The organism is Streptomyces sp. NPDC017940 (assembly GCF_044328435.1).
Taxonomy (GTDB): Bacteria; Actinomycetota; Actinomycetes; order Streptomycetales; family Streptomycetaceae; genus Streptomyces.
In genome coordinates this window covers 775645-832532 of the sequence record NZ_JBIRHJ010000001.1, presented here as the reverse complement: position 1 = coordinate 832532, position 56888 = coordinate 775645, and the positions used below count along the sequence as shown (strand labels likewise).

Here is a 56888-nt window from a genome sequence, read left to right as displayed (position 1 = left end):
GAGCGAAGGGAGTCACGGCGTGTCATCCTCGGCGCATGATTGCTGCCGTCCGGAGCCGCGTGGCTCTGCGCTATCGGTCGCAGGCAAACGAAGCGATAAGCAAGCTGCGCAATGACGCCGAGATCCTGGGAATCGGCCCGGTCTCGCTTCGCACGCGCGCTCATCTGCGGCTCTACTACGAGGGCAGGCTCCTTGCGCGGCTCGCGACCGTCCCCATCGTCGTCTTCGAGTGGTGGCTGGCTACTCGCGTCACCGCCGACCTGGTCTTCTCAAACGTCCCGTCGCTGGCCCTTCCTGACTCGGCCAATCCGCCCCCACTGAACTCCTCGGGGCTGATGGGCCTCGCTCAGGTCGCCACGATGACAGCCGTCATCCTCTGGCCGATCCTGCTCGTACGGCCAACGATGACGGTGCTGCGGTACTCCGGGATGGGCACACCTCTGGCGTTCCGGCCACTCGCGGTCTGGGTCGGCCTAATCGGACAATGCGCCGACGTCGTGCGGAACCCCGGCCCCGAGCACACCCACGTGGCAGATGTGTCCATAGGGCTCACGATCATGCGGGTGCGCTGGGCGCGATTCCTGCGCGGTTCGGTTCCTCTGAACTGGAACCGCCAGGCCAAAGCTAAGGCCCACGCGGGGCGCGTTGCAGCTGCACTGCGCAGGGCGGAACAGCAGCTCGACGAGAGCCCAGAGGAAGGCGCCAAGGAACTAGGGCGGCTCACCCTCCAGATATGCGACCGGTACGTGGACAAACGCCTCGGCGCCCTTCTCGACGAGGAACATCTCAACGGCTACGAACGAAGCCACGAACTCCTTCGCCTGTGCCTCTCCCTGGCGTGCATGGGGACTGTGGCACTGGGAGCCTCAGCGGCGCGTCTTTCCCCGCCCGTCGCTATCGCGGCGGCCGGAATTGCTGCCGCCGTGATCCACCGCAACGCCTTCGTGACTGGCCTGACCGTCCTCGTCCCGTTCCTTCCACTGCTGTTCACGGTGAAGTAGCACCGCTCCGCGGCAGGTGACGTCGAGTACCTGGCCAGCGGCGCGCTCGACGTCACCTCAAACTGCTTGCGGCAGCTACCCGGGCTACTGCTCCAGGGGCCTCACCGGGCGGTGGGATTCGGACACCCGGAACGGCGAGTTAATCAACTGGGCGACTTGTCGGACATGCTCCTCGCGGCGGTGGTAGGGCGCTGACCTGCGCTTCTCCCGCCGAATCTGCGTGGATTGATAGGGCAGTGTCGTGCACGCCCTCCAAGGCGATTCGACAATGGCTGAATGTATGCGCTGTCGGCGCCCCCTCGGGCATGGGAGACGGACCGCCGCGTTGCGGGGCAGCGGTCGGCGTTCCTCGCGGCGACGATCAGGGCCGGGTGGCCCATACGAAGGTCCTCGTCGGCTGCTCTCCGACGTTCACGATCTTCTCGATCGTTGAGCGAAGGTCGGGGCCATGAGCTGGTGGCCCCGACCAGGCAGATCAGTGCTGCTCTATCCACCACAGAATCGCGTAGGCCACGCCGGTGGTACTGGCCTTGACCATGTTGCGTACCGTCTCGTCACCAGCGGTGCTGACCAGGCGTCGGAACAACCGTCGGCCTGCCGCCGGTCCCTGTTCGACGGGCTTATGGCCAAGGGCGGCGCCGTCGAGGTACCGGGGGCAGTGATTGCATTGACAGTGGTGGCCCGTAGGCTCGTGGTGTGCGGGAATCTTGTCCTCTTAGAGGGTGCTCCGGTCCTTCACTTCACTTGGCGGCCTCCTGCGGGCACAGGGGGCCGCCGCTGTGTCCAGCGGAAGCCCGATAGGCCGTGGACCACATTGTGACGGCCTTGACTGACAACACCCGGCGGTGCCAGGAAGCAACACGATGCGCATGAAGCGCTGTTGGATCGAGTCGCATTGCGTCCTTCACCGAGGCCAGCGGGCGGGGTCGTCACCGCTGAGCGTTGCGACCTGCGTCTTCCGCTCGTAGCGACCACCGGGCTTCTTGCTGTGCCCTTGCCGAAGAAGTCGTCATCCTCGTCGTCGACGAAGTTGTCGAACATCTCCCAGCCGCCCAGGTAGGCGACCTACGCGTACCGGCCGCATGAGCGGCTGAACACGTCATCCGGATTGCCGAACTACACGATGACCTCGGGCAGGTGGTTCACCTTGCAGTCTTCGAGAACAGGCGTCGTGGCCCGTCGCGAACTTCTCACCCGCGTGCAGCTCCACAGCTCAGGTGATCGTGCACCGGTCGTCGCGACCTACTGCTTCTCCCTGTAGCCATCGAGAATTTCTCGGCCTGGTACACCGTCTTGCTCTGCTTCTGCGGCCGCTTCTTCATGAAGTCGTTCGCGCGGCCGGAGGGAGGTCAAGGTGCGTCGATACAGCGGGCCGAGGGGCCTCGAGCCGGAGGAGACGACGAGGAAGACTGACGGCTGCGTGCACGAGCTCTACTTGGGCCAAGCCCTTGCTTAGACCCTCCCTTTGACCGTCGCTGGCCGCGGGGTGACTAGTAGAGGCATTGAGAGATCACATCCTCCGTCGCTGCCGAAGCGTGCCAACAGCAGATCTGTGGCGGGCATCCCAGGCCACTGCTCGGAGAGACTGGTGGAGGGCTCATGGGGAGGTGATATCGAGGTGCGGTCTCGCCGCATCTGCGAACACCCCCTGCGCCTGCATCACTGCGCTGAGATCTGTGTTCCAGTCAAATTGGGGAAGACCAGCGTCCCTTACCCACCCTTCAGCACACATGGACAGATTCACACAAGCACGCTCCACTGTGTGCGCTGCGTTGGCCACTTCTTGTGGACCGTATAGCTCGATCACTGCCAACGTGTCCCGCATACGTCTCAAGGTCTCGCTGATCTCGGCTTCCATGCGAGACCTATTCCGCCGGTAGCGGCGGCGTCGCCGAACGCCGCCATACTCGGCAACCCGCTCCCTCTCGCAGTTGAAATGGAAGGTCTGGTCCCTCAACTCCAGTGTCAGGGCTAGGAACGCGGAGCAGGCCGCCCCTCTCCCTCCACGCACCCACTGCATGTGAGCAGTGTCCGCCTGATGCTTCGCCGCCGCCCGGGAGGCATCAGCTTGGGCTCGGGCGCTGCGAGCTTGTGCAAGTGCTCCAGCGAAGCCAAAGGCACCGCCGATCGCTGCGCCAGCCAGCGCGGACAAGACTTCATTCATGCCGAACGATGTTGCCGCACGGCAACGGCATCGGGGCAAGATTCGCCAAGGAGCAACCGCGGCAGGTGATGGTGAGCACCTGGCCGGCGCGCATGCTCGGCGTCACCTCGTCACCTCGTCAGCACTCGGGCAGGACGGCGGACATCCGCATGCACGCCGGGTCGGCCTCGAAGCCGAGGGCTCGGTAGAGACCGGCGGAGTCGCCCTTGGCGTACACCTCGAACAGAGTGCAGTCCCGGTCACGGAACCAGTCGACCAGGGCTGACGTGACGGCCGTAGCGTACCCTCGCCGCCGGTAGGCGGACTCGGTGGCCACCGCGTGGACCCGCCCGGCCAGCCCCTTCGGGTAGCGGGGGCCGGGCAAGACCCGGTAGGCCATACCGAGAGCCGAGGAGACCAAGCCCCGGCCGTCGGGGGCATCGATGACGAACGCGGCGAACAGCGGGTCGTTGGTCAGCCGCTCGCGCAGGTCCTCTGTCAGGACCGCCGTCCAATGGGCATCCACCGGGCGGGACAGGAGCAGAGTGCTGCGCATGCGGACCAGCTCCGCCACATCGTCGGCCTTGGCCCGTCGCAGGTCGGGGGTCATCGGTTGAGTACCCGGTCAGCGTGAGTGCAGATCACGGCCTTTCAGCTCGCGAGGCGCAGGGCGTCGGCGAGTTGCCCGATGTCAGGGGTATCGGCAGGAAGGGTCCGGTACAGGGCGAGCGCCCGCGTACGGGTCAGGCCGCTGCGGTAGGAGGCGGGCAGTTGCCCGTACGCGGCGGCGGCGAGGTGGGCGGCGGTGGCTCGGTCGCCGTCGTGCGCGTGGCAGGAGGCCGTGTCGATGGCGATGAGTGCGCGCGTCATCAGTGACGGGGCACGCGACAGCGCCAGCGCCTCCTTCTGCGTCTCGTAGGCCCGCCGGGTCTGGCCCAGGACAGTGAGAGCCTGGCTCATGTGGACGTGATGCTTCTGCATCGGGTAGCCGAACCAGGTGTCGGCGTGCTGCTGCGGGGAGAGCCGGTCGGCCAGCCGTTCCACGTCGGCGATGGCGGCGAGGGCCTTCTCGTGGTCGCCGCTGACGGCGTAGGCGCGGGAGGCGACAGCGGACGCGAGCGCGGCGGCGGCGCTGGGCTTGTCCCCGGCCAGGTAGCGGGCTTGGTCGGCGAGCTTGGCGGCGGCCTGCGGGGCGCCGAAGTTCAGCGGCACCATCGCCTCACGCCCCAGCACCCACGCGTGCAGGAGCTGGTCCCCGGACTTCTTCGCGGCCCGGGTCGCGGTGGCGAACCACCGGTGGGACTCGTGGTGCTGGCCCATGTCGTGCAGGATGATCGCGACCATCCCGGCCATCCGTCCGGTCACATGGGACAGTGTCGTACGGTCCTTGTCGGTGTGCCGCTGAGCCAGGAGGGACTTGAGCTCGTCGAAGTCGTCGAGCATGTCGGCGAGGACTTCGTCCGGGGCCTGCCCGTGGTAGCCGTAGCCGTACCGCTCGGCGGTGGATTCCCAGAACCCGAGGTCGGAGCCGTGGTCGGCGGCGAGGGCGGCGTCAATGTCGTTGCGGGTGGTCGTTAAAGCGGCGAGCCCGGAACCTGCCAGACCGGCAGCGAGCGCGCCGCGCAGAGCGTCACGGCGCTTCATCGGATCGTCTCCATCCTCCGTGTGCCATTGGTGAGTTGAGGCGGGTTGTCTCTCCCATGGCCTTGCTGCCAAGCCTAAGTCCCGGCCCGGAATCCGCAGCCCGTCGGCGACTTTCTCCAGGCCCTGCAGGGTGGTCACGCTGCCGTCGCCCTTGGCCAGGCGACTGACTCACTCGGGCCGGATGCCACACGCCTCCCCGATCCTGTTGAAGCTGATACCCGCCTCGCTGTGAGCGAGGTCGAAGACTGCGCCGACGTCACGGCGGGCGAGCGCTCCAGCGACGCGAGGGTCAGCCCTGAGAGCGGCGGGAAGCGCCGCCGGTGACTTCGGAAGATCCATGATGTGCCCCTCCGTCGACGGCGGCACCCCCCTTGTATGTACCCACCGTAGGGCCCCTTCATGGGGTTACCGCCCGTTGCCCGCCGTTCTTAACTGAGCCTGCTTCCAGATCTTCCGCATTATCAACCCTTAGGCAGGAGCAGGCAGTTGTGCATGGCTGACTTACGACGAGGCGGACGGTGATCTCTCATGCGATCCAGTGCAGCTCTCGGCGGGCACCAAGTCCAGGTGTCGTGCAGCACCGCGGTCGGCCGTGTGCTCGCGAGCACCTTCGGCGCCGTCCCACCCGTGAGGGGCGCCAGGGCTTGCCCGCCGTCGGCGGCGGGCAAGCCCGCGTATCTCCGACATACGGCGTGCAGCCGTGGGAGGCGGTCACGCGGCCATCTCTTGCCGCATACGGTCGAGGGCCGCTGCGGCGGCGTCACGCACGTCGGGCAGGCGGTGCGCGGCGGTGCGGATGATGCGCTGCAACTGGTGCGGGAGGCGCTGGCGGACGGCTTCGCCGAGCGCGCCGTTCAGGCACTCGGCGGCCCCGGGACCGTCGTCACCGATGAGCCGTACGTGGGCGACGGTGACGAGCTCGATCACGCGCCACTGCGGCGCCACGGCCATGGTCGGGGCAGGCGCCTGGTCGGCGAGCTGTATGGCGGCGCGGGTGCGGCCGGTGGCGATCAGGCCGCGCAGCCGGATCTCGTGCAGGGCGTACGGGTTGAACATGCTGGTGTGCTCGGCGTGGTCCAGGAGCTGGTCGGTCTCACGCAGGACGGCGTCGAAGAGAGGGCCGTCGTGGAGGGCTCCGGCGGCGCGGGCGAGCAGGGGCAGGACGGCAGCGCAGGCGTCCTGGTCGGGCGCGATGGTGGCGGCGTGCTGGAGACGCTGGACGGCGGCGCCGGTCAGGCGGGCTTTGCGCAGCTCGTTGCCGTGCATGCGCAGCACGTTGGACGTGAAGGCGGGGTCGTCGAAGTAGCGGGCGATCTCCAGGCTCTTGGCGGTCCAGCGGGCGGCGGTCGGCAGGCGTTCCTCGGGCAGGACGTTGCCGAGGGCCACGCCGAGGCCGACGCGCGCTTGGGCGAGCAGGCGCAGCACGTCGCGCTCGGCGTGCCCGTCCTCGGTGCGGGCCTCCAGCCGGGCCACCAGCGGCCAGAGTTCGGCGACGGCCTCGGAGGCGTGGCCGGACTGGCGGGCGATCTCGGCGAGGCGGACGGCGGACTCGCCGAACTGGAGCATGGCGCGGTGGTCTGTGTCGGCCGGGTCGGTCACACCGAGGATGTGCGCGGGAAGGCGCAAGCGCTCGGCGACGTGGCGGCGCGCGTCGGTGTCGTTGACGGCACGCTTGCCCAGTTCCATCGCGGAGACGGTCGTCTTGTCGTAGCCGAGGAGGGTGCCCAGCTCGGTCTGGTTCAGGCCGTTCACGGCCCGGTAGAACCGCAGGATGGCGCCCAGATCACGGGTCGCCAGGACCGTTTGGGCCTGTGGGGTGGCCCAGTGCCACAACACGTGGTGGGCCGAGGGACGCCGCGCCAGCTCGCCGCCCATGGCCGCTCAGCCTTTGCGCCGGTACCAGGCGGCGATGGACTGCTTGTAGCCGTCGGGCATGGTCAGACCGGGCACCTCGTCGGCGGCGAACAGGCCGATCTCCTTGTGCTCGTGACTCAGGGCCGGTGCGGCGTCGGGGGTCAGGACGGTGCAGCCGTAGGTGATGATCACGACGCGGCGTTCTGGCAGTGTCTCGGGCAGTGGCTGGTAGATCCACACGTCCAGCAGCGGCCCGGCCTTGACGCTCCATCCGGACTCTTCACTGATCTCCCGCGCGACGGTGACCTCGGGGGTGGGGTCGTCGGGCTCCAGGCGGCCGCCGGGCAGTTCCCACTCCTCGCGCTCGTTCTTGAGCAGCAGCACGCGCCCCTGTGTGTCCAGGGCGACGCCCTTGACGGAGACGGGCCAAGTGGGCGGTACGTACGCCATCGCAGTCCTCGAAAGTCGCGGCCGGTCGCGGGTGTTCGGAACGTAGCACGCAGCAACCAACTCGCTGCCCGTGTGGCCGAATTACCCGAGTCGACAATCTGTCGCTTTACCCGTCGGTCGATCGCTCCCAACAGTTGGTGCACCACCACCTTGACGCGAAGGAGTCCCGCGATGCGCCATGCCTCCGCCCACCCCGGTGACGTGTTCGCCCGCCATCGCATCGACCCTCACCGGCCCGACGTGCCTGCGCGCATCGCGGCCCACCTTCGCGAACACGGTCTGGTCACGGTCACCGGGCTTGCCTCGCGTACGGACGTCCTGGCGCTGGCCAGCCGCATCATGACCGTCACCGAGCACCGGGATTCCGACTCCGACGGGATCACCACGATCCGCGACACCGGCCACCACGCCCACCGGGCAGGGTTCGCCGGCTTCGGTCACGGTGCCCTGGGCCCGCACACCGAGCGCTCCGGTATCCCGTGCCCACCGCGCCTGATGCTGCTGGTGTGCGGGCAGGCTGCCCAGGCGGGCGGGGAGTGCGTGCTCGTCGACGGCCGTGCCGTGCACGCGGACCTGACGACCGTCTCGCACGAAGCGGTCACCGCGCTGGCGCAGCCGCGCAGCGCCTACTTCGGCGCCGGGGACGGGCACCCCAGCCAGGTCTTCACGGCCCACGCCGACCACACCATGGCAGTGCGGCTGCGCCTTGACGGGCTGGCCCGCTTCAGCCCGATCGTGCAGCCCTATCTGCCGCAGTTGCGGGCCGCGATCACTCGTCACAAGGCCACGGTGCGGCTGGAGCCGGGGCAGGGCTATCTGCTGGACAACCGTCGCTGGCTGCACGCCCGGACCGGGTTCACCGGCGACCGTGTGTGCTGGCGCGCGCTGGGGCAGCCCCGCTTTCCAATGCCCGACGGCTTCACCCCCGCCCCCGTTGGTGCCCGCGAGCGGCTCCCGTCCATCGCCGGGGCCCAGCGATGAGCCGCCACCGGTTTTATGTCGACGGCGACTCGGTTGCGGCCGTGACGTGGTGGTCAGCGATCGCGGCCGGGCTCGCGCTGCTGGGCGTAAGCGTCCACAACGACGTGACCACCGAGGCGGCCCCCGCGTCGGTGTCGGCCCCGGACACCGTGCCGGACGAGTCCGGCAGCACCTAGAACGCTCCGGCCCCGGTAGCGCACCACCGCCGGAGCCCGGAGCCATCAGCCCTGTCGCGAGGTACTGCCCGCGGCAGGTGACGAGGAGCACCTGCGCCGGCCCGGGTGCTCAGCGTCACCTCGCAGACCGCCCCACCCAACCCGGTGCGCCGAGTACGGCCCGCCAGTCAGGTCGGGGCCTGTCCCATCCATCCGAGAGAGAACGAGGAAGCGATGCGCACTACCGCGAAGGACAAGTCCGGGGATGTCTTCAACCTGGACGTGATCGTGACGACCGACAGCGCCGACCCGGACGAGGGCTGCGACACGAACGACGGCTGCGACCCCACCTGCGCCTCCTCCTGCAACAGCAGCGTCTGACCCAGCCCGTCACCGGCGGGGCCGGGCTTAGCCCGGCCCCGCCACACTCCCCACTGCCCGCTCCCTCTTCGCCCGGAGGAACGTCATGACGCCGCTGTACCGGCATACCGGGGTCGCCCTGCTGCGGTCCACGGCCATGCCGCTCACCAAAGCCCCAGCCCGCTGGCCCGACCTCGGCGATGAGGCCGACTGCCGCACCTGGCTGTGCGAGGTATGGGCGCGACCCGGTCTGCCCGACGTGATCGAACAGGCAAGTCCCGCGCTCGCCGCCCGCGTCGGCACCATCCTGGACGGCCGCACCGTGACCGGGCGCGGTGTCCGCCGTGCGGCGTCGGCCATCATGCGCTACCTGCTGCGCGCCACCGGCCGCCCCACCCCCTTCGGCCTGTTCGCCGGGGTCGCCCCCGTGACGGTGGGCGAGCGCGCCCGTGTCGTCTGGGGCGACGGGCACCGGCCCGTGGTCCGTGTCGGCGCCGAGTGGCTGGCCAGCATCGTGGAACGGCTGGAAGGCTGCCCGGAGTTGCTGAAGCGCCTAGAGGTGGTGTTCAGCAACGCCGCTGTACGGCGCGGCAGTCGGCTGGAGGCGCCGCACGGACCGAACCGGGTGACCATCAGCCACACCAGCGCCGTGCAGGCCGTATGGGAAGCGACGACGGCCCCCACCCGCTTCGGGGCGGTCCTCGACAAGGTCACCGAGGCGTTCCCCGACGCCCCGCGCGAACGGGTCCACGGCATGCTCGCCGAGCTCGTACGGCGCGGCTTCTTGATCACCTGCCTGCGCGCTCCGTTCACCGTCACCGACCCCTTGGCCCATGTCCTGGACCGTTTGCACGAAGCCGGAGCCCCGGCGATAACTCCGGTGGTTCCGCTGCTGCGGATGCTGGAGGCCGTGCACGCCGATGTCCGCCATCACAACCACGAGGCCACCAGCGGTGCGGCACAGGCCCGGCTGCGCACGGGCCTCACCCGCCAGATGCGGGAGGTCTCCGAGGCCGGGCGTACCCCGCTGTCCATGGACCTGCGGCTCGACTGCGACGTGACGATCCCCGCCGCCGTGGCCGGGGAGCTGGAGCAGGCCGCGAGCGTTCTTGCCCGGCTGACCCGCACGCCCACCGGACAGCCCGCCTGGCGGGCCTTCCACGCGGCGTTCCTGGACCGGTACGGCACCGCAACGCCCGTGCCGCTGCTGGAGGTCCTCGACCCAGACACCGGGCTGGGATACCCGCCCGGCTACCCCGGCAGCACCCAGCCCGCGCCGACGGGTGAGGGGCCCGGGGAGCGGGACGAACGGCTCCTGGCCCTGGCCTGGCAGGCCCTCGCCGACGGCAGCCGCGAAATCGTCCTGACCGAGGAGACCATCACCGAGCTGGCCGGACCCGCCAGCTCGGACGTGCGGCGCATCCCGCCGCACGTCGAGGTGTCCGCCCTCATCCACGCCACCAGCACACAGGCTCTGGGGCGCGGGGATTTCACGCTCACCGTCGCGCCCGCCCGCGCGGCGGGCACCCTCACCTCACGGTTCACCGCGACCGCCTCCGGCTCCGGCCTGGAAGACGTCTACCGGTCCGCGCCGACCGCCACCGCCGGGGCGCTGCCCGTACAGCTGTCCTTCCCGCCGCTCTACGCCCACGCCGAGAACGTGTGCCGTGTCCCCGCCTACCTGGACCACGTCCTGCCACTCGGCGAGCACCGCGGCTTGTGCTCCGCAGCACCTGGCTGGCGCACGTGCTCCACAGCACACGAGGAGGAGGTGGGGCCGGAACTGCTCGCGCTGGAGGACCTGGCGGTGACCGCGACCGGCACCGCGCTGTACCTGGTCAGCGTCTCCCGGGGCCGTGTGGTCGAACCGCAGGTCTTCCATGCCCTGGCCCTGGAGAAGCAGCCCCCGGCGCTGGCACGGTTCCTCGCCCACCTGCCCCGCGCCTTCACCGCCGGATGGCACGAATTCGACTGGGGCCCACACACCCAGCGCCTCCCGTACCTGCCACGGGTCCGTCACGGCCGCACGATCCTCGCCCCGGCCCGCTGGTACCTCACCGCCGCTGACCTGCCGGGCGCGAGCGCCGGGGGCGAGGCATGGGCCGGGGCATTGGACCGGTGGCGCCGCCGGTGGCATCTGCCCACGGTGGTGGAACTGCGCGACGCGGACCGCACGCTGCGCCTCAACCTCGACGAGCGGGCCCATACCGCGCTCCTACGCTCCCACCTGGCCCGTCACGAGTCGGCCCAGCTCACCGAGAGCGCCCAGGCGACCGAGTACGGGTGGATGGACGGCCACGCCCACGAGATCGCCCTGCCTCTGGTTACCACCCGAGCCCCTGCCTCAGCGCCGCTGCCCGCCGCGTCGTCGGTGACGGTCGGCCGCCACCGTGAGCAGCTGCCCGCAGCACCGGAGGCGGCTTGGCTGTACGCGAAGATTCCCGCTCACCCGGAACGGCAGTCCGAGATCGTCGCCGACTACCTGCCCGGCCTGCTGGCCTCCCTGGACGGCGCCCCGGCGTGGTGGTTCGTGCGCTACCGCAGCCCCCACGAAGCCGATCACCTGCGGCTGCGTATCCGCACCGGCCCCGGTGAGTTCGCGGCGCACGCGACAGCGGTCAGCCGGTGGGCCACAGGTCTGCGCGAGGACGGCATGGCCGCCGGTCTCACCCTCGACACCTACCGCCCCGAGACCAGCCGCTACGGCGGCGGCCCTGAGGCCATGGAGGCCGCCGAGGCGGTGTTCTGCGCCGACTCCCACGCCGTCGCCGCCCAGCTCCGCCACCAGCCGTACTCGGACGATCTCGACCCGGCCGCGCTGGTAGCACTCGACATGGTCGACATCTGCCGGGGCCTGCTCGGCAGCCCGGACGAGGCACTTCAGTGGCTGGCCGCCCGGCCCGCGCCGGACGTCGTCGTAGACCGCACGATCGCCGCCCAGGTAACCAGCGCGACCCGCACCGGGCGGTGGGACGATCCGGGCCAGTGCCCCGAGCCCGCGGCCAAGGCACGCCAGGACCGTGCGAGCGCGCTGGACACCTACCGGCGTGCCCTGCCCCGTGGGGTGGACGTGGGGGCGGTGCTGGAGTCGCTGCTGCACATGCACCACAACCGGGCACTCGGCATCGACCGGGACCGCGAACGAGCCTGCCGCCGCATGGCCCGCCAAGCCGCCCTCACCGCGCGCGCCCTCCAGACCGGGGCACTCCGGTGAAGGCGGCCACCGCACCGGCGCCCGTCTCCACCGAGTCGGGGCCGTGGTGGCACCAGTCCCTGGGCGCCGGTGCGCCGGGCATCGCGCTGCGCCACATCGCCAACGCCCGCACCGGTGCGGGCGCGTGGGAGACCGCGCACCGGTGGGTGGCCACCATGACCCACCACCCGGTGAACGCCCACCCCGAGGTGTCCGGGCTCTTCCGGGGCGCCCCGGCCGTCGCCTTCGCCCTGCACACCGCCGACCACCCCGCCTACGCCCGCGCCCTGACCGGTCTGGACCGCACAGTCAACGTCCTGGTCCGCGAACGCCTCGCCCGCGCCCAGCAGCGCATCGACACCGGACGCCCTGCGCCGCTGCGGGAGTTCGACCTCATCAGGGGCCTGACCGGTCTCGGGGTCTACCTCCTGCACCGCCGCCCCGGATGGCACCTGCTGCGCGACGTCCTCGTCTACCTCGTACGCCTGACCGAACCCCTGGGCGGCGGGCAGATGCCGGGCTGGTGGAGCGGTGACGGCCCCGAGGGGAAGCCGTCGGACCAATGGCCGAACGGGCACATCAACTTCGGGCTCGCCCACGGCATCGCCGGGCCCCTCGCGCTGCTCGCCGCAGCCCAGCGCCGAGCCATCGTCGTGACCGGCCAGGCGGAGGCGATCAGCCGGATCATGGACGCCCTGGACCAGTGGCGGCAGGGCGAAGGCGCCACGGTGTGGTGGCCGGGCCTGATCACCCCCGCCCAGTGGCAGGCGGGCACGGCAACGAGCAGCGGCCCGCAACGCCCATCGTGGTGCTACGGCACACCTGGCCTCGCCCGCGCCCAACAAGTCGCCGCCCTGGCCTTGGGCGACCCCGCACGCCAACAACGAGCTGAACAGGCACTCGCGGCGTGCGTACGCGATGAGAAGCAGTTGTCACAGCTCACGGACGCCTCTGTGTGTCACGGTTGGGCCGGGCTCATACAGACCGTGCACCGGGCCGCCGCCGACGACTCCACCGGCGAACTCGCCGCCCTGCTCCCCGACGTGCACGCCCGCATGGGTCACTACCTCGACGTGCACGGCCTCCCGGAGCACGGCGGCCTTCTCGAAGGCGCCGACGGCATCCACCTGGCCAGCGCCAGCGTCAACACGCCGCCCGATGCCGACTGGGACGCCTGCCTCCTCCTGGACGGCTGACCCGCGCGGAACCAGGCGCCCCCACAAGCCTGCTCACTACGCTCGGCCCGCCGAACCGATGGACGGGCCACAAGGAAAGGACCCGCATGACCACCACTCCCACTGCTGCCAATACGTCGCCCGAGGAGCTGCGCAACCGCATGGTGGACCGCATTCGCCAGGCCGGGCACGCCCGCGATCCGCGCGTGGAAGAGGCCATGCGGGCCGTGCCCCGCCACGCGTTCGTCCCCGACGCCGACCTGGAAGACGCGTACGCCAACAAGGCCGTCATCACCAAGCGGGCCGAAGACGGCAAGGCCCTGAGCTGCGCGTCCGTGCCGACCGTGGTCGCGATGATGCTCGACCAGCTCGCCGTCCGCGAGGGCCAGAGCCTCCTGGAGATCGGCGCGGGCACCGGCTACAACGCCGCCCTCCTCGCGCTCCTGGCGAGCAAGGGCGAGCGGGTCGTCACGATCGACCACGACGAGGAGGTGACGGCCGGGGCGCGCAAGAACCTGGACGCCACCGGCTACCACGACGTCACCGTGATCACACGGGACGGCGCACTCGGCGCCCCGGAACGGGCCCCGTACGACGGCGGGATCTTCACCGTCGGCGCGTGGGATCTTCCCTGGGACCTGCTGAACCAGTTCGCCGACGGGGCACGGCTGGTGGTGCCGCTGCGCTGGCGCGGCCAGACCCGCAGCGTCGCCTTCGTCCGAGATGGCAACGCGTGGCCCTCGGACTCCATGGAACTGTGCGGGTTCGTGCCGATGATCGGTCAGGAAGGCGAACACACCGCCACCCTCGACGAGGCCGGGGACGTCACGCTGCGGTGGGACGCGGACCAGGACATCGCCCCCGCCCGGCTGCGCGGCATCCTCGACCAGCCCAAGACCGTCGCGTGGTCCGGGACGACACTCGGTTCCAATGAGTCGTTCGACGGGGTGTGGCTGCGGCTGACGGCCACCGAGACAGGTACGTGCGGCATCGCCGCGACGCGTGCTGCCGTGGAGGCCGGGATCTGCACGCCCGCCACCGCCGTGGTCCAAAGCCCGGCGATCGTGGACGGCGACTCGCTCGCCTACTTCACCCAACGCCGCCTGGAGAGCGAGATCCCGCGCTGGGAGTTCGGGGCCATTGGTCAGGGCCCGGACGGCGAGCACCTCGCCCAGCGGCTGTGCGAGCGCATCCGCGAGTGGGGCCAGGACCACGAGGCACGCCCGGCCATCATGCTGCACCCCACCGGCACCCCGGCCACTGCCCTTCCCCACGGGCTGAGGATCACCAAGGAGCACCTGCTCCTGACCCTCTCCTTGCCTTCCGGGAAGTAGCGGCCCGATCCGCGGGAGGTGACGGGGAGCACCTGGCCGGCGGCCGTGCTCCTCCTCACCTTGAGCCCGTTGAACCGCCCACGCTCCTGAACGGATCGGAGAACTCTCGTGCCTGCCCCCGCCCACCGTGTGGCCCTGTTCGACCTGGACGACACCTTGACCGACCGGCGGGCCGCGTTCGCCGCGTGGGCAAAGGAGTTCACCGCCGCGCACGGTGTGCCGCCGCGTTGGCTCCTGGACGCTGACGAGGTGCTGGCCGGGAACCGCACCGAGTTCTTCACTGAGGTGAAGAACCAGTTCCCCGTACCGGAGACGGCGGCCCAAATGCGCACCCAATACCGATACCGGACTGCGGAGTTGGTGCCCTACCGGCCTGAGGTGTGCGAAGCGCTGCGCGCGCTGTCAGCGGGCGGATGGCACCTGGGAGTGGTCACCAACGGCGAACCGGTCGCGCAGACCGCCAAGCTCGCCACCGCCCGGCTCGACGGCCTTGTGGAGTCGGTGATCGTGTCCGGCGCGTACGGCATCGCCAAACCCAACCCGGTGCTGTTCCGGCTCGCCCTTGAAGACCTCGGCGCGGCCGACGACGCCGAGACGTGGATGGTCGGCGACAACCTGAGCACCGATATCGCGGGCGCTCAGACCGCCGGAATCAGCACCGTATGGATCTCCCACGGCTGTGCGGAGCGCCGAGGGACCCGAGCCCAAACACGTGGCGGACGATGTCGTGGACGCCGCACGCTGGCTCCTGGACGGTGCCCGATGAAGGCACCGTCCGCTGGTGTGGCTTGCCTGCCCGCCGTCTTACGGTCGCTGACCTACATACGGGCCGAAGCCGACGCCGGGCCCAAGGCCCTGCGGGATGCGACGCTGCGGGACGCGGCCCGGTGGGCGTTCGAGCTGACGCGGGACGTTCCATGTGCCACCGACGGCGCGCACCGCGCCGACGACCTGCTGGACAAGGGCCGGGGCAACTGCGCGGCCAAGGCAGAGTTGCTGTGTGCCGCGTTCGGTGAGCTCGGCTACCCCGCACGCCGGGTGCGCTGGCTCTACCAGCTTCCCGGCACGCCGCCGGAGGTCGCGCTGTTGCCGACTCCGTACGACGTCCACACCGCCGTCGAAGCGCGGGTCGACGGAAAGTGGCTGCTGGTGGACGCGACCCACGACCCAGCCCTGGCCGCACTCGGGCTGACCGTCGCCGAATGGGATACGCGAACGAGCATCTGTGCCCGGCCGCCGAGGCTGGCGATCACCTGTTCGGCGACCGGGTTCGGCGCGTACTTCTCGGGCAGCAGGAGCGCGACGTCGGCGCCGTAGCCGCGCAGGCCGGGCTCGTGCGGGGTGAGGTGCTGGATGGAGAAGCCGGAGATCGCGTTGTGGACGGGGTCGATGATGTCGTCGGCGAAGGCCGGTTCCCCTTGGTGCCATTCCAGTTGGCCGGTCTCGTGCAGCAGCGCGAATGTCGTCGTGGTGGTCATCGTGTCTCCAGAACGCAAGTCGTGGTGGTGTGGACGAGGCGCGCGGCGTCAGGCATGAGCGTGTGGGCGAGCTGTCCGAGGGGCAGGCCGTGCGCAACCCGGCTGATAGTGGCCAGGCAGTCCTTGGCCTCGTGGGCGGAGGGGGCGGGGTCGGCGGCGGCACCGTCGGCGAGGGCGTCGAGGTGGTCGGCCATCTCGCCGAGGGCGATGGCGGCGAGGTCGGCGTGCGGCCCGCAAGGGACGGTGGCGGCCGTATCGAGGTGATGGAGGAGGTGCGCGGCGAGTGCGGCGCTGTCGTCGGTGGTGGTCGTCGGCCGGTCTCCTTGTCCGGCCAGGTGCTGGTCTTGGCGCGGCCCCAGCGCAGCGGGTGGGGGTCGGCGCGTCCGGTGCACGGGGTTCCGGCGGGGACGTGGCAGACGGGGCAGGCGATGGTGCGCGCGAGGGTCCAGCGGGCTTGCCCGGCGTTGTCGATGCGCTCGCGGTGCGGGCTGTCAGCCGCCAGCCTGGGCTGGTCGGGCAGGTGGCAGCCGGTTTGGGCCGGGGCCTGGCAGCGGGGGCAGGGCACGTCGGCGGCGAAGTTCTCGGTGGCGGCACGCCGCCGCTGCCCGCGCGCTTGGGCCCTGCGTATCCCGTCCCAGTCGGGTCCGGTGTCGGTCGTCATCGCTCGGTGGTCTCCTTCGGGTTTTCGGTGAGGGCGCGACGCAAGGTCCGCTCGGAAATATCAAGGCGCCGCGCGGCGGCGGCGCGGGTGATCTCGGGGTCTTCGCGGCGCATGGTGTGCCAGGCGGCGGCGTGCTCGCGGCGGCGGGCGCGGGCCTGCTCGGCGGCGCGCTCGTTCCGCTTGGCCAGCGCGTCAGGGACACCCGGACTGGCCGATGTGACCTGCGGCTTTTCGGCGTGTCCGGTCGCTGCGTCCTGGCGTGTCCGCTCGATCTGTCCGTCCCGGGAAGGCAACGGCCTGTCCGGGCCCGGCCCGGGAGGCTCGGGCAGGCGGACGGTCACAGGCTTGGGAGCGGTTGAGGCGGCGAAGACCGGTGCGTGCCCCGTGGTCTTGGACAGGGCGGGCACCGGGCGCTTCTCGGCGGGCGGGACGCGGGTAGCCCCGGACGGAGTGCCGGCGTGCTCGACGACCCCCGCCACCATCGCGGCCCCTACGGGGGGCTGCGGGCGGGCGGCCGAGGCGCGGGGCAGGGGGACGCCGTAGCGGGCGAGCTTGAGGGGCAGCCGCTCTTCGGCTGGCGCCCGGCGGACCCGGCCGTGGCGGGCCTTGAGGCGGGTCACGTAGACGAGGCGGTCCTGCTCGGCTTCGACGGCCTGCTGGTAAGAGGTGCGCTCCCCCAGAACCATGTGCCGCCATAGAGCGAACGTGCGCGCCGGGTCCAGGAGCCAGCGCACGGGGCGGACGCGTTCCATCGCGCGGCCGGTGGACAGGTGGGCGAGGTGGTCCACGGTGTGGCGGGCGGCCTCGGCGACGATCACGAACAGGCAGGGCAGGGTGGCGTGCATGACGACGGCTACGGGGTCGTCCCACGTCGACGGTGACGGGTTCACCCGGCTTGAGGCGGGGACACCAGCCGCCGCGTTGAACGGGCGAGCACGGCGGTCAACGTGCCGCGTAGCCCTCTTCCCCGTCCGGGGGCACCTCGTCGCGATGAACACCGAGATGGCATGGGCATGTCGGGCGCGTCACATCCGGTACATATCCGCGCGGGAAGCCCGGGGAAATGCCGGGAATAACGGGCGCTTTCGGGCGCAAAAAAACCCGCCCTAACCGGGGTGTTTTCCCAGGTCAGGGCGGGTTTGGCAGACGAGCCGAGCTGTACGCCGGGTTCTGTTCCGAAGGGGCCTCGCGGCCCCCTCGGCGACGGCCATCCATCTAGGGCCGGCATTGCTGCCGGCCTCGTGCGGTCCACCCGCGGACTCGGGCGGGCAGCCCTCGAACGTCCGCGCAGAGCGCCTGGTGGGGCGCTCCTTTTGACCTTGCTCCAGGTGGGGTTTACCTAGCCGCCTGAGTCACCTCAGGCGCTGGTGGTCTCTTACACCACCGTTTCACCCTTACCGGGGGCCTGAGCCCTCGGCGGTCTGTTTTCTGTGGCACTGTCCCGCGGGTCACCCCGGGTGGCCGTTAGCCACCACCTTGCCGTGTGGAGCCCGGACGTTCCTCGGGGAGGTCCACAGGGACCCCCACGCGGCCGTCCGCCCGGCTCGTCTGCCGTGTCGACCATGGTACCCGCCGGGGCGCGGGCCGGGCGCCGGTGGCGGGGGGGTCCTGAGGCCGCCGTGGCCAGGAAGGAGCCGGCGAGGATCAGGGTGAAGGCGGCCGCGAAGGACGCGGTGATGGTCTCGGAGAGGAAGACGAAGCCCGCCGCCCCCGCGACCACCGGGTTCACGTACGTGAAGACCACCGCACGGGTCGGCCCCGCCTCGCGGATCAGTTCGAGGAAGACGATGAACGCGAGCGCCGTGCAGATGACCCCGAGGGCCGCGAGCGCCGCCAGGGTCGGCGCGTCCGGGACCTCCCGCGGCCAGGTCGCCGCCGCGGCGGGGGCGTAGACCACCGCCGCCAGGGTCAGGCAGGGCGCGATCAGCTGGAGCGTGGGGACGTCCTTGAGGTGGCGGGCCGCGATCAGCGGGGCGATCGCGTAGCCGAGCGCCGTGATCATGACCTCCGTGAGGGACCACGCGTTGCCGCCCGTCAGATGCGGGACGGTGAGCACCGCCACGCCCGAGAAGCCGAGCGCCAGGCCCGTCACCCGCCTGCGGCCGAGGCGCTCCGTGTCCCCGAAGAAGCGGGCGAGCAGCGCGCCGATGATGGGGACCGCGGCGATCAGCAGGCCCGCGGTGGAGCTCGACAGATGGCGCTCCGCGTCCGTCAGGGTCCACCACGGGCCGAGGATCTCCACGCAGGCGAAGACCAGCATCGGCCGCCAGTGCGTACGCAGGACGCCGGGCAGACCGCCTTGGCGCAGCGCGAAGGGGAGCAGCAGCGCGGCACCGAGGGCACAGCGCGTGAACACCACCATCGACGGCGTCAGATCGCTGTCCACCGCCACTTTGATCAGGAGGTACGGGATGCCCCACAGGACGCCCATGAGCGAGAAGAGAAGCCAGCCTCGTGCAGTCATGACGGGGATTTTCGGACAGGGCGGGGTGAGGCGTCTTGAACGTTGTTGCGGCGCGGGCAGCGCTCCCGAGGTTCACCGGCGCCGGGGGCACCGGAGCGGCAGGACTCCGGTATCGCGTGGCGGAGGAAATCTGCCTTGGCCGTAGTAGACATGAGGATGCGCCGGAGTTAGTCTTGTGCTTGTAAGCCATATGAGCGAGTACGAAGAAGGAGGCAGACGCCATCAGGATCGCCCGGGCGGGAATCTCGTCGGCCCGGGTACCGCAGACCCCCGGAACGGAAGGTGGTCCCACGGTCACGCATACGCGATCCCCGCGCACACCCCCACCTGTATCGGGGCGGCGCGGACAGAGAAGTCCGGCACAGCAGTAGGCCGGAAGATGGTGTTCAATCCCTCGGGGCCCTGGTGCCGTTCGGCGCCAGGGCCCCTCGACGCGTTTCCCGACCGATCAGGCAGAGGTGCCAATGACCGTAGAGAACTCCCTGGGTCGTCTCGACGACGACGACTATCCGGCCTACACGATGGGCCGTGCCGCCGAGATGCTCGGCACCACCCCCGGCTTCCTGCGCGCCATCGGTGAAGCCCGTCTCATCACTCCCCTGCGCTCACAGGGCGGGCACCGCCGGTACTCCCGCTACCAGCTGAAGATCGCCGCCCGCGCCCGGGAACTCGTCGACCAGGGCACCCCCGTCGAAGCGGCCTGCCGCATCGTCATCCTCGAGGACCAGCTCGAAGAGGCCAAGCGCATCAACGAGGAGCTGCGGCGCTCCACCGCCGAGCCGCAGACTTCGACCGACGGCTGACCCCTCTCGGCACAGCAGCCGGTCCCGCACCATAGCTGTCACCGCGAAATGAGAAATAAGGACAGGGCGCGATGAAAACATCTCGCACGGCGCGCCGAGTGGAATTTTCCCCGCTGCCTCTCCGGCTTCGGCGTGCTACTGTCGATCTCAGTTGCAGTTGTGGTTCCCAAAACTCCAAGTGCCTCCGACGGCCGTTCGGCTGCCGGGAGCACTTTTGTATTTTCGGTCATTATCCGGATGGGTGAATCATCGCAGCGACGCGGGATCCGCACAGTGCGGCTCCCGAGACTGCCCAGAAGGAGAATTGACATGGCATCTGGCACCGTGAAGTGGTTCAACGCGGAAAAGGGCTTCGGCTTCATCGAGCAGGACGGTGGCGGCGCCGACGTGTTCGCCCACTACTCGAACATCGCCACCCAGGGCTTCCGCGAGCTGCTCGAAGGCCAGAAGGTGACCTTCGACATCGCGCAGGGCCAGAAGGGCCCGACGGCCGAGAACATCGTTCCCGCCTGACACCCGGCACACCGCATGAGCAGGGCCCGCGCCTCGGGGCGCGGGCCCTCGCTCGTACCCGACCCGTACCCGAGGGGCCGTACGAGGCCCCGCCCGCGCGCGTCGCCCGGCATCCGGCATCCGGCTCGTCCGTAGTCAACATCCGTATCCGGCTCCGGCTCCGGCTTGTTCCGTGTCCGGCACCCGCTCCGGCATCCCGGCAGCGGCACGCCCTCGGGCGTCCGGTGCATGAATGCCCTCGGGACACCCGGTGAACATGCACTCGCCGGACCCCGCGCGCCGCACGGGTTTACCGACCGGGCCTGCTCTCTGTCGCCCGGCCGATCATGCGCATTCCGGCGGACGGCGTGTTTTCCGCAATTCACGCCGCACCGGCCGCACGCCGCACCGCTTTAATCTCGGCTCGTTCTCGCGGTTCCCCTCACAGCTGTTCGTCTGCTGCGGGAATTCCTTGATACGTGCCGCATCAAGGAAGGTTCCTCATGAACCGCACACACGCGAACCGCACGTACACGAACAATCGTTCCCGCCGCCCCGGCTCGCGCCCCGCGGGCTCCGGCCGCAGGCCCGCCCCCGTGCAGGGCGAGTTCGCTCCCCCGAAGACGATCACCCCCGCGCTGCCCGCGGTCGAGGCGTTCGCCGATCTCGACATGCCCCGGCACCTGCTCACCGAGCTGACCGCGCAGGGCATGCGCGTACCGACCCCCATCCAGGGCGCGACCCTGCCGAACACCCTCGCCGGGCGTGACGTGCTCGGCCGCGGGCGGACCGGCTCCGGCAAGACGCTGGCCTTCGGCCTCGCGCTGCTCGCCCGTACCGCGGGACAGCGCGCCGAGCCCCGGCAGCCCCTCGGGCTCGTCCTCGTACCCACCCGGGAACTCGCCCAGCAGGTCACCGACGCGCTCACCCCCTACGCCCGGTCCCTCAAGCTGCGGGTGACCACCGTCGTCGGCGGCATGTCGATCGGCCGGCAGGCGAGCGCGCTGCGCGGCGGCGCCGAAGTCGTCATCGCCACGCCCGGGCGGCTCAAGGACCTCATCGAGCGCGGGGACTGCAAGCTGGACCGCGTCGCGATCACCGTCCTCGACGAGGCCGACCAGATGGCCGACATGGGCTTCATGCCCCAGGTCACCGCCCTGCTCGACCAGGTCAGGACCGAAGGTCAGCGGATGCTGTTCTCCGCGACGCTCGACCGCAACGTCGACCTCCTGGTCCGGCGCTACCTGCACGACCCGGTGGTCCACTCCGTCGACCCCACGGCGGGCGCGGTCACCACGATGGAACACCACCTGCTGCACGTCCACGGCGCCGACAAACACGCCACGACGACCGAGATCGCCGCCCGCACCGGCCGCTCGATCATGTTCCTCGACACCAAGCACGCCGTCGACCAGCTCACCAAGCACCTGCTCGCCAGCGGTGTCCGTGCCGCCGCCCTGCACGGCGGCAAGTCCCAGCCGCAGCGCACCCGCACCCTGGCCCAGTTCAAGACCGGGCACGTCACGGTCCTCGTGGCCACCAACGTCGCCGCCCGCGGCATCCACGTCGACAACCTCGACCTCGTCGTCAACGTCGATCCGCCCAGCGACCACAAGGACTACCTGCACCGCGGCGGGCGCACCGCCCGTGCCGGCGAGTCCGGCAGTGTCGTCACCCTCGTCCTGCCCAACCAGCGCCGCGGGATGGAGCGTCTGATGGCTGACGCGGGCATCTCCCCGCAGTCCACCCGGGTCCGCTCCGGCGAGGCCGAGCTCCACCGCATCACCGGCGCCCAGGCACCCTCCGGCGTTCCCGTCACCATCACGGCGCCGCCCGTGGAGCGCCCCCGGCGCGGCGGTTCCACCAAGCGCGGCCGCCGCAGCCGCACCGCGCAGGGAAAGCGCCAGACCGCTCAGCGGCAACCGGTCCTCAACACCGCCGCCTGACAGTACTGTTTCCCCCAGAATCCCTTCTCCCTGCGAGGTCCCATGCGCTGTGTCATCGCTCGCTTCCCCTTCGACCTGACCAAGCCGGGAGTGGTCGAATCCATGCAGGGCGTCAAGCCCGAGCCCGTCACCGGCGAGTACGTGACCATCGGCCGACGCCACTTCCCCCTGAAGCAGGTGGGCCAGGTCATCACCGGCCAGGACCGCCGCGACTTCAGCGCCGGTGAGGTCCAGCGGGCGATGGTCCGCCTCGGCTTCACCTGCCACGCCGCGCCCGAGCCCACCCCCGCCGTGCCCGCGCCCGGCCCCACCCCGGGCCTCAGCCCCCTCCAGCGGGCGTCCGCGATGCTCGGCAACCCCGAGCAGAGCTGATCCGGGCGGCACCGGCTCGCACGCTGTCGCGGTACGCCGCCGGTGTCACCCCCAGCACCCGGCGGAACCAGCGCGTCAGATGCGCCTGGTCGGCGAAGCCCACCAGGCCCGCCACCGCTGCCGGGCGCAGTCCGCTCTCCAGGAGCCCACGGGCCCGCGTGACGCGGTACTGCGCCAGCCAGGCGTACGGCGGCATCCCCATCGCCGTACGGAAGGCGCGCAGCAGCTGGTAGCGGGACAGGCCCAGGTCGGTGGCCAGTTCGGTGAGCGTGGGGGGTGCGAGGACGTCGTCGGCGAGGCGGTCGCGGACGGCGAGGGCCACGGCGGCGCCCGCCGTGGCCGACTCCCGCACCCCCGTGCCCGCGGTGGCGTGGCGCCGGGCCAGGACGGTGAACAGTTCGGTGAGCCGGGACTCGGCCGCCAACGTCGCCCACGGGTCCACGGCCCGCCCGGCCCCCGGCCGCGCCGGGTCCACGTCCGCGCTCAGTCGCGTGTGCGCCGCCCGCAGCGCCGCCGAGAGCTGCGGGTCGTCCACGACCGCGTCGCGGAAGTGCGGCACCGTACGGGCGCCGTCGGCGAACAGGTGCGGCGAGGGGTACATCGCGCGGTACGCGTAACCGTCGCCGTCGGAGCCGGGGCGGCCGGTGTGCGGCTCGCCGGGGGCGAGGACCACCACCGCACCGGGACCGAGCTCGAGGCTGCCGCCGCGGTAGTCGATGATCTCGGTGCCGGTGACGCAGACGCCGATGCTGAACTCCTCGTGCGCGTGCGGCGCGTAGCGGTGGCGGTCGAAGCGGGCCGTCAGGAGGTCCAGGGCGCTGCCCTCCCCGAGGGCGGCGCGGGTCCAGGTGGCGCGCTCCGCCGTGCCTTCCGCGGCGCGTTCCGTCGTCGGCCCGTGGATGTTCTCCGCGGCGCCTTCCGTCGTGGACCCGTGGGGGGCGCGTCCGCGGTCGTCCCGTGCGCCCTCAGTGCTGCTCATGACTCCGTCGTCCCCCGTCGTTCTCCGGCTTTCGCGTGCTGGTACTCGGCCCGGTCCTGACCCGCGCCCTGTCCTGGTACGTGCGTACGTGTGGTGCGTGCGTACGGGTGCTCAGTTCGGGAACGCCCCCGCGTCCCTTTTCCATGCCGCCCGGCACGGGCCGTTCGCGGACTTGACCTTGCCGTAGCGTCAACGTTTCTACTTGAGGGCATGCGCATCGGAGAGATCGCGGCTGCCGTCGGCCTGACGACGCGGGTCATCAGGCACTATCACCACCTCGGGCTGCTGCCCGAGCCCGCGCGGCGGCCCAACGGGTACCGCCAGTACGGGCTGCGGGAGGCCATCGTGCTGGCCCGCGTCAGGCGGCTCACCGAGTTGGGGCTCGGTCTCGAAGAGGTACGGGACGTCCTCGCCGACGACGCGGGGCGCGAACTCACCGAGGTGCTCGCCGAACTCGACGACGACCTGGCGCGGCAGGAGGCCGGCATCAGGGCGAGGCGGGAGCGGCTCGCCGAGCTGTTGCAGCTGTCGCGCGAGGGGCTGCTGCCCGGCGAGGGCCCGGTGTCACCGGGCCTCGCGGAGCTGTTCGGGCGACTGCGTCCGAGCGAGTCCGAGACCGCGGCCAAGGACCTGGAGCACTTGGCGCTCTTCGACGCCACCGCCGATCCGGGCCACCGCGACCGCCTCTACGACGCCCTGCGCGGACTGGCCGACGACGGCGGCCTCGCGGGGCGCCTGGCGGAGCTGTACGCCCGCCTCGACGAACTGGTCGACGCGGAGCCCGACGACCCGCGAGTGGTGCCGCTCGGCACGGACCTCGCGGCCGTCATGCCCGATGACCTCCTCGCGGTCCTCGTACACGGGGGCGAGGACCGCGAGGACCACCACGTCGCGAAGGCCATCGAGGCGGAGGCCGCTCCGCCGAAGGGTGTCGCCTCCCTGGGCAGCGCCTTCGGTGAGGCGTTCCTCGACGACTTCGCGCCCGCTCAGGCGGCGGCGATCCGGCACATGATGCGGTTGATCACCGGGCGGACGGGGTGGAACCCGTGAGGCGGGCGGTGCGGGTGCTGCGCCGGTTGTGCGGGCACGAGCTGCGCGGCTTCGCGAGTCTCGGCCTGTGGGTGGTGCGGCGGCGGCACGGTGCGGGGGCGGGGGCGCTCGCGGCCGCGTACACCGGGCCGCAGACCGCGATGTTCTTCGGCCTCGCGTTCGTGGCGGTGGTGGAGACCGTCGTCCTCGCACTCGTCGTGCCCTGGCCCGTCGTGCACGCCGTCCTGCTGTTCGTGGACGTCTACACGGTGGGGCAGATCGTCGCGCTGCACGCCGGGTGCGTGACGCGGCCGCACGTGGTGGGCGCGGACGGGTCGCTGCGGGTGCGGTACGGGCAATACCTGGACGTCACGTTGCCCGCCGCCGACATCCGGTCGGCCCGCGTGCAGCGGCGCTACCCCGAGGGGCGCACCGTGCAGGTGCACGACGACGGTTCGCTGGACGTCGCGGTCGGCAGCCAGACGACGGTCACCGTGGAGCTGACCCGGCCGGTCGCCTTCGTACGGCCCTTCGGCCTGCGCGCCCACGCCCGCGTGGTGCGGCTGCACGCGGACGACCCCCGTGCACTGGTCGACGCCCTCACCCGGCGGCGACCGGCGGACCCGGCGGCCCAGGAGCCCCGGACGGCCCAGGAGTCCCCGGCGGTCCCGGGGTCCCGCACCGTCGAGGAGAAGTCCCCGGCACCCGCGCTCAAGCGGGAGCGAACAGGACCTGGGCCCGCCCCGGATCCGCTCGGGTGAGCCGTACGGGCAGCCGCTCCCCCAGCGGCAGCCCGGCCGTCCCGCCGCCCTCGATCCGGGCGACGACGGCCGGCTCGGACACCTGCACCGTGCCAACGTCCGGCTCACGCTCCCGCACGTCCACGACGACGCCGTCGAAAACCTCCCCGACCCGGTCCTTGAGGAGCGCGGCCTCGACGACGTCCACGCACTCCCGCTCCACGGAGTTGGCGCGCCGGGTGCCGTCGGCCATCTCCCGGGGCAGTCCGGGCAGTGCCGCGAGCACCCACTCCGGGGGCGGCGTGTCCGCGCACGCGGCCAGGCACAGCTCGGCGGCGTAGCGGTCGACGAGGCGGCGCAGCGGCGCCGTGCAGTGCGCGTAGGGCGCGGCCACGGCGGCGTGCGTCGTCAGCTCCGGCACCTCGCCACCGCTGAACGCCGTGTAACCGGCGCCGCGCAGCAGCGTCGTGCACTCCTGGAGGAACGCCGCCCGGTGCGGTTCGCGCGGGTCGAGGGAGCGGACGAGCCGCGCGTACGGGACGTGGTGCGGCCAGTCGATGCCCAGGGCCTTCGCGGTGTGGCGCAGGCGGACCACCGCGCCGTCGGGGGCGGTGGGCAGCGTCCGCAGGATCCCGGCGCCCGCGGCGATCATCAGCTCGGCCGCCGCCATGCCGGTCAGGAGGGAGATCTGGGCGTTCCAGCCGTCGGCGGGGAGCGGGGCGCGGAAGGCCAGTTCGTACGTTCCGTCCGCCCCGTCCGGGGTGGCCCGCTCCGTCACCTCCTGCTCGGGCACGTTCAGCGAGATGCCGCCGCGCTCCACCTCGAGGCCCTCGCGCAGCCGCCCCACCTCGGCGAGCAGCGCCACCGGCTCCTCCGCGGTGCCCGCGTCGATGGCGGACTGGACGCCTGCGTAGTCCAGCTTGGCGCGGCTGCGGACCAGGGCGCGGCGCACGTCGGTGCTTTCGGTGCGGCCGTCCGCGTCCAGGTCGACGGTCCACAGCACGGCGGGGCAGGTCTGCCCGGGGAGCAGGCTGGCCGCGCCCTCGCTGAGCGCGGTGGGGTGCAGCGGGACCTTGCCGTCGGGGAAGTAGAGGGTGGTGACGCGGCGGTGGGCCTCGCTGTCGAGCGGGCCCGACGGGGTGACGTACGCCGACACGTCCGCGATGGCGTACCGCACCCGGTAGCCGCCGCCCGGACGCCGCGACAGGTGCATCGCCTGGTCGAGGTCGACGGAGGACGGCGGGTCGACGGTGAACAGCGGGATGCCGGTGGCGTCCTCGTCCGGCAGGCGCGGGGCCGCCGCGGCGCGCTCGGCCTCGGCGCACGCCTCAGCCGGGAAGGCCTCCGGCACGTCGAGCCGTACACGCAGCTCACGCAGCGCGGCCCGCAGCGGGGCTTCGGCTGCGCCGGTGACGTGGAGGTGGCGGCGGGGCATGCACCGAGCGTAGGACGGCTCGCCGCCGAGGGCACGCCGTAACCTTCCCTGCCCGAACCGCTGCACTTCCGGGCCGCTCCCCCGGGTCCCTTCGCGCGCGTGCCGCCCCGCAGCCGTGCCTCGTCGCAGCCGTAGCCCTGCCCGGCGGGGCCTGCACGGCCGGGTCGCTGCACCCCCGGGGCCCTTCGAGTCCGTGCCCCTTCCCGGCCCTACCCTTTCGCCGCCGTACCCTTTCGCTGGGGCCGCATCCCCCTCCCCCCGTCCCCGGTACCTACCTCCACCCCGTACCCCGAACGAAATCGGAGCAGTGCTCGTGCTCGTCCTGTTGCCGCCGTCCGAAGGCAAGGCTCCCTCCGGGCGTGGGGCGCCCCTGAAGCCCGAGTCGCTGTCCCTGCCGGGGCTCGCCGAGGCCCGTGCCGCCGTCCTCGACGAACTGGTCGAGCTGTGTACCGCCGACGAGGACAAGGCGCGTGCGGTCCTCGGGCTCAGCGAGGGGCTGCGGGGCGAGGTCGCGAAGAACGCCGGGCTGCGGACCGCGGGGGCGCGGCCCGCCGGTGAGATCTACACCGGTGTGCTGTACGACGCCCTCGACCTGGCCTCGCTCGACGCGGCCGCCCGGCGTCGGGCCGCCCGGTCGCTGCTCGTCTTCTCCGGGCTCTGGGGGGCGGTGGGCGTGACGGACCGGATTCCGTCGTACCGCTGCTCGATGGGCGTGAAGCTGCCGGGGCTCGGGGCTCTCGGCGCGTACTGGCGTGGGCACATGGCCTCCGTGCTGCCCGCTGCCGCCGGGGGCGGGCTCGTGCTCGACCTGCGGTCCTCCGCGTACGCCGCCGCGTGGCGGCCCAAGGGGGAGGTCGCTGAGCGGACCGCCACCGTGCGGGTGCTGCATGCGCAGGTCGTGGACGGGGTGGAGCGGCGGTCCGTCGTCTCGCACTTCAACAAGGCGACCAAGGGGCGGATCGTGCGGTCGCTTCTCACCGCGGGGGTGGTGCCTGGGGGGCCCGCCGAGCTTGTCTCCGCTCTGCGGGATCTGGGGTACGTGGTGGAGGCGGAGGTGCCCTCCCGGGCGGGGCGGGGTTGGGCGTTGGATGTGGTGGTGCGGGAGGTTCACTGAGTGGGTGCGGGTGCGGTGCGGGTGCGTGTGCGGTGCGGGTGTGGGTGCGGTCCGGGTGCGGGTGAGTGCCCTCGCGGGGCGCCCCAGGCCCGCCCCTTCACCGTAACCAGGGGCGCTGCGCCCCCTGGACCCCAGCCTTATCGGCGCTCCGCGCCTCGTCCTCAAACGCCGGACGGGCTGGATCTGTACCGCACCGGCGACAGTTCGAGCCTGTCCGGCGATTGAGGGCGAGCGCGTCAGCGCGAAGGAAGGGCGGGCGGGTGGGGAAGAGCCTGTCCGGCGATCGAGGACGAGCGCGTCAGCGCGAGGGGAGAGCACCAGCACAGCGCGTTGCGGTGTGCGCAACGCGCTTTGCGCAGCCTGCACCCCCCGGTGCACGATGACCCCATGAACCCCGCTGCCGCCGCCAAGGCCTCCGTGCTGGATCTCGCCCCGGTCGTCCCGGTCGTCGTCATCGACGACCCGGCGGACGCGCTGCCGCTGGCGCGCGCCCTGGTGGCGGGGGGCCTGCCGGCGATCGAGGTGACGCTGCGCACGCCCGTCGCCCTGGACGCGATCCGGGCCATCGCCGACGGCGTGCCGGACGCGGTCGTCGGCGCCGGAACGGTGATCTCGGCGGCGCACGTCGGGCACGCGGTCGACGCGGGCGCCCGCTTCCTCGTCAGCCCGGGCTGGACGCCCGCGCTGCTGGACGCGATGCAGGCGTCGGGAGTGCCGTTCCTGCCGGGGGTGTCCACCACGTCGGAGGTCGTGGCGCTCCTGGAGAACGGCGTCGACGAGATGAAGTTCTTCCCGGCGGAGGCCGCCGGGGGCACCGCGTATCTGAAGTCCCTCGCGGGCCCGCTCCCGCAGGCCCGCTTCTGCCCCACCGGCGGCATCTCCGCCGCCTCGGCGCCCGCCTACCTGGCCCTCGGCAACGTCGGCTGCGTCGGCGGCAGCTGGATGCTTCCGGGCGACGCGGTCGCCGCGAAGGACTGGGCGCGGGTGGAGTCCCTGGCCCGGGAGGCGGCAGCGCTCAGCGCAGGTGCGCCGTCTCGTTGAGGAGGCGCACGCTCGCGTTGCCGTCCGCGTAGTACGCCACCGCCGACAGCGACGCCGCCGCCAGCTCCATGCGGAACAGTGCCTCGGGGGGCGCGCCGAGTGCGAGCCTGACGAGGGTCTTGATGGGCGTGACGTGGGTGACGAGCAGCACCGTGCGGCCAGCGTGGGCGCTCAGGAGCCCGTCACGGGCCGCCGCCACCCGCGTGGCGACCGCGGTGAAGGACTCGCCGCCCGGCGGTGCCGCGTCCGGTGACGCGAGCCAGGCGTTCAGCTCGTCGGGCTGGCGCTCCCGCACCTCCGCGAACGTGAGCCCCTCCCAGGCGCCGAAGTCCGTCTCCCGCAGTCCCTCTTCGATCCGTACGCCGAGGCCGAGCCGGGCGGCGACGGTGCGGGCGGTCTCCTGGCAGCGCAGCAGCGGTGAGGACACCACGGCCTGCACGGTGCCGCGCGCGGCCAGCGCGGCCGCCACGCGGACGGCCTGCTCCCGGCCGACGCCGGAGAGCGACGGGTCGCTCCCGCCGCTGCCGGAGAAGCGCTTCTGCGGTGTGAGCGGGGTCTCGCCGTGCCGAAGGAGCACGAAGGTGGCGGGCGCACCGAGGTCGGCGGGAGCGGCCCACCCCACGGGCGGCACCGCGGCCACGGCCTCGACTCCCGCACCGGTGCCGGACTCGACGCCGGTGACCGCTTCACCCACCGCACCGGTGACCGCCTCACCCGATGCACCGGTGGCGACACCGCCGCCCACCGGCTCCACCCCCGCCGCCGCCACCGATCGCGCCGCCCGCACGTCGGCGGCGTCCGCCGCCGCACCGCGGGCCGCGGCGTCGGTCACGTACGCCGTCGAAGTTCCCGCTCCGGCCCCCGCGAGCGCGGCCCGTGCCCGCGCCGCACCCGCCGCGGCGTCCCCGGGCGGCCCCTTTGGCTCGACGCCGAGGGCGCCCGGAGCGCCAGGGGCACCGGGGGTGCGGGCAGGGCGGTCGAGGTCGGCCGTGGACGTCGAGGGCGACCACTGCTCGCCCCGCTTGCCCGCGTCCATCGCCTCGTTGGCGAGGCGGTCCGCGTGCTTGTTCCGGTCGCGCGGGATCCACTCGTACGTCACCCGGCCGGGCGGGAAGACCCGCGCGGCCGCCGTGGCGAGCGGCTTCATGTCGGGGTGCTTGATCTTCCAGCGGCCCGACATCTGCTCGACGACCAGCTTGGAGTCCATGCGTACGTGCACACGCGCCGCCGGGTCGAGCGCGTGTGCGGCACCGAGGCCCGCGACGAGACCCTTGTACTCGGCGACGTTGTTGGTGGCCACGCCGATGTACTCGGCGGCCTCCGCCAGGGTCTCCCCGGTCACGGGGTCGATGACGACGGCGCCGTACCCGGCGGGGCCCGGGTTGCCCCGGGAGCCGCCGTCGGCCTCGACGATGAACTCCCGCACCGCTGCCGTCCCTTACAGGCCGGACTCGGAGGTGCGCACCAGGATGCGGCGGCAGTTCTCGCAGCGCACCACCGTGTCGGGGGACGCGGCCTTGACCTCGTTCACCTCGGTGATGTTCAGCTCCAGGCGGCAGCCCTCGCAGCGCCGCTGGTAGAGCTTGGCCGCGCCGACGCCGCCCTGCTGCTGACGCAGCTTGTCGTACAGCTTGAGCAGGTCGGCGGGCAGGGACCCGGCGACGATCTCGCGCTCCTTGGTGACGGTCCCGGCCTCGCGGTCGAGGTCCGTAGTGGCGGCGTCACGGCGGCCCGTGGCGTCGTCGATCTTCGACTGGACGGAGCCGACGCGCTCGGTCAGCTCGCTCACGCGCTCCTGCGCGGACTCGCGGCGCTCCATGACCTCCAGGACGACGTCCTCCAGGTCGCCCTGGCGCCGGGCCAGGGAAACGATCTCCTTCTGGAGGTTCTCCAGGTCCTTGGGGGAGGTGATCGCACCGGAGTCCAGGCGCTTCTGGTCGCGGGCGGCGCGCTGGCGCACCTGGTCCACGTCCTGCTCGGCCTTGGTCTGCTCGCGGGCGCAGTCGCTCTCCTCGGTCTGCGCGGCCACGAGCAGGTCGCGCAGCTGCGTGAGGTCCTTGGTGAGCGACTCGATCTCGGCGTGCTCGGGCAGCGACGTGCGCTTGTGCGCGAGCTGCGCCAGGCGGAGGTCCAGGTCCTGGAGGTCGAGGAGGCGGATCTGGTCGGCGGGCGCGGCGTTCAGTTGGGGGCTCCAAGGGAATCAGTAGGGGCAAAGGAGGCGCTCGCTGCGGGGGTGGCGGCGGCAGGGGCGTGCGCGGCGGACGACGCCGCGTGGGCGGTCCAGGGGTCGGTGACCGTCTTCGAGACGTGGACGCGAAGACCCCACCCGTGCCGGTCGGAGATCTCGTCGAGCTGGGCGGCCGCCAGCTCGCACCAGGGCCACTCGGTGGCCCAGTGCGCGGCGTCGAGCAGCGCGAGCGGTGTCTGCGCGCGGGCCTCCGACACCGGGTGGTGGCGCAGGTCGGCGGTGAGGAAGGCGTCGACGCCCGCGGCGCGCACGGCGTCGAAGAGGCTGTCGCCCGAGCCGCCGCTGACGGCGACGGTCCTGACCGTCCGCCCCGGGTCGCCCGCGACGCGGACGCCCTGCGCGGTGGCGGGCAGCCGCCTCGCGGCGTGCTCGGCGAACTCGGCGAGGGTCAGCGGGTGTTCGAGCTCGCAGATCCGGCCGAGGCCGCGGCGGCCGTCGTCGTCCGTCGGATCGGGTACGAGGGGGCGTACGACGCGGACGTCGAGGGCGCCCGCGAGGGCGTCGCTGACCCCCGGGTCCGCGGTGTCGGCGTTGGTGTGCGCGACGTGCAGGGCGACGTCGTTCTTGATCAGGTCGTGGACGACCCGGCCCTTGGCGGTCGACGCGGCGACCGTCGTCGTCCCGCGCAGATAGAGCGGGTGGTGCGTGACCAGCAGGTCCGCGCCGATGCGCACCGCCTCGTCGACGATCTCCCGGACGGGGTCCACGGCGAACAGGACCCGGGAGACCTCGGCCTCGGGGTCGCCGCACACCGTGCCGACGGCGTCCCACTGCTCGGCCCGCTCCGGGGGCCACAGGGTGTCGAGGGCGGCGATGACTTCAGACAGACGGGGCACGGGGAAAGGCTACCTTCCCGCCGTCCCGCCGGGTCCCCGGGTGACGGACAGCGACGGCCCGCTGACGAGCGGCTACGGCTGTTCCGTGGCCTCGGCCGGGGACCGGGGCCCTGCCGGGGGCTCCCCAATCCCGCCCCTTCCCGAAACTGGGGCTCCGCCCCAGACCCCGTTATCGGCCTGCGGCCTCGTCCTCAAACGCCGGACGGGCTGGATCTGTGCCGCACCGGCGACAGTTTCAGCCTGTCCGGCGATTGAGGACGAGGCGCGAAGCGCCGATACGGGGTCTGGGGCGGAGCCCCAGGAACGGAGAAGGGGCGGGCCTGGGGCGCCCCGCGCAGGCCAACGCCCCCCACCCAGCACACCCACCCCCCACCCCTCAGGCGAATCGTCACTCCGCCACACATACGCGTGAAGGGCACGCCCCACGAGCCCCCCGCCCCCGGCGGAAAACTAACGTCGCCGGCGGAGGTGACCCCAGATGACAGCCACTGTGGCCGAGCCCTCGCCCCCCGCACCCCCGCCCACTTCCCCGCCGGGAGGCACCCCCTCGGCCTGGATCCGCGCCCGCGCCAAGACAGCCGCCGGGCCCGGCCTCGGTGCGGCGCCCGCGGCTCCCCCGGCCATCACCGCCGACGGCACCTACGCGGCGCGGCTGGCGCAGCGCGGCGGCTGCTGGTTCCCCGAGCGCTGGACCCTGGACTCCGCGGAGCCGTACGCGGTACCGCTGCCCGCGCACCAGCCGGAGGAGCCGGGCACCCGGGTCCTGCCGATGGCCGACGGGCGGGTGCTCGTGCACCGCCGGGCCGCGGGACGGCACCTGTTCTCGCTGCTCTACCCGACCGGACCCGGGACCGGCGAAGTGCAGCTCGGCGGGGTGGAGTTCGAAGAGGGGGCGGGGGCCGAGCTGACCTTGCTGCCGCCCGCGCCGCGCGGCGCCTACGCCTACGCCCTCGCGGCGGGGGCGCGTTCGACGGCCGTGTGGCTGGTGGCGGGCGGCTCGTTCGGGCCCGAGCACCTCGCGGAGATCCCCGGGCGCTGCACCGGCGGCGTCTGGCTCGACCGCGCCAACCGCATACTGGCGCTCGACCGCGCTCTCGACGGCCGCACCAAGACCGTGGCCGTGGACTTGGAGCGGGGCGGCGAGGTGACGCCGCTGCTCCAGATCACCGCCGAGAGCGACGACCGGCTGCTGCTCGCCGACGCCGACAGCGGCCTCGTCCTCGTCCGCTCCGACGCCCCCGGCGAGACCCGCGTCGGCTGGGGGGTGTTGGGCAGCAGCAGGCCCGTGCGCTTCCCCGAATGCCTGCGGCTTCCGGGGCGCGCCGTGACACCCTTCGCGATCCAGCCGGGACAGGCGCTGCTGCCGGAGAGCTGCGCGGTCGCCCTGCGCGTGGACGACGGTTCGGGCACCTGCGCGCCCTGGCTCTACGGCTGGCGTCCCACCGAGCGCAGGCTCCAGCAACTGCGCGCCCCCAAGGGGTGGTTCGCCGGTTCGGGGCGCTGCACCCCGGCAGGGGTCCTGGAGTTGCCGTACGTCACCGGGAGCGTGCCCTGCGGAATGGCGAGGGTCGAGGTGCCCGCTCCGGGACGGGGCGCCGACCCCGTGGGCGCGGAGCGCGACACGCCGGACGCGGGGGGCGCCCCTGAGGCGTCCTCCGAGGTGACGGCGGCGGCGAGCGCGGCACGGGTACGGCGCCCCGTGCCGTTGCAGCAGGCACCCCTCGGCGGACGCGGTACGGCCGGTTAGACTCGCCCGGCTGTACGAACGATCATTGCTACGGGGTGAGTGTGTCGATGACCGAGAATGTGGCCGCCGAGCCGCGCGAAACGGGTGTGAGGGACTTCCGGGAGGGCCACGCCTGCACCGGGCGTGCCGACTGCGCCGGGGGTGGGCGGCACCGGGGTCCGGTGGCGGAGCACGACGAGGAGACGGCCCCCCGGGGCCGCCACCGCCGCGAGCCGGCCCAGGCCTGAGCCAGCTCCTTCTTCCCCCCGCCCGCTCGCCCCTTTCCCGGGGCAGGCGGGCGGGTCTTTTCGTACCGGAAGGGGACCTGGGCGGGAGCGCAGCCCGTCCGGCGTTCGCGGACGAGGCCGCAGGCCGCAGGCCGATCGACGCAAGTCGTCCGACCCGCACGGAAACCCCCAGGACGAGGAAGCCCCCTCGCACACAAACCCCGCTAACCGCGTCGCAGGCCGAGTATCTCCGGCGCCGCGAACATCTCCCCCTCCGGCCGCCCCGCGAAGTACGGCGACAGCGCCTCGTCCAGCTCCCGGAAGTCGAAGACCCCCGCCGCGGAGTCGAACTTGACCGCCACCCGCGGCCGCTCCACCACCGCCACCATCCCGCCGTGCACCACGAGCACCTGCCCGTTGACGCGCCGTGCCGCGGGCGAGGCCAGATAGCCGACCAGGGGTGCCACGTGCTCGGGTGCCAGCGGGTCGAGTTGCCCCTCGGCGGGTTCGGCGAAACCGGCGAACACGTCCGAAGTCATGCGGGTCCTGGCCCGCGGGCAGATCGCGTTGGCCGTGACTCCGTACTTGGCGAGCGCCAGGGCGGTGGACGTGGTGAGGCCCACGATCCCGCCCTTGGCCGCGGCGTAGTTCGGCTGCCCGGCCGACCCGGCGACGAACGCCTCGGACGAGGTGTTCACGATCCTCCCGTACACCGGCCCGCCCGCTTCCTTCGAGCGTTCCCGCCAGTGGGCGGACGCGAAGCGGATGGTGTTGAAGTGGCCCTTGAGGTGGACCCGTACGACCGAATCCCACTCGTCCTCCGACATCGAGAAGACCATGCGGTCCCGCAGGATGCCCGCGTTGTTGACCAGGACGTCGAGTTTCCCGTACGTGTCGACGGCCGTCCGCACGAGCCCGCGCGCCTGTTGGTGGTCGGCCACGTCACCGGTGTGCGCGACGGCCTTGCCGCCCGCGTCGCGGATCTCGGCGGCGACCTCCTCGGCGGGGCCCGCCGAGGAGGCGCCGGAGCCGTCGCGGCCCGGCTGCCCGAAGTCGTTGACGACGACGCTCGCGCCGAGCCGCGCGAGTTCGAGGGCCTCGGCCCGGCCGAGCCCGCGGCCCGCTCCGGTGACGACGGCTGCCAGGCCTTCGAGCGGCAGCGAGTCCTCACGTGGCGGCGGCACTTCATGTGGCCGGGACACTGCACCCGGCAGCGGCACCTCATGTGGGGACACCTCACCTGAGAGCGGCGCTTCGTGTGGCGGTGGCATGCGGGGGCGTGCTCCTCTCCCGAAGGGCCCCGGTCGTGACGGGGCCGGCGGTTCAGAGTTCGATGCAGGTGCGCAGGGCGGCACCGGACCGCATCTGTTCGATGGCCTCGTTGACCTCGGTCAGCCGCACCCGGTGGGTGATCATGCCCTCCAGGTCGATGCGGCCCGCCCGCCACAGCGCGATGGCCCGCTCGTACGACCGGAGCACGTCCCCGCCCCCGTACAGCGACGGCAGGATGCGTTTCTCGTCGAAGAACAGCTCGAACATGGTGAACCGCACGTGGTCGTCCATGGCGCCCGCCCCGACCACGCACAGCGTGCCACCGCGCCGAGTCGCCTCGTACGCCGTACGCGCGGTCGACGACTTGCCGACGACTTCGAAGACGTAGTCGAAGCCCTCGTCCGCCGTCACGCCGCGGCGGGCGTCCGCCAGGTCCTCGGGGGCGACGGCCCGGGTGGCGCCGAACCTGAGGGCGGCCTCGCGCCGGGAGGCGACCGGGTCGACGGCGACGATCTCCGCGGCGCCCTTGACCCGTGCGCCCTGGATCGCCGAGACGCCGACGCCGCCGCAGCCGATGACGGCGACCGACGAACCCGCGGCCACGTCCGCCGTGTTGATCGCGGCGCCGAGTCCGGTCGTCACTCCGCAGCCGATGAGCGCCGCTATGTCGAACGGCACGTCGTCCGGTATCGGCACCGCGCAGGCGGCGTCGACGACGACCTCCTCCGTGAAGGTGCCGGTGCCCGCGAAGCCGAAGACGTCCGCCCCGTCGCCCGTGCGCCGGAAGTTGGGCGTGCCCGCGCTCAGGAAACCGGCCAGGCACAGCTGGGTCTGGCCGCGCCGGCACGCCGGGCACCGCCCGCACGCCGGGAGCCAGCACACCAGGACCCGGTCGCCCTGCTCGACGTGGGTGACACCGTCACCGACGTCGAGGATCTCGCCCGCGCCCTCGTGGCCGGGGACGAACGGCGCGGGCTGCGGAAGGACGCCGTTCATCGCGGACACGTCGGAGTGGCACAGGCCGGTGGCCCGTACCCGGATCCTGACCTTGCCGGGGCCGAAACCCACCGCCTCCACGTCGTCGAGCACGTCGAGCTTGTCCTGGCCTGTCTCGTGCAGTAGGGCTGCGCGCATGGCGTACGGCTCCTCTCGCCGTCGGTCGAGGCGTCGTCGGTTCGGTCGTGGTCGGTCCGTTCGCCGTCGGCCGGGTCGTCGTCAGTCGAGTTCCACGGCGGTGTCCGCGAGGACGGGTGCGTCGCCGCGCTCGACGGCCGTGACCACCACCTGGACGCGCCCCAACGACTCCCACATGCCGACGCGCAGCGTCTCGCCCGGGAAGACGACGCCGGTGAACCGCGTGGTGTAGGCGCGCACCCGGGTCACGTCGCCGCCGAGGACGGTGTCGACGACGGCCTTCAGCGTCATGCCGTACGTGCACAGGCCGTGCAGGATCGGCCGGTCGAAGCCGCCGAGCTTCGCGAACCCGGGGTCGGCGTGCAGCGGGTTCCAGTCGCCGGAGAGGCGGTACAGCAGGGCCTGGTCCGCCCGTACGGGGCGCTCCACGGTCCGGTCGAAGGGGCGTTGCGGCACGTCGAGGCGGGCGGAGGGGCCGCGCTCGCCGCCGAAGCCGCCCTCGCCGCGTACGAAGATCTGGGCGTCGCTCGTCCACAGCGGCCCGTCGTCGTCGGCCGCCTCGGAGCGCAGCACGATGACGGCGGCCTTGCCCTTGTCGTACACGGCCGCGACCTTCGACGTGGTGGCGGCGCGGCCCTCGGTGGGGATCGGGCGGTGCAGTTCGATGCGCTGGCCGCCGTGCAGGACGGCCGCGAGGTCCACCTCGATGCCGGGTGCGGAGAGGCCGCCCATCATGCCCGTTCCGGCGCCGGCGACGGTGGCGAAGCTGGGCAGGACGTGCAGCCGGGACTCCAGGGTGTAGCGCAGTTCGCCGGGGTCGGTGGCGGGGCTCGACAGATCGGGGTTGGCGCCGGCGCCGAGGCCCAGGTGGTAGAGCTGGACGTCCCTGTGGCCCCAGGTGATCGCGGCGCTGCGGGGTTCGGCGGCCAGGGCCTTCGCGGCATCTATGGGCATGGGGAGGCGGCTCCTCGGGGGGCGGGGTGCTGGCGCGGGGTGCGGGGTGCAGGGGGGAGACCTCGGTGCTTCCGTCCGCACCGTCGGTCGCACCGAGGTCGTCTGCGGTGGCCCGGGGTCGGTCCCGGTGCCTCTCTCGTACGTTCCACTCGTATGTTGATGTTCACTCGTACGTTCTAGAACGCGTTCTAGGCGATGGCCCATGTATAGCCCAGCGCCCCACGCTTGGGAAGAGCGCTGACGTTCCGTCAGGTACGGTCGGGCCCGGCCGCCCCGCGGCCCCCCGCGGTGACATGTGTGCCGGTCGGCCCGGTAGGGACCGCCGTGTCGCGCGGTGGCGTGGCAGCCTGGCCTCATGGACGAGATGCCACGGGACCACCGGCCCGCAAGATGTACGAGAGTCCTGCTCGCCGAGGACCAGGGCATGGTGCGCGGCGCGCTCGCGCTGCTGCTCGGCATGGAGGCGGACCTCGAGGTCGTCGCGCAGGTCGGGGCGGGCGACGAGGTCGTGCGCGCCGCGCTGACCACGCGGCCCGACGTGGCGCTGCTCGACATCGAGCTGCCGGGCCGCAGCGGTCTTGAGGCGGCGGCCGACCTGCGGGCGGAGTGCCCCGAGTGCCGGGTCGTCATTCTCACCACCTTCGGCAGGCCCGGTGATCTGCGGCGCGCGATGGAGGCCGGGGCGGCGGGGTTCCTCGTCAAGGACGGGCCCGTGGGGGAGCTCGCCGAGGCGATCCGTGCCGTGCTGCGCGGGGAGACTGTGGTCGATCCTGCGCTCGCCGCTGCGGGGCCCGGTCCGTTCACCGGGCGGGAGGCCGAGCCGCTCACCGGGCGGGAGGCCGAGCCGCTCACCGGGCGGGAGGCCGAGCCGCTCACCGGGCGGGAGGCCGATGTGCTTGCGGCGGCGGGCGACGGGGTGGCGGTCGCCGATATCGCCTCGGCGCTGCGTCTTTCGGAGGCGGCCGTGCGGGAGCATCTCTCGGCGGCCATCGGGAAGACGGGGGCGCGGGGCCGGACGGAGGCTGTGCGGGAGGCTCGCCACCGGGGTTGGCTGTGAGGCCGTTGCGGTGGATCGCCTGAAGGGCTCGTCCTCAAACGCCGGACGGGCTGACAACCACTACCCGGCACGGGCCCGGAGGCCCGCCCACCATCGCCGTACGCCGCCGCACCCCACATCGCCTGAACGGCTCGTCCTCAAACGCCGGACGGGCTGAAAAGCAAAGCGCCGGGCAAGGTGGGGAACCGGATGGACGGGCCTCAAGTGCCGGGTGGGGGTTTCGTGTGTTCGGTTCGTGGCATCGCGGTCAGTACCACCGCCACCGCCCCCGCGAGGAACACCGCGCCCCACAGGAACGCCTGCGCGTAGCCCTCCGCGAGGGCGTGGGTGGTTTCACGGGTGCCGGTGCGGGACGCGGCGATCGTGGAGAGGACGGCGAGGCCGAGGGAGCCGCCCATGGTGCGGGAGGTGTTGATGAGGCCGGCGACCAGGCCCGCGTCGCCGGGGGCCGCGCCGCTGGTGGCGAGGGAGGCGAGGGGGGTGCCCGCGAGGCCGGCGCCGAGCATCATCAGGATGCCGGGCAGCATGATCGAGGTGACGTACGCGCCGGTGGCGTCGAGGACCTGCCACTGCCACACGAACCCGACGGCGGCGACGAGGACGCCGACGACCGTGACGCTGCGCGCCCCCATGATCCGCATGAGGTGGGGTGCGACCTTGGAGCCGACGACCACGCTGACGGAGCTCGGGATCAGGGCGAGTCCGGCCTTCAGGGGGCTGTAGCCGAGGACGTTCTGCGCGTACAGCGTCATGAAGAACCACATGGCGAACATGCCCATGCCGCAGACGAACATGGTGGCGTTGGCCGCCGACACCGACCGCACGCGGAACAGGCCGAGCGGCATCAGCGGTGCCTTGGCGCGGGCCTCCACGGCGAGGAAGGCGGCGATCAGGGCGAGTCCGGCGGCCAGCGGCACCAGCGTTCCCGCGGCGGTCCAGCCCGCCGACTCCGTCTGCACGATGCCGTACGCGAGAGTGGCGATACCGCCGGTCACGAGGACGGCACCGGGCAGGTCGAGGCGGCGCGCCGCCGACGCGCGGCTCTCGCCGAGCCAGCGGAGGGCGGCGCCGAAGACGAGGACGCCGACGGGGACGTTGACGAGCAGCACCCAGCGCCAGTTGAGGCCGTCGGTGAGCACACCGCCGACGAGGCCGCCCGCCGCGCCGCCGCCCGCCCCCACCGCGGACCAGGTGGCGATGGCCCGCACCCGGGCGGCGCCCTCCGGCACGGCCGACGTGAGGATCGTCAGGGTCGACGGCGCGAGCACGGCCGCCCCGAGGCCCTGCACCGCACGGGCGAGGAGGAGTTGCCAGCCCTCCTGCGCGAGCCCGCCGGCGAGCGAGGCAAGCGTGAACAGGCCGAGGCCCACCAGGAACATCCGCTTCCGGCCGAACAGGTCCCCCGCCCTGCCGCCGAGCAGCATGAACCCCGCGAACGCGATGGAGTACGCGTTGACGACCCACTGCAACCCCGTGGCGCTCAGCCCGAGATCGGTCCGCATCGACGGCAGGGCCACGTTCACGACGGACACGTCGAGGACGACGAGGAACTGGCCGGCGCAGGCCACGGCCACGACGAGCCAGGTCGGCGGGGCGGAGTGGCCGGATATCCGGGAGGTCGGGGTGTCGGCGGGGGTGCGCAGCATGCGCTCCATGGTGGCAGCGCAAACATGTCCCGTACATCGGAAAAAAGCGGCAGAGTCCCGGGGCGGAGGGACTAGGCCCACGGGCTCGTGAGCAACGTCACCACCGCCGCGCCGCCGAGGCCGATGTTGTGGGCGAGGCCCACGCGCGCGCCCCGGACCTGGCGCGGTCCCGCCTCGCCCCGCAGCTGCCAGGTGAGTTCGGCGGCCTGGGCGAGGCCGGTGGCACCCAGGGGGTGGCCCTTGGAGATGAGGCCGCCGGAGGGGTTCACCACCCAGCGGCCGCCGTACGTCGTCGCGCCGGACTCGGCGAGCTCGCCCGACCCGCCCTCCTCGCACAGGCCGAGCGCCTCGTAGGTGAGGAGTTCGTTGACGGAGAAGCAGTCGTGCAGCTCGATCACGTCGACGTCGTCGATGCCGAGGCCCGCCGCGTCGTAGGCCCGGCGTGCCGCCGCCCTGGACATGGGGCGGCCCACGACGTCGATGCAGCTGCCCGACGCGAAGGACTCCTCGGTGTCCGTCGTCATGGCCTGCGCGGTGATCTCGACGGCGCGGTCCGCGAGGCCGTGCCGCTCCACGAACGCCTCGCCGGCGACCAGGGCCGCCGCCGCACCGTCCGACGTGGGTGAGCACTGGAGCTTGGTGAGGGGCGCGTGGATCGGCCCGGCGGCGAGGATGTCGTCGACGGTGTACGCGTCCTGGAACTGGGCGAGGGGGTTGCGCGTGGAGTGGCGGTGGTTCTTCGCCGCCACCGCCGCGAGCTGCGCGGGCGTGGTGCCGTACCGCTCCATGTGCTCGCGGGCCGCGTTGCCGAAGATCTGGGCCGTGGGCGGTGCGGCCTCGAAGCCGTGGCGGGCCGCCATGACGCCGTAGTGCCGGGCCACGGGGGACGTCGCGAAGTCGCCGTCCCCGCTGCCCGCGCCGAGTGCGCCGCGGCGCATCTTCTCGAAGCCGAGGGCCAGCACGCAGTCGCTCGTACCGCCCTCGACGAGCTGCCGCGCCAGCATCAGGGCCGTCGATCCGGTGGCGCAGTTGTTGTTGACGTTGTAGACCGGCACCCCGGTCAGGCCCAGTTCGTACGCCGCCCGCTGCCCGGCCGCCGAGGCCTGGAAGCAGTAGCCGGCCGCGACCTGCCGCACCCTCGTGTACGGCACCCCGGCGTCGGCGAGCGCGGCGGTGCCCGCCTCCGCGGCCATGTCCCAGTACTGCCGGTCCCGGCTCTCGGGCTTCTCGAACTTCGTCATGCCGACACCGACGATGTAGCTCTTCACCGCTGGGCTCCTTCGCGGGATGCGGACGCGGATGCGGATGCGGATGCGGGGATGCGCCGGGGGCGCCCCCTCGGTTGCAGGCGCCCCTTCCGGTAGCAGCTGTCGGACGGGCGTCAGGGTAGAACACGTTTCAATCTGACGGAAGGTCAGGAACGGGGCGGACGGGACAACGAGCGGGTCAACGGGGAGTCAAGAGTTCCTCTGGTTCGATGTGCGTCGGAATAGTCGCCCGGGGAGACAGGTTCGTGTTGCACGTACCTGCGGACCCCGCCCGCCGCACGCCCGCGGGCCCCGCGCCCCACCCTCGCCCCGGAGGCCGCACGCCCATGTCCCAAGCGACGACCCACCCCCGCGAGGACCGCGCAGCGCGCGGCACCCGCGGCGTCGTCCCCGTCCTCGCCTTCGCGGGCATCGTCGTCGCCGTCATGCAGACGCTGCTCGTCCCCGTCATCAAGGACCTGCCCGCCCTGCTCGGCACCGCGCCCTCCAACGCCACCTGGGTCATGACGTCGACGCTGCTCGCGGGCGCCGTGTCCACCCCGATCACGGGCCGTCTCGGTGACCTCTTCGGCAAGCGGAAGATGCTGCTGACCAGCCTCGCCGTGATGGTCGTCGGCTCCCTGGTGTGCGCGTTCACCGACGATCTGCTCGTGATGATCGTGGGCCGCGCGCTCCAGGGCTTCGCGATGGGCGCGATACCCCTCGGCATCGGTCTGATGCGGGACGAGCTGCCGCGCGAGAAGCTCAGCTCCGCGATGGCCCTGATGAGCTCGTCCATCGGTGTCGGCGGCGGGCTCGCCCTTCCGGTCGCCGCGCTCGTCGCCCAGCACACCGACTGGCACGCGCTCTTCTTCGGCGCCGCGGGTCTCGGCGTACTCGCGATGGCGCTCATCGTCCTCTTCGTACCGGAGAGCCCGCTGCGCGCGCAGGGCACCTTCGACGTGCTCGGCGCCCTCGGTCTGTCCGCGGGGCTCGTCCTGTTCCTGCTGCCCATCACCAAGGGCAGCGACTGGGGCTGGGGGTCGGGGCTGACCCTCGGGCTCTTCGCCGCCGCGGCCGTGGTCCTGGTCCTGTGGGGCGTGCTGGAACTGCGTCTCACGGCGCCGCTCGTGGACCTGCGCACCACCGCGCGCCGCGAGGTGCTCCTCACCAACCTGGCCTCGATCATGGTCGGTGTCGCCTTCTACGCCATCTCGCTGGTTCTGCCGCAGCTTCTCCAGCTGCCCGCGTCCACCGGTCACGGGCTCGGTCAGTCCATGGTCGTCGCGGGTCTGTGCGTGGCGCCGCTCGGCCTGACGATGATGTTCACCGCGCCGGTGTACGCGCGCCTCTCGGCGACGTACGGGCCGAAGGTCACCCTGATCCTGGGGCTGCTGATCATCGCGATCGGGTACGGGGCGGGCCTCGGTCTGATGAGCGCCGCCTGGCAGACCATCGTCGTCTCGGTGGTCGTGGGCGCGGGCATCGGTCTCGCGTACTCCTCCCTGCCCGCCCTGATCATCGGCGCCGTGGACGCCTCCGAGACGGGCGCGGCCAACGGCCTGAACACGCTGATGCGGTCCATCGGTACGTCGGTGTCGAGCGCCGTGATCGGCATGGTCCTCGCCAACACCGCGGACCATGTGGGGGCCGTCGACGTGCCGACGATGTCGGGCTTCCGCAACTCCTTCCTCATCGCCACGGGCGCGGTCGCGCTCGGCCTGCTGTTCGCCCTGTTCCTGCCGGGCCGCAGCCGGGCCGTGGCGGAGCAGAAGCCGCAGCTGCGGGCCAGCAGCGAGGAGGATGCCCGCCTGGAGGCGGCCGAGCTGGTCCTCGGCGGCTTCCGGGGCCGGGTGCTCGGCCCTGCGGGCGCGCCGGTCGGGCGGGCCATGGTCACGCTCATCGACCACCGCGGGCGCCGGGCGGGCGCGGCGCTCACCGACGGCGCGGGCCGGTACGCCCTCGCCGTCCCGGCGGGTGGTGCCTATGTACTCGCCGCGACGGCCTCGGGGCACGCACCGCTCGCGACATCGGTGACGCACCGGGGCGAGGGGGCTCCGGTGGAGGTGGACCTGGCCCTGGCGGGCCCCAGCGAAGTACTGGCCTGAGGCCTTCGAACGCCTGGGGGTGCGGGGAGTGGCGCGGCCGGCCGCGGACGCGTCTGCGGGGTTCCCGGCAGACGCGACTGCGGCTCGTCGCCGCTTGCGCGCCCCCCCACAAGGGGCGCGGGGAACGGCGCGACCAGCCACGAAACAGCCGCAGACGCGTCTGCGGGGTTCCCGGCAGACGCGACTGCGGCTCGTCGCCGCTTGCGCGCGCAGTTCCCCGCGCCCCTCACCGGGCCCCCGCAAGGGGCGCGAGGAACTGCGCGGCCAACCACCAAAAAGCCGCAGACGCGACTGCGAGGTCCTCGGCACACGCGACTGCGGCTCGTCGCCGCTTGCGCGCGCAGTTCCCCGCGCCCCTCACCGGGCCCCCGCAAGGGGCGCGAGGAACTGCGCGACCAGCCACCAAAAAGCCGCAGACGCGACTGCGAAGTCCCCGGCAGACGCGACCGCGGATTGTCGCCGGTTGCGCGCGCCGTTCCCCGCACCCCTCACCGGGCCCCCGCAAGGGGCGCGAGGAACTGCGCGACCAGCCACCAAAAAGCCGCAGACGCGACTGCGAGGTCCTCGGCACACGCGACCGCGGCTCGTCGCCGCTTGCGCGCGCCGTTCCCCGCGCCCCTCACCGGGCCCCCGCAAGGGGCGCGAGGAACTGCGCGGCCAACCACCAAAAAGCCGCAGACGCGACTGCGAGGTCCTCGGCACACGCGACCGCGGCTCGTCGCCGGTTGCGCGCGCCGTTCCCCGCGCCCCTTGTGGGGCCCCGGCCCCCCGGGACGGGAGGGTGTAGTGCACCATGGGGCGCCCCCGCGACACGCGTGGGCGCCCGTCGCCCCGAGGAGGAGCCCATGGCCGTCGCCGAGCCAAGTCCCGACGTTCTCGACGCCTTCGAGGCAGCCAAGGGCTTCATGCCCGTGCGGGAAGGCCTCGCCCTGTACGCGGCGGCGGCCGACGCGGCGGCGCTCGGGCTGCCGCTCCTGGAGGTCGGCACGTACTGCGGCCGCTCCACGCTCCTGCTCGCGGACGCGGCCCGCGCGGCGGGAGTGAGCGTGCTCACGGTCGACCACCACCGCGGCAGCGAGGAGCAGCAGCCGGGCTGGGACTACCACGACCCGGGGACGGTGGACCCGGAGGTCGGCCGCATGGACACCCTGCCGACGTTCCGCAGGACCCTGCACCGCGCGGGACTCGAGGACCACGTCATCGCGATCGTCGGCCGGTCCCCGCAGGTCGCCGCCCTGTGGAACACCCCGCTCGGCCTGGTCTTCATCGACGGCGGGCACACCGACGAGCACGCGGGCGCGGACTACGAGGGGTGGGCGCCCCACGTCGCCGAGGGCGGACTGCTCGTCATCCACGACGTGTTCCCCGACCCGGTGGACGAGTGGACCGGGCAGGCCCCGTACCGCATCTACCTCCGCGCCCTGGAATCCGGCACCTTCACGGAGATCTCGGCCACGGACTCGCTGCGCGTCCTGCGCCGAACCGGTGTGGCCGCCGGGCGGCGCGGATAGGCTCACCCCCGTGTCGTACGTAGGTCCGGACAGCCAGCCCCCACGCCCGCCCCGCCGCTTCCCCGGCGGCCGCCCGCTCGTGCTGGCCCTCGCCGTCCTGGTGCCGGGCTCCCTCGCGGGCTTTCTCCTCTGGGACTCCGCCGGTGACTCGGACGGCGGCAGGGCGGCCGGATCGCTGCCGTCCGCCGCCCGCTCCGAGCAGGGTTCCCCGTCGAAGCCGGGCGGTGCGGACCCGAAGGGGTCCGGGAAACCCGCCGAGTCCAAGGAGCCGACCGCGACCACGAAGCCGACCGAGGGCCCGGGACGGGATCACGGCGAGCAGCCCGGCGGCGACGACGCGAAGCCGTCCGGCCGCCCCGACGCGGGCCGCCCCGCCGCGTCAGGCCCCCTCAAGGGCAAGGTCGTCGTGATCGACCCGGGCCACAACCCGGGCAACTTCCGGCACACCGCCGAGATCAACCGCCGTGTGGACATCGGGACGAACGCCAAGGAGTGCGACACCACGGGCACCTCCACCAACAGGGGTTACACGGAAGCCCGGTTCACCCTGGACCTGGCCCACCGCCTGCGCGACCAGCTGCACCGCGAGGGCGCGACCGTACGCCTCACGCACGACGCGGACCGGCCCTGGGGCCCGTGCGTGGACGAGCGCGCCCGCATCGGCAACGACGCCCACGCCGACGCGGTGGTCTCCCTGCACTCGGACGGCTCCGGCGTCGGCAACCGCGGCTTCCACGTCATCCTGCCCGCGAAGGTGCGGGGTGGCGCCGCGGACACCTCGGCCATCGTCGGCCCGTCCCGCGACCTCGGCGAGCGCGTCGCGGGCAAGTTCCTGAGCGCCACCGGGAGCGCCCCCTCCAACTACGTCGGCGGCGGCACCGGCCTGGACACCCGCGGCGACCTCGGCGGCCTGAACCTGTCCAAGGTCCCGAAGGTCTTCATCGAGTGCGGCAACATGCGCGACCCCGAGGACGAGGCGCTCCTCACCAGCGGCAGCTGGCGCCACAGGGCGGCACTCGGCATCGCGAACGGCATCTCGGACTTCCTGCGCGCCTAGGGCCCGACCGACCGGTTCGCGGACTGTCATGCCATGTCGTGACCTGTTCGCCGCCGTCTCGTCACGGGACGGCAACCGCGAGATCTTCACTGAGTGACGATCTTTATCCCGAGCAGACATCCGGGCTGACCGAACGATAGTGTCCCCCTACGATGAGGGGCCACCCCCGCGCTTCGCGCACCGCGACACGACCGCGACTACGGCGACAGCGACGCCTCCAACAACGAGACGACTGACGAAGGACCTGAAGTGAATTTCCGCTCCCTCACTCGAGGCGACGGCGTGGTGATCGGAGCAGCGGTGTTGCTCTTCATCGCCTCGTTCCTCGACACCTTTGACGGCGGTGGCGACGACGTCCCCACCGCCTGGGACAACGGCAACCTGCTGATGAGCGTGTACCTCGCCGGCATCATCGGCGCCGTACTCATCGTCGTCGGCCGCGCCATGGGCTCCCAGCGCAAGGTCGCAGGCCTTGACCTCGCCACCTTCGGCATCGGCCTCGCCTTCGCCGCCGCCTGGAGCTCCCTCGGCGCGATCTTCGACACCGATCAGTCCTACGGTGTGGTCTTCGAGCGACTCGGCAGCCTCGGTGGCGGCAGCAGCAGCTCCGACTCCCCCGACGCCGGCACCGGCCTCATCCTCGGCCTGATCGGCGCCCTGATCCTGTTCGCCGCCGCGCTGGCCACGCAGCTCGTCCCCGCCCTCAAGGCCCCCCTCATGGGCGCGGGCGGCCCGAAGGCCCCCGCCCAGCCCTATGGCGGCCAGCCCTCCGGCGGCTACGGCTACCCGGGCGCGCAGGGCGGTCAGCCCGGTCAGCCCTACGGCGCGCAGCCGCCCGCGGCCGCGCAGCCGTACGGCGGCCAGCCGCAGGGTGGTGGCCAGACGCCGCCGCCCGCGCAGCCGCAGCAGGCGGCCGCTCCGGCCGGCGACTTCTCGCCGTTCTGGTTCGCCGTCCCGGTCCCGCGTCCGCTGTACCCGGAGGACGGCTCGCCGACCCCGCTCGCGGAACTGGCCCCCGGCACCTGGTACCTGGCCGTGGAACAGCGCGGCCAGAGCCTGGTGGCCCAGACGCAGGACGGCCGTCGCGGCGTCCTTCAGGACACCACGGGCATCCAGCGCGGCTGAACCGGCGCCCCGCACTCGCGGCAACGGCCCCCCGCCCCCTCCGGGCGGGGGGCCGTTGCCGTTCGGTCCCGCGACCGCCACACTGCACCTGACGGCACGTCAGTTCCCGTACCGAGGAGGACCCATGCGGCTCGGTCTCGCGCTCGGTTACTGGGGGCGCGGCCCCGACCCGGGGCAGCTCGCGCTCGTGCGGGAGGCGGAGCGGCTCGGGTACGACTCGGTGTGGACGGCGGAGGCCTGGGGGTCGGATGCCTTCACGCCGCTTGCCTGGATCGCCGCGCACACCTCGCGGATCAGGCTCGGCACGGCCGTCGCGCAGATGGCGGCCCGCTCCCCCACCACCACCGCGATGCACGCCCTCACCCTCGACCACCTCTCCGGCGGCCGGGTGCTCCTCGGGCTCGGCCTCTCGGGGCCGCAGGTGGTGGAGGGCTGGTACGGCAGGCCGTTCCCGAAGTCGCCGCTCACCGCGACGCGCGAGTACGTGGACGTCGTACGGCAGGTCATCGCGCGGCAGGGTCCCGTGGCCCTCGACGGACGGTTCCACCCGTTGCCGTACGGGGGCGACGACGGCACCGGGCTCGGCAGGCCGCTGAAGTCCATCACGCACCCGCTGCGCACCCGGCTGCCCGTCCTCCTCGGCGCCGAGGGCCCCAGGAACGTCGCCCAGACCACCCGGATCGCGGACGGCTGGCTGCCGCTGTACTGGTCGCCCACGCGGACGGACGTGTACGAGGCGTCGCTCGGCGCGGGCCCACGGCCGGGGTTCATGGTCGCACCGCTCGTGCGCGCCACGGTCTGCGACGACGTGGCCGAGGGGCTCCTTCCGGTCAAGGCCATGCTCGGCTTCTACATCGGCGGCATGGGGCACTCCGCCCGCAACTTCCACGCCGATCTGATGGGGCGGATGGGGTACGAGGAGCAGGCGCGGCACATCCAGGAGCTGTTTCTCGCCGGGCGGCGCGAGGAGGCCGTGCTCGCCGTGCCGGACGCCTTCGCTGACGAGATCTCCCTCGTGGGCCCGCGCGAGCGCATCGCCGAGCGGCTCGACGCCTGGCGCAAGGGTCCGGTGACGGATCTGCTGGTCCTCGCGCGAGATCCGGGGACGCTGCGGGTCCTTGCCGAGTTGAACGCGTAGCGGGGGGGAGCGCACGCGTAGCGGCCGTACGTACGCCCCCGCACAGCACTCAGTGCTCAACGCTCAGCGCCCGGCACCCGGCACCCGGCACTCAGCGGAAGATCGCCACCGCGTCCAGGGTCAGCTCCCCCGCCGCCCGGTTCCAGGTGCGCACCTTGCCCAGGCAGCGGGCCTGGAACTCCCCGCTGAAGTAGTCGTCCTCGTGCAGGAACTCCGCGCGGATGCCGTCCGCGGCGCAGCTGATGCGCACGTGCGCGGGCGGGTCGCCGTCGCCGTAGCGGGCCCGCAGCACGACCGCGTCGCCGCCGACGCGGCGGGCCGTGAAGCGACCGGTCACGGAGACGAACTCCGACATGACGGCGCTCAGCGGCACCCGCTCGCCGTCACCGCTGTGGCGCAGCGTGTCGGCGAGGGACCGGTTGGGCACGAGGCGGCCGGTGGTGAGGTCGGCGTGCACGACGGCGTCCTCGCGCCGCATCGTGTCCAGGAGCAGCCCGATGACGGTGATGGGGGTGTTCTGCTGGACGTAGGTGGTGAAGCGCTCCTTCGTCACGTCACGCCGGGCCTTGGCGCCCGCCGCGCCGGTGACCTTCGCCCACAGGCCGTACCCGGACGTCACATTGGTGCGGTCGGCCACCTCCTGTTCCAGGGCGGCCGAGAAGCCCCCGGTCTGGTAGAGGTCCATGACGCGCTGTTCGTGCAGGTAGAAACACATGCCGTGGAAGGTGCGGCGGCGCCGAGCGGCACGCCGCCGCCCCGTACGCCCGAACGCCCAGCGCGTCACGGCGTACCGCACGAGGACCGCCACGCACACCGCTGTCGCCAGCCAGACCGTCAGCCACGGCCACCACACGTCCCACCACTTGCCGTCAACGACAGCCACGTATCTCCTTGAACGCCTGGGAGAGGGAAGAGGAGTTGGCGTCCACCATGCGTCCGCCGGTCGCGTCGGCGGCGCGGCGCAGCGCCTTCGCGTCGGCCTCGCCGAAGTGGACGGGGAAGGTCGGCACCGCCCGCGCGCCGGGCGCGAGCCGGGCGTGCCTGCGGGTGAACTCCCCGTACGACAGGCCCGTGTTGCTCTCGCCGTCCGTCATCAGGACGATCGACAGGGGGCGGCCGGGGTGCTCGCGCAGGGCGTCGGACGCGCTCCTGTAGCCGTGCCCGAGCGCCGACCACACGGCCGTGTCGTCGCCGAATCCCCCTTCGGCGACGAAGGACTCCAGTGCCCGCAGGTCCTTGTCGCCGCGTACGGTCACCGTGCGCTCGCCCAGAACGCGGCCCGCGAACCGCACCACGGTGAGCCGCTCGCCCCGGTAGAAGCGGGCGAACTTGCCCGTCGCGGACGGGTCGGCGCCGCTGAGGTCGGCGAACGCGGCACGCAGCGCCGCCATCCGGGACCCGCGCATCGACGTCGAGAAGTCGAGCAGGAACACGACGTGGTCGCCGGTGTCGCGTCCCGGAGTGCCGTAGTGGTCCATGAGGCGCCGGACGACCTCCGGCCGGTCCGGGTACGAGAGGGCGTTGCCGATGTCCCCGCGCAGCGCCGCGGGGCGCGGCACGTCCTGGGCCACGGGCCTGCGCCAGGTCCGCCGCGCGAGGTCGCGCTGCACGTCGTCGCGGTGCAGCCAGTCGACGACCTTGCGGTACGCCCGGTGCTCCCCGGCTTTCAGGAGCAGCAGCGGGAAGTCGGAGAGGACCATGCCGTCCTCGGGGTGGACGATCTCCAGGGGCCGCGCCAGCTTCCCGGCCGCGTTCAGGCTGAGCAGCTCCGACTCGTGCGCGATGAGCGCGTCGGCGGCGTCCGGGCGGCGTACGTAGGTGTCGATCAGCGCGCGGGAGCTGGCACCGGTGAGGGTCTGGCCGGAGCGGAAGCCGCGCAGCCGGTCGCAGGACACGTCCTGGGCGCGCAGCGCCCTGCCGGTCCCCGCGGCGGCCGTGGCGACGCCCACGAGCGCGGCCCGCCCGGTGTCGCTGCGCCGCGGGTCGGCCATGCCGAAGCGCAGTGTGCCGGCGGCGGCGGCGTCCGCGATGTCCGCCCAGGACAGCCGCCCGCCGGGCACCCCCTCGCGCAGCCGGTCCGCGGCCCGCGGGGTCAGGCCGACGACCACCGGGGAGCGCATGACCGCCGTGGACTCGGGTCTTGCCGCCGGCTCGCCGGACGCGCCGAGCCGCAGCAGGTACGAGCGGTCGGTGGCGGGCCAGGCGAGGTCGTAGCCGCCGAGCGGCCCGGACAGATCGGGGGTGGCCTTGTAGTCCAGCTTCAGTTCGACGCCGGTGTCGTCCTGCAACTCGTCGAGGAGCGGCTCCATGTCGACGAGTTCGGGGCTGGCGAGGACCCGCAGGGTGTGCGGTTCGGAGTCCTCGGTGCAGCCGCTGAGCACGGCGGCGAGCAGCAGCAGGGCGAGAGCGAGGGCCGGCTGCCGCGGGCGCGCGGTCACCTCGGCCCGTCCTCGCCGGGCGGCGGGCAGCTGCCCACGTGGTTGATGATCCGCTCCAGGGCGGCCAGGTCCGGGGCGTCCACCTTCGTCTGGTCGGGGTTGGGCGTCGGCACCTGCACCTCGTGCTCGCGCAGATAGGCGTTGAGCTGCTCGCTGGTGCCGTCCTCGCCGGAGAAGCGGACCCGGAAGCCGAGTTCGATGGCGCGGCGGCGCAGGTCCGCGTCGGTCTCCATCAGCTCGGTGAGCCGGTCGCCGTCGTCGTTGAGGGAGATCAGTTCGGGCTCGGTGAGGGCGTGCGGGGACGGGTAGAGCAGGACGCGCCTGTCGTCCTGCTCGGCGTGCTTCTTCCGGTGGTCCACCTGGTGCTTCAGGAACTGGTGCTCGTAGATGAGCGAGACCGGCGCGATGGCCTCGCCCTCGTCGGAGAAGTAGCTGTCGGCCTGCTCGTCCGCGGCCATGCCCTGGAGGTTGATCAACGGCTTGACCTGGGCGGCGACATCGAGGACCGGGTCACCCGCGGTCCGTGCGGGCCGGTTGCGGCGTTCCGTGCCTGGCGCCTGGTTGTCGTTCTTCACGAAGGCGAGGATGCTCAGGTACGTTCCCGCGGCGTTGGACTCGCAGACGCTGGAGGTGCGGACGAGGACGCGGCCGTCGTTGCTGCGCCGGGAGTGGGCGCTGAAGTCGATGCCGTTCCAGGTCTTCTCGTCCTCGATCAGCCGCATGAACCCCCGCATGTCGAGGTCGTAGTACAGCGTCTCGCCGCCGCCCGGGGGCCGCTGCGGGCGCGCCACGCCCGCCGCGACCAGGGTGCGCGCGTAGTCCCTGAACGTACCGAGCACCAGCGGGGTGACGAACGGCCGGGCCGTCCGCACCGCCCGCTGCTGCCGCTGCCGGATCAGCCTCGCGGCGGGCTGCCCCGAGGGGAACACCACGTCCATGCCGCGCAGCGACTGCGTGGCGATGCCGCGTGAGCCCAGACGGTGGATGTCGACGCGTATCCCGTGCTTCAGGAGCAGCCGCCGGACCTCGGGGTCCTTGAAGTAGTCGGACTTGGAGGCCATCTTGCCGTCGACGGTGGTGATGCGGTCGAAGGGGCGCAGGGCGTTGCCCGAGACCAGCAGGGCGATCAGGCCCGCGAGGGCGAGGGGCATCGCGGCGACGACGTGCAGCGGGTAGCGGGCACGGCGGCGGGCGGGCAGGCGCGTGGTCAGGCGGGGCTCTTCGGTGGGCGGTCGGGTGTCGTCGGGCACCGGGCTCTCCTGCGGGTGACGGGGGCAGGATCATCGGCGACGACGGCGACTTCCCTCCCCTGGAGGCGTCAACTCCAGGTGAACACCAACCAAATGACGGCCCATCAGGTCGCTCCCGGCCGCTCCGGGGTCGCTCCGGGGTCGCTCCAGGAGACCGCTCCGGTCGCTTCGGTCGCTTCGGCCACTCCGGTCATTCCGGTCGCTCCGGCGCGGCGTACCGGAACCGCTCGCCCGTGGCATCCTCGCTGTCCAGCAAGGTCAGCTGGGCCGCTCCGGCCACCCCAGCAGTCAGCCCTTCGTCAGCTCCCCCGCCGACGGCACCCGGTTCTCCACCTCGGCCCCGGCGTCCTTGCCCGCGCCCTTCACCTTGTTGATCATCCCGTCGAAGGAGCTCACCACGGACTCCGTGGACTCGCCCTTGCGCAGCTTGCCCGGCAGGTCCTTCAGGGCCTCGACACCGGTGGTCAGCGGGGCCACCGCCTTGGCGAGCGCGGGGTCGCCCTGGGCGTTGCGCAGCGCGGCCTTGAGCCGGTTGTAGGTGAACGCACCCGCGAGGCCCGCCTTGACCAGGGCGAACGTGCGGCCGTCGGCGCCGGAGGTGAACTTCCCTTCGCGATAGGGCTTCACGATCCACTGGTACGTGGCCCCGGCCGCGAGCCCCGCGTTGGCGACGAACCGCGTCTTCGCGAACTTCTGCCGCTCCGCCGAACCGGTCCCGGTCGGTGTCGCACCGCCCCCGTCCCTGTCGCCGTCGGCCCCGTCGCCCCCGCAGGCCGTCGTGCCCGACAGGAGGGCGCAGCACAGGAGCAGCGGTAGGAGTACGCGGCGGGCCGCGGCGGCCGGAGCGCAGAGCGACATGGTGACCTCCCGGAGGGGAACGAGGACGGCTCTCCCCGCAGCAGCCTCACCCCGCCCCGGGCGTTCTGCCACCCGGGCGCGCCCGTCCGGGTTTCAAGGGCGCGCAGCCAGGTAACCCGATGGACATGTCTCCCCGAACCAGAGGCACCAACAGCTATGGAGCGGCGAGGATCATCGTCCTCGTCGCGGACGTCATGGCCGTCATCCTCGTCCTGTGGATCCTGATGGACCTCCTGGACGCCAACCGCGGCAATGACCTGGTGCAGTTCGTGCACGACGTGGCCCGCTGGCTCGCGGGCTGGTCGCACGACCTGTTCACGTTCGACGAGCGGTGGGCCCGGGTCCTGTGCGGTTATGGACTCGCCGCGGTCGTGTACGTGGCCGTCGGCCACTTCGTCGCGGGGCGCCTGCGGCACTGAGCACCCGCCCTCGGCTCCGGGCGGCCGTCCGCGGTGACGGGGGCGGCCGCTCCCGCGGCGCCGGACCGGTCGGTCAGGCGCAGCAGTCCGGGTCGAGTCCGACGGGCAGCGCCTCGCCCGAGAACACCGCGCAGGTGGCCTCGTCGCCGCCGAGCGCGGCCACCGCGAGCAGCAGGGAACCCGCCGTCCACGTGGTGAGTTCGACCGGCCAGATCGCCGCGTCCTCGAAGACGTAGCCCGTCCAGTACAGACCGGACTCCGCGTCCCGCAGGTGCTGGATGGACTTGAGGACGTCGAGGGCCCGGTCGGACTCGCCGAGCATCCACAGGGCCAGGGCGAGTTCGGCGCTCTCGCCGCCGGTCACCCACGGGTTGGGGTGCACGCAGCGCACGCCGAGTCCCGGTACGACGAAGCGGTCCCAGCCCTCCTCGATGCGGGCCTTGGCCGCGGCGCCGGTGAGGGCGCCGCCGAGGACCGGGTAGTACCAGTCCATCGAGTAGCGGTCCTTGTCGAGGAAGCGCTCGGGGTGGCTGCGGACGGCGTGGGCGAGGGCGCCCGTGGCCAGTTCCCAGTCCGGCTGCGGGTCGTCGCGCAGCTCCGCGAGGGCGAGGGCGCAGCGCAGCGCCTGGTGGACGGACGAGGAGCCGGTGAGGAGCGCGTCGGTGACGGCGGTGCCGTCGGGCTCGCGCTTCCAGCCGATCTGGCCGCCGGGCTGCTGGAGCGCGAGGACGAACTCCACGGCCGCCACGACCACCGGCCACATGCGGTCGACGAAGGCCTCGTCGCCGGTGCTCAGGTAGTGGTGCCAGACGCCGACGGCCACGTACGCGCAGAAGTTGGTCTCGCGGCCGTGGTCGGTGACGGCTTGCGCGTCGCCGTCGGCGTACGCCGCGTACCAGGAGCCGTCCGCGTTCTGGTGCCGGGCGAGCCACTCGTAGGCGCGGGCCGCCGCCGCGTGCTCGCCGGCCGCGTCCAGGGCCATGGCGGCCTCGGTGTGGTCCCACGGGTCGAGGTGGTGGCCGCGGAACCAGGGGACGGCGCCGTCCTCGCGCTGCACGGCGAGGATGCCGCGGACCGTCGCCATCGCCTGATCGGCCGTCAGGACGCCAGGCAGGACCAGGTGTTCGGTGCGCTCGGGGCTGGTCACGCCCCGGCCTTCGCGTCGGCGGGGGCCGTTCCACCGGCGGGCGCTGTCCCACCGGGCAGGTGCGGCTTCGTCGCGTACGCCACGAAGCTCTTGCCGATCAGCGGGTTCAGGGCCTGCTCGGCGACCTTCGTCGCCAGCGGCTTCTTCATGATGTCCCAGACCAGGAGCTTGTGATAGGCGCGCACCGGCAGCGCCTTGTCGTTGTCGACGCCGAAGGCGCACTTGAGCCACCAGTACGGCGAGTGCAGCGCGTGCGCGTGGTGGGTGCCGTAGGGCTCGAGGCCCGACTCCCGCATGCGGGTGAGGAGTTCGTCCGCCTTGTAGATGCGGATATGGCCGCCCTCGACCTCGTGGTACGCGTCGCTGAGCGCCCAGCACACCTTCTCCGGGCCCCAGCGCGGCACGGTGACCGCTATCCGGCCGCCCGGCTTGAGCACCCGCACCATCTCCGCGAGCACGCCCTTGTCGTCGGGGATGTGCTCCATCACCTCGGAGATGATCACGACGTCGAAGGACTCGTCGGGGAAGGGCAGGTTCAGCGCGTCGCCCTCCATCGCGGTGGCCGTCGCACCCGTCGGCGCCTCACCGGCCTCCTCCATCGCCGCGAACCACTTGGCGACCTCGCGGATCTCCTCGGCGCTCCGGTCGAGCGCGACGACCCGGGCGCCGCGCCGGTAGCACTCGAAGGCGTGCCGCCCTGCCCCGCACCCCAGATCCAGGACACGGTCCCCCGGAGCCAGCGGGAAGCGGGTGAAGTCGACGGTCAGCACGGGGTCCTGCTTCCTTCGGGCGTGGGCGCCGGGGCGGGGGTCTCGGGGGTGGGGTGTCCGGGGCGGGCGGGGTCGGTGTCCAGGGGGCGGGCCGGTCCTCGGTCCGCGGCGCGGGCGGTTCCTTCTGTGCGGGCGATGGCCTCGCGGTAGCGCTCCACCGTGCCCTGGGCGGCCCTGGCCCAGGTGAACCTGGCGAGGACCCGCTCCCGGCCGGCCGCGCCGAGGCGGGCCCGCAGGGCGGGGTCGCCGAGGAGGCGGTGCAGGCCCGCGGCCAGGGCCTCCGCGTCACCGGGGGGCACGGCCACGCAGGTCTCGCCGTCGGTGCCCGCGACCTCGGGGATGGCGCCGCCGGTGGTGGCGAGCAGGGGCGTACCCGTCGCCATCGCCTCCGCGGCGGGCAGCGAGAACCCCTCGTACAGGGAGGGCACACAGGCGATCTGCGCGGAGCGGACCAGGTCGACGAGTTCCGCGTCGGTGATGCCCTTGACGAAGTCGACGGCGTCACCGAGGCCGTAGCGGTCGATGGCGGCGGCGACCGGACCGTCCTCGGCGCGCTTGCCGACGACGACGAGGTGCGCGGCCGGGTTCTCGGTACGGACCTTCGCGAGGGCCTCGACGAGGTGGACGAGGCCCTTCAGCGGGACGTCGGCGCTCGACGTCGTCACGATCCGCCCCGGCACCTCGGCGACCGAGGGGTCCGGCGAGAAGAGGTCGGTGTCGGCGCCGATGTGCACGACGTCGATCCGGTCGGGCCGTACTCCGAGGTGGTCGACGATCTCCTGACGCGACGTGCCGGAGACCGTGACGACGGAGGGCAGCCTGCGCGCGACCCGCTTCTGCATCCGTGTGAACGCGTACCAGCGGCGTACGGAGGCGCGGCGCCTCCAGTCGGGGGCGGCGTCGAGGTCGAGGCGGCGGTCGACGGTGATGGGGTGGTGGATGGTCGTCACCAGCGGGGCGCCCAGGTCGCCGAGGAGGCCGTACCCGAGCGTCTGGTTGTCGTGCACGACGTCGAACTCGCCGCGCCGGGCCCGCAGGTGGCGGCGCGCCCGCAGGCTGAAGGTGACGGGCTCGGGGAAGCCGCCGGTCCACATCGTCGCCACTTCCAGGGCGTCGATCCAGTCGCGGTACTCCTCGCGCCCCGGGGTGCGGAAGGGGTCCGGGGAGCGGTAGAGGTCCAGGCTCGGCAGCTCGGTCAGGCGGAGTCCGGCGAGGTCCTCGCCCTCGTCGAGCACGGGGTAGGGCTGTGCGCCGATGACCTCGACGCGGTGGCCGAGCCGGACCAGCTCGCGCGAGAGGTGGCGTACGTAGACGCCCTGGCCGCCGCAGAACGGGTTCCCCTTGTACGTGAGGAGCGCGATGCGCAGCGCGGCGCCGCCGTCGGCGGCCGTTCCGGCCGGTGCCTGCGGCGACGTGCCCGGCACCGCCCCCCGAAGGGGACCCGCCTCCATGGCCTCAGCGGTCACTCTCGGCCCCCTTCTGCCTTCAGTTGTCCGCGAGATTACGCCGGGACGGTAATGTAGAACAAGTTTCAGACTTGTTCCTGTCGTGATCGCCCTTGATCGCCGGACCCGCTCGAATCTACCGGCAGGTAGCCGGGCGGGACGGGCCCGGAACAGGTGATTCGCGCCACGGCGGCGGTGCTGCCATGCTGTGCGGTCCCGTGGGCGGGGCCGTACGGTGGGCTCTCCGCGCGGGGAGCCGTGTGGGCTCTCCCCGCAGGGAGACATGCGGGCGGGTCCCGCGGGGCGACGTGCGGGCAGGTCCCGCGGGGCGGCTGCGGGCAGGTCCCGCGGGGCGACAGGACTGACGGGGCGAACGGGACCGACGGGGCGACGGAACTATGACAGCTGACGCGAGAACGGCCGCAGCGAGC

The 56888-nt window shown here is 72.6% G+C and carries 49 protein-coding genes, 1 other RNA gene and 1 pseudogene (1 of these 51 running past the window's edge); 26 read left to right on the top strand and 25 right to left on the bottom strand.

Annotation, left to right across the window (positions count from 1 at the left end; genetic code table 11):
• Positions 1 to 35 precede the first annotated feature (35 nt).
• The gene (locus ACH4DX_RS03445) at positions 36 to 1001 is read left to right on the top strand and encodes a hypothetical protein (RefSeq protein WP_398153815.1); all 966 of its coding nucleotides are present in this window, start codon (positions 36 to 38) and stop codon (positions 999 to 1001) included.
• 2282 nt (positions 1002 to 3283) lie between these two features.
• On the opposite strand, the gene ACH4DX_RS03440 is transcribed toward ACH4DX_RS03445, so the two are convergent.
• From ACH4DX_RS03440 to ACH4DX_RS03425, 4 genes are all read right to left on the bottom strand, one after another.
• Positions 3284 to 3754 carry a GNAT family N-acetyltransferase gene (locus ACH4DX_RS03440; RefSeq protein WP_398153814.1) on the bottom strand — a complete coding sequence of 157 codons (471 nt, stop codon included), beginning with the start codon at positions 3752 to 3754 and terminating at the stop codon, positions 3284 to 3286.
• 41 nt (positions 3755 to 3795) lie between these two features.
• The gene (locus ACH4DX_RS03435; protein WP_398153813.1) at positions 3796 to 4788 is read right to left on the bottom strand and encodes a hypothetical protein; all 993 of its coding nucleotides are present in this window, start codon (positions 4786 to 4788) and stop codon (positions 3796 to 3798) included.
• 711 nt (positions 4789 to 5499) lie between these two features.
• Positions 5500 to 6663, bottom strand: coding sequence for a helix-turn-helix domain-containing protein (locus tag ACH4DX_RS03430; RefSeq protein WP_398153812.1), 1164 nt, complete (start codon positions 6661 to 6663; stop codon positions 5500 to 5502).
• 6 nt (positions 6664 to 6669) lie between these two features.
• Entirely contained in the window at positions 6670 to 7092 is a 423-nt protein-coding gene (locus ACH4DX_RS03425) for an NUDIX domain-containing protein (protein ID WP_398153811.1), read from the bottom strand.
• A 171-nt stretch (positions 7093 to 7263) separates the two neighbouring features.
• Between ACH4DX_RS03425 and ACH4DX_RS03420 the strand changes: the two genes are divergently transcribed.
• From ACH4DX_RS03420 to ACH4DX_RS03390, 7 genes are all read left to right on the top strand, one after another.
• Complete coding sequence (locus ACH4DX_RS03420; protein WP_398153810.1) at positions 7264 to 8073, top strand: TauD/TfdA family dioxygenase; 810 nt, start codon at positions 7264 to 7266, stop codon at positions 8071 to 8073.
• A 41-nt stretch (positions 8074 to 8114) separates the two neighbouring features.
• Positions 8115 to 8249 (top strand): hypothetical protein, encoded by a 135-nt coding sequence (locus ACH4DX_RS03415; protein ID WP_398153809.1) that lies wholly within the window; start codon positions 8115 to 8117, stop codon positions 8247 to 8249.
• A gap of 213 nt (positions 8250 to 8462) precedes the next feature.
• A complete protein-coding gene (locus ACH4DX_RS03410) occupies positions 8463 to 8609 on the top strand; it encodes a hypothetical protein (RefSeq protein ID WP_398153808.1) in 147 nt (48 codons plus the stop codon).
• An 85-nt stretch (positions 8610 to 8694) separates the two neighbouring features.
• The gene (locus ACH4DX_RS03405) at positions 8695 to 11802 is read left to right on the top strand and encodes a lantibiotic dehydratase (protein WP_398153807.1); all 3108 of its coding nucleotides are present in this window, start codon (positions 8695 to 8697) and stop codon (positions 11800 to 11802) included.
• On the top strand, positions 11799 to 12977 hold the full coding sequence (locus ACH4DX_RS03400) for a lanthionine synthetase C family protein (RefSeq protein WP_398153806.1): 1179 nt from the start codon (positions 11799 to 11801) through the stop codon (positions 12975 to 12977). Before ACH4DX_RS03405 ends, ACH4DX_RS03400 begins: the two co-directional genes overlap by 4 nt.
• 86 nt (positions 12978 to 13063) lie before the next feature.
• Positions 13064 to 14290: a methyltransferase, FxLD system gene (gene fxlM, locus ACH4DX_RS03395; protein ID WP_398153805.1), complete on the top strand. Its 1227-nt coding sequence runs from the start codon at positions 13064 to 13066 to the stop codon at positions 14288 to 14290.
• A gap of 129 nt (positions 14291 to 14419) precedes the next feature.
• Complete coding sequence (locus tag ACH4DX_RS03390; RefSeq protein ID WP_398153804.1) at positions 14420 to 15607, top strand: HAD-IA family hydrolase; 1188 nt, start codon at positions 14420 to 14422, stop codon at positions 15605 to 15607.
• A 157-nt stretch (positions 15608 to 15764) separates the two neighbouring features.
• Here the strand turns inward: ACH4DX_RS03390 and ACH4DX_RS03385 are convergent, their stop codons facing one another.
• The 4 genes and pseudogenes from ACH4DX_RS03385 to ACH4DX_RS03370 form a co-directional block, all read right to left on the bottom strand.
• Positions 15765 to 16160, bottom strand: coding sequence for a hypothetical protein (locus ACH4DX_RS03385; RefSeq protein ID WP_398153803.1), 396 nt, complete (start codon positions 16158 to 16160; stop codon positions 15765 to 15767).
• A 265-nt stretch (positions 16161 to 16425) separates the two neighbouring features.
• Complete coding sequence (locus ACH4DX_RS03380; protein ID WP_398153802.1) at positions 16426 to 17319, bottom strand: DUF2637 domain-containing protein; 894 nt, start codon at positions 17317 to 17319, stop codon at positions 16426 to 16428.
• Between the two features lie 253 nt (positions 17320 to 17572).
• An RNA gene (gene rnpB / locus ACH4DX_RS03375) (RNase P RNA component class A) lies at positions 17573 to 17976 on the bottom strand.
• A 134-nt stretch (positions 17977 to 18110) separates the two neighbouring features.
• Positions 18111 to 18860, bottom strand: a pseudogene (locus ACH4DX_RS03370) (DMT family transporter); the annotation flags it as partial.
• A gap of 497 nt (positions 18861 to 19357) precedes the next feature.
• Here ACH4DX_RS03370 and ACH4DX_RS03365 point away from each other — a divergent pair.
• From ACH4DX_RS03365 to ACH4DX_RS03350, 4 genes are all read left to right on the top strand, one after another.
• On the top strand, positions 19358 to 19696 hold the full coding sequence (locus tag ACH4DX_RS03365) for a MerR family transcriptional regulator (protein WP_398153801.1): 339 nt from the start codon (positions 19358 to 19360) through the stop codon (positions 19694 to 19696).
• Positions 19697 to 20005: 309 nt separating this feature from the next.
• On the top strand, positions 20006 to 20209 hold the full coding sequence (locus ACH4DX_RS03360) for a cold-shock protein (RefSeq protein ID WP_030563973.1): 204 nt from the start codon (positions 20006 to 20008) through the stop codon (positions 20207 to 20209).
• A 482-nt stretch (positions 20210 to 20691) separates the two neighbouring features.
• A complete protein-coding gene (locus ACH4DX_RS03355; protein ID WP_398117365.1) occupies positions 20692 to 22134 on the top strand; it encodes a DEAD/DEAH box helicase in 1443 nt (480 codons plus the stop codon).
• 42 nt (positions 22135 to 22176) lie between these two features.
• Entirely contained in the window at positions 22177 to 22506 is a 330-nt protein-coding gene (locus tag ACH4DX_RS03350) for an SCO5918 family protein (RefSeq protein ID WP_398117363.1), read from the top strand.
• Here the strand turns inward: ACH4DX_RS03350 and ACH4DX_RS03345 are convergent.
• Positions 22454 to 23485, bottom strand: a complete 1032-nt coding sequence (locus ACH4DX_RS03345; protein ID WP_398153800.1) for a helix-turn-helix domain-containing protein — start codon at positions 23483 to 23485, stop codon at positions 22454 to 22456. The genes ACH4DX_RS03350 and ACH4DX_RS03345 overlap by 53 nt on opposite strands.
• A 210-nt stretch (positions 23486 to 23695) precedes the next feature.
• Here ACH4DX_RS03345 and ACH4DX_RS03340 point away from each other — a divergent pair, with 210 nt between their 5' ends.
• Complete coding sequence (locus ACH4DX_RS03340) at positions 23696 to 24535, top strand: MerR family transcriptional regulator (RefSeq protein ID WP_398153799.1); 840 nt, start codon at positions 23696 to 23698, stop codon at positions 24533 to 24535.
• On the top strand, positions 24532 to 25275 hold the full coding sequence (locus tag ACH4DX_RS03335) for a hypothetical protein (protein ID WP_398153798.1): 744 nt from the start codon (positions 24532 to 24534) through the stop codon (positions 25273 to 25275). Before ACH4DX_RS03340 ends, ACH4DX_RS03335 begins: the two co-directional genes overlap by 4 nt.
• Here ACH4DX_RS03335 and ACH4DX_RS03330 read toward each other — a convergent pair.
• Positions 25226 to 26689 carry an RNB domain-containing ribonuclease gene (locus ACH4DX_RS03330; RefSeq protein WP_398153797.1) on the bottom strand — a complete coding sequence of 488 codons (1464 nt, stop codon included), beginning with the start codon at positions 26687 to 26689 and terminating at the stop codon, positions 25226 to 25228. The two genes, ACH4DX_RS03335 and ACH4DX_RS03330, sit on opposite strands and share 50 nt — an antisense overlap.
• Before the next feature lie 313 nt (positions 26690 to 27002).
• On the opposite strand from ACH4DX_RS03330, the gene yaaA reads away from it, so the two are divergent.
• Both yaaA and eda read left to right on the top strand, forming a co-directional pair.
• A complete protein-coding gene (yaaA, locus tag ACH4DX_RS03325) occupies positions 27003 to 27803 on the top strand; it encodes a peroxide stress protein YaaA (RefSeq protein ID WP_398153796.1) in 801 nt (266 codons plus the stop codon).
• Between the two features lie 387 nt (positions 27804 to 28190).
• Entirely contained in the window at positions 28191 to 28844 is a 654-nt protein-coding gene (eda, locus tag ACH4DX_RS03320) for a bifunctional 4-hydroxy-2-oxoglutarate aldolase/2-dehydro-3-deoxy-phosphogluconate aldolase (RefSeq protein WP_398117353.1), read from the top strand.
• On the opposite strand, the gene ACH4DX_RS03315 is transcribed toward eda, so the two are convergent.
• The 3 genes from ACH4DX_RS03315 to ACH4DX_RS03305 are packed head-to-tail and all read right to left on the bottom strand — an operon-like array spanning position 28819 to position 31928.
• Entirely contained in the window at positions 28819 to 30270 is a 1452-nt protein-coding gene (locus tag ACH4DX_RS03315; RefSeq protein ID WP_398153795.1) for a bifunctional RNase H/acid phosphatase, read from the bottom strand. The genes eda and ACH4DX_RS03315 overlap by 26 nt on opposite strands.
• A 12-nt stretch (positions 30271 to 30282) precedes the next feature.
• Complete coding sequence (locus ACH4DX_RS03310; RefSeq protein WP_398118065.1) at positions 30283 to 31026, bottom strand: zinc ribbon domain-containing protein; 744 nt, start codon at positions 31024 to 31026, stop codon at positions 30283 to 30285.
• Positions 31023 to 31928 (bottom strand): Nif3-like dinuclear metal center hexameric protein, encoded by a 906-nt coding sequence (locus tag ACH4DX_RS03305; RefSeq protein WP_398153794.1) that lies wholly within the window; start codon positions 31926 to 31928, stop codon positions 31023 to 31025. The genes ACH4DX_RS03310 and ACH4DX_RS03305 overlap by 4 nt, the downstream gene beginning before the upstream one ends.
• A 478-nt stretch (positions 31929 to 32406) precedes the next feature.
• On the opposite strand from ACH4DX_RS03305, the gene ACH4DX_RS03300 reads away from it, so the two are divergent.
• Entirely contained in the window at positions 32407 to 33675 is a 1269-nt protein-coding gene (locus ACH4DX_RS03300) for a hypothetical protein (protein ID WP_398153793.1), read from the top strand.
• 47 nt (positions 33676 to 33722) lie between these two features.
• The gene (locus ACH4DX_RS03295) at positions 33723 to 33902 is read left to right on the top strand and encodes a hypothetical protein (protein WP_398117345.1); all 180 of its coding nucleotides are present in this window, start codon (positions 33723 to 33725) and stop codon (positions 33900 to 33902) included.
• 203 nt (positions 33903 to 34105) lie between these two features.
• Here ACH4DX_RS03295 and ACH4DX_RS03290 read toward each other — a convergent pair whose 3' ends face one another.
• The 3 genes from ACH4DX_RS03290 to ACH4DX_RS03280 form a co-directional block, all read right to left on the bottom strand.
• A complete protein-coding gene (locus ACH4DX_RS03290) occupies positions 34106 to 35065 on the bottom strand; it encodes a 3-oxoacyl-ACP reductase (protein ID WP_398153792.1) in 960 nt (319 codons plus the stop codon).
• Between the two features lie 139 nt (positions 35066 to 35204).
• Positions 35205 to 36287 (bottom strand): Zn-dependent alcohol dehydrogenase, encoded by a 1083-nt coding sequence (locus tag ACH4DX_RS03285; protein WP_398153791.1) that lies wholly within the window; start codon positions 36285 to 36287, stop codon positions 35205 to 35207.
• An 81-nt stretch (positions 36288 to 36368) separates the two neighbouring features.
• Positions 36369 to 37241 (bottom strand): MaoC/PaaZ C-terminal domain-containing protein, encoded by an 873-nt coding sequence (locus tag ACH4DX_RS03280; RefSeq protein ID WP_398153790.1) that lies wholly within the window; start codon positions 37239 to 37241, stop codon positions 36369 to 36371.
• A gap of 355 nt (positions 37242 to 37596) precedes the next feature.
• On the opposite strand from ACH4DX_RS03280, the gene ACH4DX_RS03275 reads away from it, so the two are divergent.
• A complete protein-coding gene (locus tag ACH4DX_RS03275; RefSeq protein WP_398153789.1) occupies positions 37597 to 38298 on the top strand; it encodes a response regulator in 702 nt (233 codons plus the stop codon).
• Positions 38299 to 38498: 200 nt separating this feature from the next.
• Here ACH4DX_RS03275 and ACH4DX_RS03270 read toward each other — a convergent pair whose 3' ends face one another.
• Together ACH4DX_RS03270 and ACH4DX_RS03265 are read right to left on the bottom strand one after the other, a co-directional pair.
• On the bottom strand, positions 38499 to 39944 hold the full coding sequence (locus tag ACH4DX_RS03270) for an MFS transporter (RefSeq protein WP_398117336.1): 1446 nt from the start codon (positions 39942 to 39944) through the stop codon (positions 38499 to 38501).
• Between the two features lie 71 nt (positions 39945 to 40015).
• Positions 40016 to 41212 (bottom strand): thiolase C-terminal domain-containing protein, encoded by a 1197-nt coding sequence (locus ACH4DX_RS03265; RefSeq protein ID WP_398117335.1) that lies wholly within the window; start codon positions 41210 to 41212, stop codon positions 40016 to 40018.
• Positions 41213 to 41538: 326 nt separating this feature from the next.
• On the opposite strand from ACH4DX_RS03265, the gene ACH4DX_RS03260 reads away from it, so the two are divergent.
• The 5 genes from ACH4DX_RS03260 (at position 41539) to ACH4DX_RS03240 (ending at position 48130) form a co-directional block, all read left to right on the top strand.
• Complete coding sequence (locus ACH4DX_RS03260) at positions 41539 to 43299, top strand: MFS transporter (RefSeq protein WP_398153788.1); 1761 nt, start codon at positions 41539 to 41541, stop codon at positions 43297 to 43299.
• 845 nt (positions 43300 to 44144) lie between these two features.
• A complete protein-coding gene (locus tag ACH4DX_RS03255) occupies positions 44145 to 44810 on the top strand; it encodes a class I SAM-dependent methyltransferase (protein ID WP_398117331.1) in 666 nt (221 codons plus the stop codon).
• 10 nt (positions 44811 to 44820) lie between these two features.
• Positions 44821 to 45867, top strand: a complete 1047-nt coding sequence (locus tag ACH4DX_RS03250) for an N-acetylmuramoyl-L-alanine amidase (protein WP_398153787.1) — start codon at positions 44821 to 44823, stop codon at positions 45865 to 45867.
• Positions 45868 to 46116: 249 nt separating this feature from the next.
• Complete coding sequence (locus tag ACH4DX_RS03245; protein WP_398153786.1) at positions 46117 to 46992, top strand: hypothetical protein; 876 nt, start codon at positions 46117 to 46119, stop codon at positions 46990 to 46992.
• Positions 46993 to 47116: 124 nt separating this feature from the next.
• Positions 47117 to 48130, top strand: a complete 1014-nt coding sequence (locus ACH4DX_RS03240; RefSeq protein ID WP_398117325.1) for an LLM class F420-dependent oxidoreductase — start codon at positions 47117 to 47119, stop codon at positions 48128 to 48130.
• Positions 48131 to 48221: 91 nt separating this feature from the next.
• On the opposite strand, the gene ACH4DX_RS03235 is transcribed toward ACH4DX_RS03240, so the two are convergent.
• The 4 genes from ACH4DX_RS03235 to ACH4DX_RS03220 form a co-directional block, all read right to left on the bottom strand.
• Positions 48222 to 49013: a hypothetical protein gene (locus ACH4DX_RS03235; protein ID WP_398117323.1), complete on the bottom strand. Its 792-nt coding sequence runs from the start codon at positions 49011 to 49013 to the stop codon at positions 48222 to 48224.
• Positions 49000 to 50568 carry a substrate-binding domain-containing protein gene (locus tag ACH4DX_RS03230; protein ID WP_398153785.1) on the bottom strand — a complete coding sequence of 523 codons (1569 nt, stop codon included), beginning with the start codon at positions 50566 to 50568 and terminating at the stop codon, positions 49000 to 49002. The genes ACH4DX_RS03235 and ACH4DX_RS03230 overlap by 14 nt, the downstream gene beginning before the upstream one ends.
• A complete protein-coding gene (locus ACH4DX_RS03225; protein WP_398153784.1) occupies positions 50565 to 51818 on the bottom strand; it encodes a hypothetical protein in 1254 nt (417 codons plus the stop codon). The genes ACH4DX_RS03230 and ACH4DX_RS03225 overlap by 4 nt, the downstream gene beginning before the upstream one ends.
• Before the next feature lie 288 nt (positions 51819 to 52106).
• Positions 52107 to 52676, bottom strand: a complete 570-nt coding sequence (locus ACH4DX_RS03220; protein WP_398117317.1) for a hypothetical protein — start codon at positions 52674 to 52676, stop codon at positions 52107 to 52109.
• A gap of 125 nt (positions 52677 to 52801) precedes the next feature.
• Between ACH4DX_RS03220 and ACH4DX_RS03215 the strand changes: the two genes are divergently transcribed.
• Positions 52802 to 53095: a hypothetical protein gene (locus ACH4DX_RS03215; RefSeq protein WP_398117316.1), complete on the top strand. Its 294-nt coding sequence runs from the start codon at positions 52802 to 52804 to the stop codon at positions 53093 to 53095.
• Between the two features lie 73 nt (positions 53096 to 53168).
• Here the strand turns inward: ACH4DX_RS03215 and ACH4DX_RS03210 are convergent, their stop codons facing one another.
• From ACH4DX_RS03210 to ACH4DX_RS03200, 3 genes are read right to left on the bottom strand one after another with little or no spacing between them, the layout of a single operon-like run.
• Positions 53169 to 54242 (bottom strand): prenyltransferase, encoded by a 1074-nt coding sequence (locus ACH4DX_RS03210; protein WP_398153783.1) that lies wholly within the window; start codon positions 54240 to 54242, stop codon positions 53169 to 53171.
• Complete coding sequence (locus tag ACH4DX_RS03205; RefSeq protein ID WP_398153782.1) at positions 54239 to 55012, bottom strand: class I SAM-dependent methyltransferase; 774 nt, start codon at positions 55010 to 55012, stop codon at positions 54239 to 54241. Before ACH4DX_RS03205 ends, ACH4DX_RS03210 begins: the two co-directional genes overlap by 4 nt.
• Positions 55006 to 56478 (bottom strand): glycosyltransferase family 4 protein, encoded by a 1473-nt coding sequence (locus ACH4DX_RS03200; RefSeq protein ID WP_398153781.1) that lies wholly within the window; start codon positions 56476 to 56478, stop codon positions 55006 to 55008. Before ACH4DX_RS03200 ends, ACH4DX_RS03205 begins: the two co-directional genes overlap by 7 nt.
• A 377-nt stretch (positions 56479 to 56855) precedes the next feature.
• Here ACH4DX_RS03200 and ACH4DX_RS03195 point away from each other — a divergent pair, with 377 nt between their 5' ends.
• Positions 56856 to 56888: the 5' portion of a TetR family transcriptional regulator gene (locus tag ACH4DX_RS03195; protein ID WP_398117308.1), read on the top strand. It continues 603 nt past the right edge of the window; the window shows 33 of its 636 coding nt (coding positions 1-33); the start codon lies at positions 56856 to 56858; the stop codon falls past the right edge of the window.

What these genes read in the sequence shown, in the direction of transcription:
- ACH4DX_RS03240 (WP_398117325.1), top strand. Translation starts at nt 47,117, where the DNA reads ATGCGGCTCGGTCTCGCGCTCGGTTACTGGGGGCGCGGCCCCGACCCG.
- ACH4DX_RS03255 (WP_398117331.1), top strand. Translation starts at nt 44,145, where the DNA reads ATGGCCGTCGCCGAGCCAAGTCCCGACGTTCTCGACGCCTTCGAGGCA.
- eda (WP_398117353.1), top strand. Translation starts at nt 28,191, where the DNA reads ATGAACCCCGCTGCCGCCGCCAAGGCCTCCGTGCTGGATCTCGCCCCG.
- ACH4DX_RS03215 (WP_398117316.1), top strand. Translation starts at nt 52,802, where the DNA reads ATGTCTCCCCGAACCAGAGGCACCAACAGCTATGGAGCGGCGAGGATC.
- ACH4DX_RS03410 (WP_398153808.1), top strand. Translation starts at nt 8,463, where the DNA reads ATGCGCACTACCGCGAAGGACAAGTCCGGGGATGTCTTCAACCTGGAC.
- ACH4DX_RS03425 (WP_398153811.1), bottom strand. Translation starts at nt 7,092, where the DNA reads ATGGCGTACGTACCGCCCACTTGGCCCGTCTCCGTCAAGGGCGTCGCC.
- ACH4DX_RS03340 (WP_398153799.1), top strand. Translation starts at nt 23,696, where the DNA reads ATGCGCATCGGAGAGATCGCGGCTGCCGTCGGCCTGACGACGCGGGTC.
- ACH4DX_RS03270 (WP_398117336.1), bottom strand. Translation starts at nt 39,944, where the DNA reads ATGCTGCGCACCCCCGCCGACACCCCGACCTCCCGGATATCCGGCCAC.
- ACH4DX_RS03435 (WP_398153813.1), bottom strand. Translation starts at nt 4,788, where the DNA reads ATGAAGCGCCGTGACGCTCTGCGCGGCGCGCTCGCTGCCGGTCTGGCA.
- ACH4DX_RS03405 (WP_398153807.1), top strand. Translation starts at nt 8,695, where the DNA reads ATGACGCCGCTGTACCGGCATACCGGGGTCGCCCTGCTGCGGTCCACG.
- ACH4DX_RS03330 (WP_398153797.1), bottom strand. Translation starts at nt 26,689, where the DNA reads ATGCCCCGCCGCCACCTCCACGTCACCGGCGCAGCCGAAGCCCCGCTG.
- ACH4DX_RS03345 (WP_398153800.1), bottom strand. Translation starts at nt 23,485, where the DNA reads ATGAGCAGCACTGAGGGCGCACGGGACGACCGCGGACGCGCCCCCCAC.
- ACH4DX_RS03295 (WP_398117345.1), top strand. Translation starts at nt 33,723, where the DNA reads ATGACCGAGAATGTGGCCGCCGAGCCGCGCGAAACGGGTGTGAGGGAC.
- ACH4DX_RS03440 (WP_398153814.1), bottom strand. Translation starts at nt 3,754, where the DNA reads ATGACCCCCGACCTGCGACGGGCCAAGGCCGACGATGTGGCGGAGCTG.
- ACH4DX_RS03360 (WP_030563973.1), top strand. Translation starts at nt 20,006, where the DNA reads ATGGCATCTGGCACCGTGAAGTGGTTCAACGCGGAAAAGGGCTTCGGC.
- ACH4DX_RS03300 (WP_398153793.1), top strand. Translation starts at nt 32,407, where the DNA reads ATGACAGCCACTGTGGCCGAGCCCTCGCCCCCCGCACCCCCGCCCACT.
- ACH4DX_RS03260 (WP_398153788.1), top strand. Translation starts at nt 41,539, where the DNA reads ATGTCCCAAGCGACGACCCACCCCCGCGAGGACCGCGCAGCGCGCGGC.
- ACH4DX_RS03430 (WP_398153812.1), bottom strand. Translation starts at nt 6,663, where the DNA reads ATGGGCGGCGAGCTGGCGCGGCGTCCCTCGGCCCACCACGTGTTGTGG.
- ACH4DX_RS03350 (WP_398117363.1), top strand. Translation starts at nt 22,177, where the DNA reads ATGCGCTGTGTCATCGCTCGCTTCCCCTTCGACCTGACCAAGCCGGGA.
- ACH4DX_RS03445 (WP_398153815.1), top strand. Translation starts at nt 36, where the DNA reads ATGATTGCTGCCGTCCGGAGCCGCGTGGCTCTGCGCTATCGGTCGCAG.
- ACH4DX_RS03365 (WP_398153801.1), top strand. Translation starts at nt 19,358, where the DNA reads ATGACCGTAGAGAACTCCCTGGGTCGTCTCGACGACGACGACTATCCG.
- ACH4DX_RS03420 (WP_398153810.1), top strand. Translation starts at nt 7,264, where the DNA reads ATGCGCCATGCCTCCGCCCACCCCGGTGACGTGTTCGCCCGCCATCGC.
- ACH4DX_RS03275 (WP_398153789.1), top strand. Translation starts at nt 37,597, where the DNA reads ATGGACGAGATGCCACGGGACCACCGGCCCGCAAGATGTACGAGAGTC.
- ACH4DX_RS03355 (WP_398117365.1), top strand. Translation starts at nt 20,692, where the DNA reads ATGAACCGCACACACGCGAACCGCACGTACACGAACAATCGTTCCCGC.
- fxlM (WP_398153805.1), top strand. Translation starts at nt 13,064, where the DNA reads ATGACCACCACTCCCACTGCTGCCAATACGTCGCCCGAGGAGCTGCGC.
- ACH4DX_RS03285 (WP_398153791.1), bottom strand. Translation starts at nt 36,287, where the DNA reads ATGCGCGCAGCCCTACTGCACGAGACAGGCCAGGACAAGCTCGACGTG.
- ACH4DX_RS03280 (WP_398153790.1), bottom strand. Translation starts at nt 37,241, where the DNA reads ATGCCCATAGATGCCGCGAAGGCCCTGGCCGCCGAACCCCGCAGCGCC.
- ACH4DX_RS03220 (WP_398117317.1), bottom strand. Translation starts at nt 52,676, where the DNA reads ATGTCGCTCTGCGCTCCGGCCGCCGCGGCCCGCCGCGTACTCCTACCG.